Source organism: Sphingobium chungangianum, from assembly GCF_977014255.1.
The window spans coordinates 55,417-110,095 of the sequence record NZ_CDRNIV010000004.1 but is presented as its reverse complement, the minus strand read 5'-3'; the positions used below and the strand labels follow the sequence as shown (position 1 = coordinate 110,095).

The window sequence follows — 54,679 nt, the reverse complement described above, 5'->3', positions numbered from 1 at the left end:
GAACGCGGCCAGACGACCAACCTGGCACTCTCGGAAAATCTGATGACGGCTGACCTGAAGCGCGTTCACCGCACGCTTGCCAATACTATCGCCGACCCGCTGACGGCGCCCGAAGCGGCGCGAATGGCGGAATCGATTCGCGCCGTTTTCAACACCAACGCCCAGGTGCTTCGCTTCCTCCCCGACGAGGGCGCACCCTTCTCGATCCGCGACTGGATCACGGGCACCAAGAAGCCCGGTGCCGTCCTTTTCATCACCAGCAACTATGTCGATCTTCCGATGAACAGGGCGCTGCTAACGCTGTGGATGGACCTTTGCATCAACCGGCTGATGACGATGCCGCGCACGCGCGATCTGCGTCTATGGTTCATGTTCGATGAGCTCGGGGCGCTTCACCGGCTGCCCGCTATCGAAAACGGCCTCCAGACTGCCCGCGCGTTCGGAGGCGCGATGATCCTCGGCATCCACAGCTTCGAGAAGCTGGTCGAGGTCTATGGCGAGCAAGGCGCCCGAAATCTTGCCTCGCTCGCACGCTCCAAGCTGATACTCGCGACCGCCGATCTCGATACCGCCGAGCAATGCGCCCGCTACATCGGAAACCGCGAAGTCCGGCAGATGGATGAGGCCTACAGCTATGGTTACAACAACACCCGCGACGCCTCGACGCTGACGCCGCGCAAGCAGGTCGAACCGCTTGTCATCGCCGACGACATCACGAACCTGCCGTCGCTTCACGGCTTCGTGAAGTTCCCCGACGGCTTTCCCGCGGCGCGCATTCTGCTCGAGTGGCGCGACTATCCCAAAATCGCCGAGGGATTCATCCTGAGGCCCAGTGTCCAGCCGGTTCGATCGAAGCGTGCCGAGGAGCTTTTCGCGGATGAGGGTGAGGCGGGGGAGGGGGGTGGCCGGGATGGGTCGCTGCAGGTGGTGGGCGAGGTGGTCGATCCCGCAAATCTGGCCCGGGACCTCGCCGCCAATATCCTCTCGGCCGAGCCGGAATCCGAGCACGAGCATGAGGCGAGGCACGTCGATTCCAGGCGCGATGAAGGGGATGCTCAAACGGGCGATCTGGCGCGCGACAGCGATCAGAAGCCGAGCGCGCGGACCGGCGCTGCCGAAGCGGTAAAGGCGCAGGAGGCCGACCAGCGGAAAGCAAGTAAGACGGCGCAATTACCGCCGCAAGTCGAGGATCAGACGATCGTCGAGCTTCGGCAGGATTTCAGCCAGGGCCTCGACCACGACGGCGATTTCGGGATCTAGCCGATGCTCTCGATCGCGTCGGTCCGTTCCGCATCCGGAGCCGCGAACTATTTCGCGTCCGACAATTATTATACCGCCGAGCAGTCCTCCGAGATGAGCGTCTGGGCCGGCAGCGGATCGGAGGACCTCGGGCTCTCCGGAGCCGTCGGCAAGGACAGCTTCGAAGCGATCCTCAACGGCATCCTTCCGAGCGGCGAAGGCGTCGCGCAGGTCGAAAACCGGCGCGCCGGATATGACCTCACCTTCTCCATGCCGAAGTCGGCCTCGGTGCTCGCCTATGTCGCCGGCGACAAGCGCATCCTCACTGCCAACCAGGCCGCGGTCCAGAAGGCGATGAACTGGGTCGAGAAGAACCTGGCCGAGGGTCGCAAGGGCGCTGACGGCACGCCGGTGCGAACCGGTAATCTCGTCTATGCCCTCTTCCAGCACGATACGAGCAGGGCGCTCGATCCGCAGGCGCACATCCACGCGGTCGTCGCCAATCTGACCAGGCTCCCTGACGGGAAATGGCAGGCGCTGCATGCGGACAAGCTGTGGAGCAACAACAGCGTGATCGGGTCGATCTATCACGCCTATCTGCGCTCCGAACTGGAGAAGCTCGGCTATTCTGTGGAGCTCAAGGGCAAGCACGGAGCGTTCGAGATCGCGGGCGTCCCCAAGCCCGTGATCGAGGCGTTCAGCCAGCGGCGCGAGCAGATTCTGGAGCAGGCCACGAAGATCGGCGCAAGCTCGCCCGAGGCGCTGCGGGAAATCACCAAGCGAACGCGTGATCCCAAGCTCGACGTCGACGATCGCGATGGCCTGCGCAAGGAGTGGATCGACCGGGCAGCTGCCCTTGGGTTCGACGGCAAGGATGTTGTCCGGGCGGCTGCGGCCCGGGCGGAACTCATGGCGTCCACCAGCATGCTGGACCGGGGATACCGGGCCGTCGGCGACGCGATTTCGTCGGCGCGCGAACGTCTCGACCGGTTTCTCAGGCCCGCCGATCCGCTTGTCGACAGAGGGCTCGCGCGTCTCACGCAATCGCCTGAAGCCGCCCGGGCACAGCTGGCGGTAGCCTCGGCGGTCCGCATCCTCTCCGAACGCGAAGCGGCTTATCCGGCAAACAAGCTCGCCAAGACCGCTCTCGATCTCGGTCTCAAGGGCGTGACGCTCGAGCATGTCGACGCCCGTATCGGGCAGCTCAAGGACCGCGGCGTCCTGCTCGTCGGCGCCGGCCGGGCATCGGAGTTCGTCACCACCAGGGAGGCTCTGCGTGTCGAGGAAGCCATCCTCGCACGCGTCGACGAGGGCAAAGGCCTCGTCCGCCCGATCATCGCCGATCAAGCGCCCGAACGGCTCCAGGCTGCGGCCGAACGCCCGCTCAATGCCGGTCAACTCGGCGCCGCAACCCTCATCCTTTCTTCAACCGACCGCACCGTGGTGGTCCAGGGTGTCGCCGGCGCCGGCAAGTCGACCATGCTCGCCGCTGTCGCGCGCGTCGCCGAGCAGGAAGGCAAAGCCATCACGGGGCTCGCTTTCCAGAACAAGATGGTCGCCGATCTCGCAGAGGGAGCCGGGATCAAGGCGCAGACGCTTGCGTCCTTCGCAATGGCAAACGAGCGCTACGTCGAGCAGCGGAGCGGCCCCGGCTATGAAGCGGCACGCGCGGCACATGCCGGCTCGATGCTGCTCGTCGATGAGACCTCGATGGTCTCGAGCGGCGACATGCTGAAGCTGCACGACATCGCCGACGCGCTCGGGGTCGAGAAGCTCGTCCTCGTCGGGGACCGCCAGCAGTTGTCGTCGATCGAAGCCGGCAAATCCTTCGCGATGATCCAGGCGAGCGGGGGAACCATGGCGCGCATGGACGAGAATCTTCGCCAGCGAACCGACCAGCTGCGCACGGTCGCCGCGCTCGCAAATCGCGGCAAGGCCAGTGAAGCGATACGTGTCATGGGCGACAAGGTCGAGACGGCGGCGCAGCCGGCCGAGCACGCCGCGGACCTCTGGCTCGGGCTCGATGCCGCCGAGCGGGAGGTGACCGCAGTATTTGCCTCTGGTCGCGATGCGCGCGCCACCATCAACCAGCGCATCCAGGCAGGCCTTGCGGCCGAGGGCACGCTCAAAGGCGAAGGAGTCCAAGTCACCGTCTTCGAGCGGGTGAACACGACCCGTGAGGAGCTGCGCCACGCTTCGACATATCGCCCCGGGATGACGCTCGAGGTGGGGAAGGGCGGAGCCACTGAGGTCGGTCTCCTGGCCGGCCGATACGATGTCGTCTCGATCACCGCGCGGGGCAAGGTCGAGCTTCGATCCGGCAACAAGCGGATCTGGATCGAACCGCAAAAGCTGTCGCTGGCCGACCGCCGGAGCCGGATCCAGCTCACGGAGAAAAAGGATCTTCAACTGCGCGAAGGCGACCAGATCCGCTGGACCGCGAACGACAAGGAGCGGGGGCTCCACAATTCGGCGATCGCTCGCGTGATCAGTGCGGACGAGAAGGGTGTGATCGTCGAGACTGCCGCCAAGGAACGCCTGACTCTCGACCTGACTGATCCAATGCTCTCGCGCGTCGACCTTGCCTATGCGCTCAATATGCACATGGCCCAGGGCATCACCACCGACAAGGCGATCGGAGTGATGAGCAGCAGCGAGCGCAACCTGTCGAACCAACGGCTGTTCAACGTGCTCGTCACTCGCGTCCGGGACGCGCTCACGCTGGTCGTCGACGACAAGGACAGGCTGTCGCGGCAACTCGACCACAGTCCGGGAGACAAGACCTCCTCGCTCGAAACCCGCGGAGTGCTCGAGATCGACGGAAATCGATCAGGCGGCGGCCGCGCGACTGCCGATCCCGGTCTGGCGAACGCCGCGGCCGGACTTCCGCCTGTCGACGAGCACGACCTGCCGCCGCTGCCACCGGGCGACGGCAGGCCGATCCTGCCGCCCGGGTCCGAACAGCAGCGCGGCAGTGATGCCAGGACGCCGGCGAAACCCGATCGAGATGTTCTGCCGGCGCTGCCGGAACGGCAGCTCGGACTTGACCTCTGATGCCTTCCCCACCGCGGCGAGCTTGTTGTTGGTCGATGTCGCGCCGTGGCGGGTATCGCTCAGTTCTTGAGCCATTTCGGTTTCAGTTGCGAGGCGATTTGGCCGCTTCGCACGAGAGCTACGCCAAGGCCCAGTTGAGGGTAACTGAGGCGCAGAGTCTCTGGGTCGGCCCTTTCGAGAGGCACGATCAGTAGCCGATTCCTGGCGCCGCCGTGTGAATGCGCATGCGCGACGGCGTCGTATCCGATGTACGTGTCCTTCTCGAAGTCGATCCCGTTCAGCTCGGCGGCATTGCACTCAAGCCAGGGGGTCATGTCACTTCCAAGTTCGCTTCTCCCCTCGGCGACGCCATGTGAGAGCCGGTGGGCGAGCCAGTGATCGTCGGCGGAGTGGATTGACGGATCCGCCGGGGCAATCCATCGCTGGCCGAGCGCGTGGAGGCGTGGATCGCTGGTCGCTCCGTCGCCTTCATGTGAACGCCAATGCACCGCTACGTGGTCGTCCAGCGCGATGCCGATCCGGCGACGGTGGCGGCGATAAGCCAGAAGTTTCGACCAGGTCGTCTGCTGCGTCTGCCTCGCAGTCCAGGAGGAGGCACTCGCCCGCGGGCCAGACGATGAAGTCGAAGAGGGCCTTTCCCTTGCTGCTCAACAGACCGGTCCAGGCGGGGAGGTGGCGGATGTCGCTTGTGACGACGCTGTCGAGGAAATCGGTCACGTCCTCTACACTGTCGAGCGGAGAAAGACGGATCACTGCCCTTGAATAGAGCCTCGTGGCGGTCCACTGGTCGCTGCCGCCGCTGTCGTTCGTCATGTATGTTCCCTTTTGTCGCGAGTTGGCGACTGCGCTCCCAGACGCGCATCATCGCGGTCTGGGTCACGATAAGCAGTAAGTAGGGCGCCTGAATCTCAGGTGCGTTTATGGCCGATCGAAACGCGCCGGCGGCCCGCCGGTGTTCCTCGGCCGAGATCACCTGCGAAGCACTGGATATCCATCCACATAGATCCAGTCGGTTGCCTGAGCAGGGACATGGCAGCCCTGACAATCACTTTTGTAATCGGTCGACGTCGTATGTGTGGGATCTCCGGCATCGAACCACGACCACCCCCAGCCATCACCCCATAATGGATTCCCGGGGTGGGAATTCCTGCTGTCCTTGACCATCACGAACCAGCCCTTGAGCTTATCGGGATGGCTGACCGTCCCTGTGGTCATGTCGCTGGTGTGGGTGCCGTAGACCTCCTTCACGAGGACGGTGCCGTCGGGGAATGTCTTGGTCTTCCGATAGGCCTCGATCGCGCCGGGGGATGCATAGACGTTGTGCGCTTCCTTCGAGCCCTTGGTATCGTCCGCCGCGATCGCCCAGGGGCCGAGCGATTGATATGTCATCTGATAGTCGGTGGGGACACGTAGGTTTCCGTCGGCATCGACAACGGCCGTGTCCGCAGCTGCTGCCCCCGCTACCGTCCTGGCTGCCGCCCCCCCGTCCGCAGCTGGTCTATCAGCAGCTTTCGCCGGTTGCCTGGAGCAACCGGCGGTGAGCACCGCACCCGAACAGAACAGGAGCGCGGAGGTGGCGATCATTAATTGTCTCGATGTCATGCCAGCTCTCCTCAATGGATCGGGCCGCCAAGAGGAACCTGGTCAATTGAGCGAGAGGTCGTCGAGCAGCGGATAGAACTGCGTCCAGACATCATCCTTCTTGGCGCTGGCGATGTGACAAGATGCGCATTCATCCTTCGACCGTGGCATCGCGGTCGCGGCCTTGGGCTCGTGGTGGTTGAAATTATAATATCCCCACCCGCCGGTTTCGGCGTATCGCTTGGTGTCCTTAACGGTGACGTCGGCACCATTGTATGCCGCAGGGAAATATCCGCGCCCCGAAGGCTCGGTTCTTGAGCCATCGGGATACTCACCCGGCAACGCGAGTTGAAGCTCCTTGAAGAAAATGGTCCCCTCGGGGAACTCACCTGTCTTCTTGTAAATCGCGTAAGATCCGGGTTCGATGTAGACGTTGTGGAACTCCGGGAAGCTCGCCTGGCCGTTGTTCAGCGCGTTCGGCGTGAGGGGCGCCCCGATGAACACCCAGGTACGCCAGTTCTTCGGCAGCTTGAGTGAGCCGTCTTCCGCATATTCCGGCAGGTAGCGTGCGGGTTGGACAGCACCCACCTGGTTGGGCGCTTCTCCCGAGGTGGCCTGCGCCTGCCCATCGGCCTGCGACTGGCCACAACCCGACATCGCCATCGCAAGGGCGGGGGCCATAATTATTGGGATCCACGATTTCCGCATACCAACCTCCTGTTCGACCGAGCATTCAAGATGCATGCTCGGTCGAACAGGGTCGGCGGTTACAATCAGCGGGCAGCCGACGGCTACCTGCGAAAAGGGTTTTCAATTATGCAGCGCGTCCGGTTTCGAACAGGAACCAGGCGCGTTGTTCGGCTTCGTCGGTCCATGTGTCGATCAAGCCCGATGACCCGTTGTCGCCGACCGCATCGGCCGCGGCCTTTGCCGCCCGCAGGGACTTGACCAGATTGAGGTTGTCAGCCCTTAGCTCCGAAAGCATGTCGCGGGCGTCAACCGAAGCGGCATTATTGTCCGACAAGGTTTGCTGCTGTGCGATGTCGCTGATCGAACGGATAGTGGCGTGACCGATCTTGCGCACGCGCTCCGCTATCGCGTCCGTGCTCAGCAGAATCTGTGAGGCCTGCTTATCGAACAGAAGATGATAGTCACGGAAATACGGGCCGGACACATGCCAATGGAAATTCTTTGTCTTGATGTACAGCGCGAAGCTGTCCGCAAGCGTGGCATTCAACCGATCCGCAAGGCGAGCGATCGCGTCCGTATCAACATCCGATGGTGTTTGCTCTGGGCTCGTTGTCGTCATTCATTTGTTCCCTGTCTCACGAAACGGCGTTCAATCCGCCCCGCGCTCTTGCCGCCTATTCTTCTTCCTCGAACGTGACCGCGACATCGCCGTTGGCGCTCAGCCGGACCTTGTCGCCTTCGACTTCGGCCACCAGGCCGCGCGAAATGAAGTGATGATGCCCTTTATGCTGACCTTGGCCGCTGTCCGTTTTCACCAGCTTGATGCGATCGCCAACGACACGGTCAACTGTCCCGACATGCACACCATCGGCGCCGATAACTTCCATTTTTTCCTTTACGGCTTCAAAACCAGCCATCTCGAATCTCCTGTTTGGTCGATGTCTGAAACTCTCGCGATGCCGCCGGATACATAAGAGCAAGCGGCCCAGATCACTCGGTCTCCGGCCGCGGGAGGTTACATCAACCCGGATCGTCCATCTCTGGGTACCTGGCCGCCGCAGGTCGCGGCTCGGGCTTGGGATTTCCCGACTGGAGCCAGCCAAGCCGCCGGAAGCGCCAATAGAGGACGCAGCAAATCACGACCATCGTGACCAGAACCGCGACCGATCCTGGACTGGCGAGCTTCACCGGCATGTCGATGAAGTTCATACCGAAAAAGCCGGTAATCGCGGTCGGTACAGCGAGAATCCCGGCCCAGGCCGCGAGTTGGCGCGTGATCACGGACTGCCGCTGCTGCTCGAGGAGGCTGCTCGCCTCCAGCGCGGTGCGGATGACGTCGATCAGACCATCACTCATCGCATCGATCCGCGCGAGATGGTCGAGCACGTCCCGAAAATAGGGCCGCGAGTCGTTCGAGACGCAAGGGACATCGAGGCTGGCGAGCTTGTTGCAGACTTCGCTCATCCTGGTGAGGACGCGCTTGAAATGAATGGTCTCTCGCCGAAGCTGGAAGATTCTTGCGATTTCGTCGCGGTCCAGGGTGTCGTCCAGAAGCCGCCTTTCCATCTGCAGAACTTCGTCGGCGATCATCTGCACCACCGGAAAATAGTCATCTGCTATGAGGTCGAGGACCTCGTGAACCACATATTCCGGACCGGCCACATTCTTCGCGGCAATCTTCTCGACCCTGCTCCGCAACCTGTGCCCGAAAGCGGTTTCCATCCTGCAGACCGTGATGATCCGCTTGTCCGACAGGAAAATGCTGATGTCGGTATACTCGATCGCGCTGGGACCGAGTTCCGCCGCCTTCGCTACGACGAAGACATGATCTGAATAGAAATCGACCTTGGCCAGTTGCGTGGGGCTCATTGAATCTTCGACGGCGAGTTCGTGAAGACCAAAGGCCCGCTGCAATGTGCCGATGTCATCGCCCTCGGCGTCGACCACGTCGATCCAGGCGAAGCCCTGATCTGGGACGATCATTTCCACGCCATCCCACTCGAACCAGTGGGGCTTTTCGGGACCGCCGTGGACTGTGGCCACGATGCTCATCCTGGGATCCCCCGTCGCGCTCGTTCAACCATCGAGCATGGCGGCATATTCGGGAATACCCGCGGCGTACCGTGCCATGAACGGGCACTTGGCGATCACCCGCTTGCCCTCGGACCGGAGCAACTCGAAGACGGCATGTGCCAGCTTCGTTCCAATTCCCCGGCCGCCATATTCGCTCGGAACTTCGGTGTGCAGCAGCACGACGCGGCCATCCTCAAGCTTGTAGTAGGTAACCGCGACGGCATCGTCCTCGATCGGCAGCTCATACCTGCGCATCGAAACATTGTTGATGATCTCACCTGCCATCCCGTTCCTCTTGCGGTCTCTAGAAGTGGCGCACGGCTCCGCGCGCGCAACCGAACTCACCTCAGCGCGGGCTCACTCGGTATCGTGTGAAGCTCGCCTCAGATCGAGCAATGGTTACATCACATCTCTCGATCGGCTCCGCGGTCGAAGGGTATGATGCTCGCAATCGCGCGTGAATTGGCGGGAACAGGCGTAACCGTCCGATATCTTGAGCCGGTAGGTATATGGGCGGGGTGCAGACGCAATCACGCCACAAAGACTTTGACCTGGCAGCAAAAGTCCGGAGACCAGTTCTGCAATGGAGGAAATGACCCCACTCGGCCGTCTCGATCGTCCGGTCGACCACAAAATCGACCACGTACTTGGTCCGACCAATGCGCCGATCAGGCTGGTCGAGTATGGCAGTTACGCGTGCCCTCACTGCAGGGCCGCCAATGAACGCATCGCGCAAGCCCGCGACCAACTTGGCGAACGTGTTTGTTATGCTTTCCGACATAGGCCGCTTTCTGACAACAGCCTTGCGTATCGCGCCGCCGAACTTGTCGAGCTTGCAGAAACGGACGAGGCGTTCTGGGACGCACACATCAAGCTTATGACGCGGTCGATGGAGCTCACGGAGGATGACCTGATCGCCGTGGCCAGCGACCTCGGCATAGAGGCTGACTTCGCGCTTGGCGACAGCGACGCTTTGAGGCGCGCGAAGGCGAAGGTGGAAGCGGATATCGCTAGCTCACGCGCCAGCGGAGTGAACTTCACACCGGCTTTCTACATCAACCGCCGGCGCTACGACGGGCCTTGGGATGAGAGTTCCTTCGTCGACGCAATGCTCGGCACGCTTGGCCATCGAGTGCGTACCGCTGCGCTTGACTTCGCGCGTTGGGGGCCGTCGGCCGGCATCCTCTTGGTCCTCTCGACCCTGTTGGCGATCATCGTGACGAACTCTCCGATCGGCACGGCATTTGAAGCATTTTGGCAGCGAGAGCTCGGTGTGACCTTCGGCGACGCCCACTTTCGAATGTCACTCCTTCATTGGGTAAACGATGCCCTTCTCACGACTTTCTTCCTCGTCGTGGGGTTGGAAGTGAAGCGCGAGTTGACAGTTGGCCATCTTGCAAGTCGACGGGCTGCCGCACTTCCGATTGCGGCTGCGATCGGCGGCATGGTCGGGCCGGCGCTCCTGTATGTACTGGTTATCCCCAGCGGCCCGTGGTCACACGGATGGGGCGTCCCGATGGCGACGGACACTGCTTTCGCGATCGCGTTGATCGTCCTCATGGGCAGACGGGTTCCCGTCGAGCTGCGAATCTTCCTTACCGCAGCCGCTATCGTCGACGACATCGGTGCGATCATTGTCGTCGCCTTGTTCTATTCCAATGAAATCCATCTAGGCTACCTGGCTGCGTCAGCCGCCGTCGTTGTCGGGCTGGCACTACTCAGCCGCTCCAAGGTCTACCTTCTCTCGCCATACATCGTGTTGGGCCTCACCTTATGGGTATTTGTCCACGCGAGCGGACTTCATGCGACGCTGGCCGCCGTCGTACTCGCTATGTTCATTCCGACGCGCCCGCCTGCTGACCTGAATGCTCTGATGATGCAGGCCAACACAATCATCGCCGCCGAAGCCCGACACGAGGGCGAAGTTCTCAGACATGGTCCCTCCACCCCGGCGCTGCATGCCCTCGACGCGATACACGACAGAATTGAATCGCCCGCCGACCGGCTGCTGCGGAACGCCGGTGCACGATCGAGCTACTTCGTCCTCCCGATCTTTGCATTGGCGAATGCAGGTGTCGCGATCAATCTGGACGTCTTCGCCGAGCATGGTTGGCTCATGGCCGCGATCATCGCCGGTCTTACCGTAGGAAAGCCGCTCGGTATCTATCTCGTGTCCGTAGCGGTTGTACGCAGCGGAATAGCCGTCAAGCCGCCGGAATACACCTGGCGGCAATTGGCAGGGGCAGGAGCCATCGCCGGCATTGGCTTCACAATGTCGCTCTTCATCGCCGGGCAGGCATTCCCGGATGCCAGCGACTTTGCGGCCGCAAAAATCGCCGTGTTCGCGGCGTCGGTGCTATCGGCCCTTGCCGGGACCGCCTTGCTCTGGGGCGGTCAGCGTCAAGCGAAACCTGAGGGTTCCCGGCAAGAAAATGGGTCGCCGCCGAATAGGCTGCCGGTGTCCGCCGAACCGTGAACACGGTGTGTTGATATCCGCCAACGGTGGGAAATGTCGGCTCCACCGCTCGCCGTCACACAGGTCCGACTAACCCAAACCACAAATGCTTCGTGGAGGCGTACTCGCGGTCGATTGAGCCGCACTCTTCAATCGAAGCTATTGTCTCGAGCGGGGAATCCAGGAGTCTTGATGCGACCCAAACACTGATCACGGTGATGGGTACAGCGCCGGACGCAGTGTAGGGTTGGGCGGATTGGCATTGCGCGCATCACGAGCCGATTGGCAGCATGATGCGCGCGTTGCCGGTGTGTTTCAGGCGGCCAGGGGCCTCAGGGCCTGAATGAGGGCGTCAGGGTTAAGCTGAAACCCATTGAACACGACCTTGCCGTCCGGCGCGATGACCACAAACCATGGTGTGCCGCCGGTGGCGTAATCTTCCATCACGGCCGGCACGCCCTTGTCATCTTGAGGGCCGGCATGTCCGAAGGGAATGCCCAGACCATAACGCACCTGATTATCGCGGATGCGTTCGAATGTGTTGACGTCAAAGCCCTCGAACACCGTCTGGATCGCTGCGAAGCCGACATTGCACTCCGCCAGTTCGGCAACCAGCCTTGTAAGAGCTGGAAAGCCATGAGCATGGCAACCCGGACACCAATCCTGGAAGAAATACAGGATCCGATAACCGCTGCCGAGATCGTCCAGCGACAAAGGGGTGCGTTCCTCGCCGGCGCTATCGATCCACCGTACGTCGCGCAGCGGCGGCGCCGGCAGACCCACAATATTCGTCTGCATTTTGACCTCCGGGACTGCCTGCGGTCCGGTGCGGACCGCAGGTTGGAGAACATACGCTAGGCCGCCGCTTCTGACCGGCGCGGCAATACCCAGTTGGGTCGCACGAAGTGACAGGTATATCCGTTCGGGATACGCTCAAGATAGTCCTGATGCTCGGGTTCGGCTTCCCAGAAGGGCCCGGCAGGTTCTACTTCGGTTACCACCTTGCCAGGCCATAGACCCGAGGCGTTGACGTCGGCGATCGTATCCTCGGCCACGGCCTTCTGCTGATCGCTCGTGAAATAGATCGCCGAGCGGTAGCTCGAACCGCGGTCATTCCCCTGGCGATCGCGCGTCGTCGGATCGTGGATCTGGAAGAAGAATTCGAGCAGCTTGCGATAGGACATCTGGTCCGGATCGAATTCAATCTCGATCGCTTCCGCGTGCGTGCCGTGATTGCGATAGGTCGCGTTTGGCACGTCGCCGCCGGTATAGCCGACGCGGGTCGAGACCACGCCCTTCATCTTGCGGATCAGGTCCTGCATGCCCCAGAAACAGCCGCCTGCGAGAACTGCGCGTTCGGTGCTCATTAGATATCCTCCACTTGATCGAGATAGTCGCCGTAGCCCTGAGCGGCCATTTCAGCCTTGGGGACGAAACGAAGCGATGCTGAGTTGATGCAGTAGCGCAGGCCGCCGCGGTCACGGGGACCGTCCGGGAACACATGCCCCAGGTGACTGTCGCCGTGCTTAGAGCGCACCTCGGTGCGAACCATCCCGTGGGTCGTGTCGTTCAGTTCGGCCACGTTCGTGGGCTCGATCGGTTTCGTGAAACTCGGCCAGCCGCATCCGGACTCGAACTTGTCGGAAGACGCGAACAGCGGCTCACCCGACACGATGTCCACATAGATCCCCGCTTCCTTGTTGCTGAGATATTCACCAGTGCCGGGGCGCTCGGTCCCGCTTTCCTGCGTGACGCGGAACTGTTCCGGCGACAGCTTGGAGATCGCTTCCTGGGTTTTCTCGTATTTGGCCATGGTATCCTCCTTCGAATTCCTTGATTGGAAGATGGAGGCTCAGTCAGCCCAAGTCCAATACGCCCAGGCTATAGTTTTGATGCAGTCGCACGCTGCGTTTGGGAGCATAAGAATGACGGCCTTGGCGCCGAACGCGTCGCAATCCGCGAGATCTTGCTCGATGATGAAATCCCGCAGCGCTTTCTAGCCTGATTGAACGAGCAATCACTCCATGGAGTTTGAAACCCTGAGGAAAGGGGCCGGGTATTGAATGGCGGAATGCGCCTCGCGCATGTTCGCTATCAGTCGCGCCATCCGGCCCCTTATCGCACCGAGGACGGGGCGGTTCGTTCCGCCGACACTGTTAGCCGGCCGGATTTCGTGTCCTGATCCAAAGATACAGTATCCCGAGCGGAGCGATAAGGATCGCGGCGGCCCACAAGAACACATTCACGAACAGCTTCAACACGAGCAGCACCAGGGCGTTCATGAAGACCATGTTTCGCCCCAGCACCAGCGACATAATCTCGTCCCAAACGAACTTCGCAAAGGGAAACAGCAAGGTCGAGATCGTGAAGAACACCCATACGGATATCGGAGCGCTCTTGGCGCCATGCGAGATGAAGTATCCATAAAAGGCGAAGATGGCCAAGCCGATCAGGTAGGCGCGTATCAGGTAGGATCGGTCAAGTGCGCCGAACGTCCTCGTCAAGAAACCCATTGTGAAACCCCTCGAATTCATGGCGCGATGCGGTTTGGATGCGCGGGGCATGAGATGCCGCGCTGGCTCTGGCGGTGCCCCAGTGTCTCAGGCCAGCTTCAGGTCCTCGACCAACATCGCCGATGCATGCCGCGCGAGCGCCTGTGTCGGAGCATTTGTGTTGCCGCTGGTGATGTTCGGCATGATCGAGGCGTCGATCACCCGCAACCCGTCGATCCCTCGGACGCGGAGCCGCGCGTCGACGACCGCCCGCTCGTCCTGCCCCATTCTGCACGTGCCGACCGGATGCCACATCGTCGTCACGACACGCTTCACCCATTCGCCGATCTCCGTATCCGACTGGATGTGCGGGCCGGGCTCCATCTCCTCTTCGATCACCGAAGCCAGGGACGGTTGCGCCATGACCTTGCGAACCGCGCGGACGGAGTCCACGGCCGCCTTCAGGTCATCCTCGTCGCCAAGGAAGTTCGGATTGATCAGCGGCATCGAGGTCGGATCGCTGTCCGCGAGCCGAACCCATCCGCGACTCTTAGGTTGAAGCACGACGGTTTCGAGGGTGATGCCTGAGCGATGGCCCGTCGGGGCGAGACCTTCGTTGGCGATGATCGGAACGTGATAGCATTGGATCGTCGGATCGGCGGTGAAGTCAGACGGATTCCAGTGCGTGACAGACTCGATCCCGCTGCCGGCTGCCGGACCATCCTTGGTGATAAGGTAGCGCAAGCCCGCCTTCACGGTCCCAAGACCAGTTGCGGCCATCTGATAGCCGAGGTCGCCCTTCACGTAAGCGCGGACCGGAACCATCGGGTGATCGTGGAGGTTCTCGCCGACTTCCGGAGAATCGACGATCACACCAATGCCATGCTCACGCAGATGATCGGCGGGGCCGATTCCAGAGTGCATGAGGATCGTGGGGCTATGCACGGCGCCCGCGCAGAGCACGACCTGGCCGGCGCTGATTGTCTCGCGGCGGTTGTCGCTCAGCTCGACCCCGACGGCCCGATTGTTCTCGATGAGGACCCGCGCGACAGTCTTGCCGGTGAGAACGGTCACGCGACCTGAAGCGAGGTGCGGACGCAAATAGGCATCAACGGCGCTGCACCGTCGATGATTGCCGACCGTGGACTGCACCGGCGAGACGCCGATTTGGCTCTTGCCGTTGTAGTCGGGATTGAAGGGGACCCCATATTCCTGGAAGGCTTTCAGGCAATATTGGTTCAGTTTGTTGATGCCCTTCGGCTGCTCAACCGAAAGGCCGCCGCCGACACCGTGATATCGGTCATGGAAGGTGTCGTTGGCTTCCTGCTCGATGAAGACGGGCAGCAGGTCTTCATATGACCACTTTCCGGTATCGCCGACCGCATTCTGCCACGCGGCATAGTCGCGCTTTTGACCACGAACATAGGCCATCGCATTGACCGAGGAGCCGCCGCCGAGCACCTTACCCGAGCGATAGGCACGCTTCGTTCCGTGCTGGGGGACAGTCTCATATGTCCAGACATTCCGGTCGTGGGCGAGCATATTGGCAAAGCCGGCTGGAATATGGATGAACGGATCGCGATCCACGTCGCCTGCTTCGATCAGCGCAATTGACGCGCTGGTGTGCTCTGCGAGGTAACTCGCGACGACGCAGCCACCCGCTCCCGCGCCAACAATGACAATGTCGTAAGCTTCGCTCGCCATCTATGTCTTTCCTCATTCATGCCATTTGAATCGTTCGACCAGCAATCGGAGCTGGCGCAGTGCCATCGCAGTTCCCGACCCAGAGACTGATTGGAATGAAACCGTCCGCGAGAGATCGACCCCCCGCACGGGCCGCAACACCAGGCCGCTGACAATCGCGGAGAACTCGGGCAGCATGCACACGCCGATACCACCGGCGACCGCCTGTTGGATGAGATCCTCGCGCTCGGAACGCAGACGGGGCACCATGGCGATCGCGCTGTCTCGAAGGGCGTCGTTCACGCGCGCGCGAAACTCGCAGTGAAGGCGATCGAGATAGGATTGTTCGGCCAGCTCTTCGAGGGATATCTCCGCGCTCTCGGATAACGGATGGGTTTTCGCCATCGCCAGCAGGAGGCGTTCAGCGAACATCTCGACGGTGGCGAGCTTTGCATGTCCTGTGATGGCATCCGAGGCGAAGCAACCGTCGATCTGCCCTGTCAGCAGCATTTCGGACACCTGATCACGCACAATTGGGCGCAGGATCAGTTCGAGGTCCGGGAGCTGACGTAGAGCGTGCGCGACGAAGCCGGTGATCAAGGCCGGAGCAATCGTATGGACGACGCCCACGGTGACCGTTTCTCGGCGGCCCCGAACGCGATTTTGCGAAAGCGCCAGGACACGCCGCTCGCTTTCGTTGATAGCGGCGAATTCGGCCTGAATGTCGCGGCCCAGTGCCGTCAGCCGGGTGTCCTTGCCGTCGCGGTAGACAAGCGTTCCGCCGAGCTCGTGCTCGAGCCGTTGGATGGCGCGGGTCAGCGTGGGTTGCGATACGCCGCTGCGCATCGCCGCTTCGGTAAAGTTGAGCGTATCCGCGAGATTGAGAAAGTAACGGACCTGCTGGAATTCCACGTGGGTGTCGCTTCTGTTCTAGGTTCAGAATGGTTCCGACCAGCCGGATGGATCGGCCTTGGCCGGCTACCTGCAGGGGATGGACAGACAGCCGGCGCTCGGGGGCGGCCCGTTACTTCGGCTTCGACACGGATTGCAGGTAGGCGACGATGAGCCGACGTTGGGTCGGATCGTCCATTTCGAGGTACATCCGGCTTCCCGGCACCATCTTCTGTGTCCCGGCCAGCCATTGGTCGAGCCTGGCGGGCGTCCAGACGCCACCCAGCTTTTTCAGGGCGGGCGAATAATTATACCCCGGCACGCTCGCGACGGCTCGGCCGACGACATCGCGGTGGCGAGGGCCGATGCGGTCGGCGTCGACCGAGTGACAGCCTGCGCACTTGGTCTGGTACAGCGTTTTGCCTGTCGTGACATCATCGGCGGCGACGCTCGGCCGTGTGGCCACAAACCCGACGAGAACGCCGACTGACAATACTGCCCCGATCCGCGACACTGATGCGAGTGATAGACGCATGCTGGCCTCCGATCACCCGAACAGATAGGCTGCCGTCGGAATCGGCGTTCCGGCAGCGTTGTTGAGCGTCGCCCAGTGCACCGCTTCGTCGGCCGAGAGCGAGGCAAAAAGCTTGGCGATCTTGGGATCCTTCAGCGAAGTGATCTGCCCGATATACGCACTGGCCGCCCCCCGCTCGAGAGTGGTGGCCAGAGCCACAACATCGCTTTCCGACTTGAGCGTTCCAAGGTTCAGATCGGCGATGTACTGGGCGTCCGTCTTAGGTTCGACCGGATCACCGCCTAACTGCGTGACGAGCTTGGCGAGAGAGTCGCGATGCTCTTGGTGATGCGCCATGAATGTCGACGCCACCTGGAGCGTACCGGGCGAGAGGAGTCCGCTTTTACCAGCGATTTGATAGGCGGCTATGCCTTCATGTTCCAGCGCGAGCGCAGTCTGCAGCACACCCAAATCGTTGGCCTCCCCAACGGCAGCGCGCGCACCGCCGCTAACAAGTCCGGTCGCACCGATACCAAGCACCACTGCTCCGGAAGTCAGAAACCTGCGCCGATCGCCAACCACTGCACCCTGTTGCATTGCCATTGCTCCGTCTCCCAAGCGTCCAAGCAAAAAAGGTCCCCTCGTCCGCGCTGGTGTGCGGACTTCTCGACCTACTGATTTCTGAACACGGGCTCGGACCGGGAACGGTTACACCGGCGATAGCAGCGGCACCGCGCTCGCTCAGGCGGAGAGGGATTGCCCGATGCGCTTCAACCCACGGTGAATATTCACCTTAACGAGTGATGGCGATTGACCAGATAATTGCGACGCCTCTTCGACTGTCGCACCCTGCAATTTGACCAGCTTGATAACCTGGGCCTGCGCGGGCTTTACCTCGGCCAGGAGCAGTTCGAGCAGGATTGCCGCTCGCGCGGCGGGGCCGTGATCGGCGATCGATACGTCGCTCTCGCCGAGGCTTTCGGGGCTGCGCAAATGCCCGCGAAGCTGATCAATCCATTTGAAACGAGCTATCGTTTTCAACCAGGGCGTCATCGGCGCATTGGCCTGGTATTTCTGCTTATGTACATGGATCGCAAGAAGCGCCTCCTGCGTGGCGTCCTCCGCCGCGGCCGGTGGAAGCCGCCTGTGAAAGTATCGCGACAGCCACTGGCTCACCTCACCCATCAATCGCTCATAGGCGCGGTCGTCGCCCGTTTGCGCCGCCGTCATCAGCGCGTTCCAGCGTTCGTCTAGTGAGACCGGAGCTGAAGTTCGGGGTTTGTCGGCGCCCTCGGATGAGCGTGGCGCATCGCAATATTTCGATCCTGACATTCGGGCTGCCTCGTCCTTGGGCCGAGCAGCAGCGTGCCGAAGGACTTCAGATTACCACAAGAATAGACCCCGAGTCCGAAAGTCGAACCGAGCTTCTTGGTCTGTAGTCGTGTCCAATTTCACACTTCGCCGAGAACGACCTTATTTCGCAATTAGACAAAACGCGCCGGCAACTGCCTGGGCGTCCATCTGCTTGTGACAATGACCCGCGATTAAGCTCGTTTCCATCGCTTTGCTGCCTTGCTGCTCAACTATGGACGCTAGCGCACGGCACGTGGAGTCCACGGCACGCGAGGAGGCGGAGGCACGCCTTCTGGACGTGACGAGACGTCAAAGCGACTCGGGGGCCGCAGCAATCTTCCTGCGGGAAGCCCCCCAAGTCCCACTTGTCTTCCTCAAGAAGTGATTCATCTACACGGGAGACGCGCCGACATCTTCTCCGGCCAGCCGGGTTTGCACATCCGAGCCGCGCATCAAGGTCAGATCCACCGGGCACCGGTCACCGATCGCGAGGATCTTTTCGCGTTGTGCTTCGTCGAGCGGCCCCTCGAGCGTGATGGTGCGCGTAAATCGATCCGCCGGTTCCATTCCGGGCATCTTCTTGTGCTCGACAACGGCGTGAGCGCGCTCCAGGGGAAATTCCTTGCGATTGGCATAGAGGCGCATCGTCATCACGGTGCACGCGGCGAGACCGGCGGCGACCAGCTCATATGGCGACATTCCACTGCCCATGCCCCCGACGGACACGGGCTCGTCTGCCAGCAGGCGATGATCGCCGCTCTTGATCTCCAACTGCAAAGCGCCGGCACCGGTTTCGGAGGCTGAAACTCCCTGCGCGACTTCTACCTGCGGAAGGTCTGCGACCAGTGGCGGTAGATACCGGCTTGCCCACGCTGCAATCATGCCTGCCGCGTAATTCGCGTCATCGGCCTTGGTCAGAAGATGGTCGGCCTGGTCCAGCGAAACGAAGCTTTTCGGGTGGCGTGCCGCAAGGAAAAGACGCGACGCGTGCTCGATGCCGACGACAGTATCGAGAGGAGCATGTAGGACGAGCAGCGGTCGACGAAGTTCCGCGACATCCACCTCGATGTCGCGCTCTTCGACGTCAACGAGGAAGTCGTGCCCGATCGAAAATGTTCGACCCGCAATTTCCACGTCCGCCTCTCCATCGGCTCGGATTCGGTCGAGATCCTCGGGCGAGAATTGTTTTAGTACGTGCGCAACGGAGGCAGGAGCCGAAATGGTCGCAACCGCCGCGATCTCCGGGAGCAACTTAGCCGCTGCGAGCGCCGCCGCGCCACCGAGGCTGTGGCCGACGAGAAGCGCCGGAGGCATTCCCGCAGCCGCCATTGCGCGGGAGGCTGCCACCAGGTCGTTGACGTTCGTAGCGAACCGCGGGCTTTCGGAGGTCGATGCACTTCGGCCGTTTCCCGCGAAGTCGAAGCGAAGCACGCCGACACCAGCACGCGCAAGAGCGCGCGCAATGCGCGCCGCTGCGAGGTTATCCTTGCCGCAGGTAAAACAGTGCGCGAACATTGCCCAACCACGTGGTGTCGTGGCCGGTGCCTCAAGCGTCCCCCTTATTCGGCGACCGCCATGTCCATCGAAAACAAAATCCCGGCCTGGCATTGCTTTCCTCCGTTACCGCCCAATTTCCGCGGTAGACTGTCGTGGCGCCTCTTCAGATCCGGCCGATCCACGGCTCACTCGAAAGACGGCTAAGCCGGGCACTCGGGCTCCGGCGATCAATTGGCGCGACGAACGCCGAGGCGCGTAGCGCCGCGCAGATCAAGGTTGATCCCAGAATCGGTCTCGAGAAGTCGAATGTTGACCTCGCCGCAGCTCCTGCACCGCAGCACCATCGCTTGGGGCGAGCCAAAATACCGAAGTTCGGCAAGCGGCCCCGTTGCATCGCAATTGCCGCAATGAACGATTGCCATCGTGACGTCGAATGCAAACAGGGAACCCAGCGCCCCCGCTGCTGCATTGCCGTCTAGTACCATTGCGTCATCACTCATTTCGTTTCCCCTGTGGGTCCAAAGCGCTCGGTGCGGATCCTGGACTCGGCGTGGCCAAGGGCCACAAGATGATCGGCAACTGACTCCACGAACGGTGTCGGGCCGCAGACGAAGATGTCTGGGTCGTCGATGGGCTTGAAGGCGTGTCGGGCCAACATCGTCTTGTCGACGCGACCCGTTTCGCCGGTCCAATCGGAAGGTGTTTCGCGGGTGAGTGTGTGAACAACCGTCGGCGCCCCGAACGATGTCGAAAGCTGCTCGAGCTCGGCCGGGTACAGGATTTGGTCAACGGACCTGAACGAGTAAAGCAGGCGGGCTTGCCCCTCGTTGCGTGCGTCACGGCGGGTCCGCAAGATTGACATCAATGGCACTACGCCCGAGCCGCCACCGATCAACATCAGAGGCCGCGAGGTCGAAGGAGACCAGGTAAAATAGCCTCCGATTGGCCCGCGCAGTTCGAGCTGATCGCCGACTCTCAGTTCATCGAGGAGGAAAGGCGACACCTCCCCCTCGACGACCCGCTGAACCGTGATTTCTATCGTGGTGCTGTCTCCGGCAGGCGATGCCAGGGAAAAGCTTCGTTGCGCGACATATCCATCTTCTGCCGTCAGCCGAAGATCAATGTGCTGGCCCGCCAAATGGCCAGTCCAGCCCGCCACGCTGAATGCTATGGATTTGGCAGTTTCTGTTTCCGACCGAAGTTCAGTGACGGACGCAGTGTGCCATGGAAGTCCGGAGATTGGTTCGGGCATCAAGGATCTCCATCATAGCGCTGCTCTCGCCACGGATCCCCGCGGATGTGGTAGCCGAGCGACTCCCAGAAGCCTGGACTGTCCTGCTCATGAAAGGCGATCCGTCGGATCCATTTTGCACTTTTCCAGAAGTAGAGGTGGGGCACCAGAAGGCGCGCGGGCCCGCCATGTGTGGGTGCAATCGGCAGATCGTCGAAATGAGTGGCAATCATCGCCTTGCCGGCCATGAGGTCTGCCACCGGCAGGTTGGTGGAATAGCCGCCATCACAATGCACCATGACGAAGCCCGCAGGTGGCTGGTCCAACCCTGCCGCACGCAGCAGATCATCGAAGGTGACCCCGCGCCACCGCGTATCGAATTTCGTCCACTTCGTAACGCAGTGGATGTCGCTGGTGATCTCGGTCTGCGGTAGCGCTTCGAACTCTCGCCACGACCATTTGGCGAGGAGGCGGCCCGCGAGCTGCATCGACAATGTCCAATCGTCCGTGGAGGTGTGCTGGGTCGGGCCTGCTGTCAGAACAGGAAAGTCCGATGTGACATATTGTCCGGGAGGCACACGCGATCGCGTCGTGTCATCTGCTCTGGTCCGGCCCTGGAAGCCTCGGGTAATCACCATAGTCTCTCCACGGTTAGGTAGGAATGTTGTCTCGGGCAGGATTCCGGTAGTTGCCGGGATACGTTGAGCACCGGCAAGCCCGTGGGCGGGTTATGCCGGAGCTCGCGGTCGAAGGCATATTCGCAGGGTCCCGCGATCATGGCCGTAGATCCAGCTGAACCATTGTCGTTTCGTCAGCGCGGCAGCCGAACCAGATCGCAAGCATTTGCCGCATCAGCGGCTCCGCGGTCGCCTCTCCGAAAAGGGTGAGTGAGGAATGCAAATACTGTCGATCCTGTTCGGAAAGCACCTCCTCGGGATCGAGGTCATGAAGCCAGCTGAGCGCCATCACACTCTCGCGGATCCGCGAACCAAGCAAATGATGCGCCAGATACGCGCGAGCCTCGTCGAGCGAGGCGATCGCGAAAACCTCGGTCGAGGGATCATGGTAGCAATTCACAAAGCGAGGAAAAATGTAGGCCATCCACGCAGGATCGAGGTTGCGCTGGCGCAGTTGCGAAATCGCCCGTTCATAGATCGGGCCCTGCGCAACAACAAAGCGTTCAAGTTGATATTCGTCGGTCATTGGGTGACGCTTTCGCCGGATCGGATTCCTTACGTCTCGCCAATGGTCGGAGCCGGGGCGTAACGGGGACTTCCGAACGCTCCGACACTCGACCGATGGCCACGACGCCAATGGAAACACGGCGCAAGCGGCGCGGGCGTTACACTGCCTTTGTCGCTTGCTCGGATTTCGCTGTCGTTTGACGTTTGCGTGAGACGGCACAGTCGACAGTGAGACTTGTTTTTCTCGCAAATCTGCCGGGGACTGTAACCTCCGCCGCAAAGCGACAGGTTATTGTCCAGACTCTTGGCTCCAAGGAGCATCACGAACTGAGGTTCGTAAATGTGCGGATCGAATGCACGACGAAGCAAAGTTCACACAGAGGCGGACTGCCTGCAGGTTTTCGGGCTGCTCGCACGAATTGAATCGACGTTCACTTTACTGCGAACGACCGATGCGATCAAAACGGGTGCAGCCCGTTCAAACCTCCACGACATGGGTGAAGATTAACGTTTTGTCGCGCTGGGAAGATGAACTGGATCCCATATGGTCTCGCTGATTGCCTCTATTGCGCGTCGTCGCGTTTTCTATCCGCGGCCGATCCCCACGATGCCCGATATCGTGATGCTCGACATCCCTACTGAATTTCAAAGCGACCACTCGCCATTCGGAAGCTATTACCCGATCTTGATCGAGACTGTCGCGGAGCAGCACGAACTCGACGGACATCTTGAAGAAGAGCGTGAGGCTCCGTCGTTGCCCGACTTCCTCGATGCTCGGCCCTCAGTGCTGGCGGCCGATCACATCACGGTCGCACACTATGACCGGCCCTCGCCAGGGTGGCCTTTTGCTCTCGTGTGCCGCTGGCCCCCCGACCTTGCAAAGGCTGCGCCGCAGCACCTGAGGATGTTCGCAAGAGGGGTATATACGATCGAGTTGTTTGCCACTCGGAAACAACTCGAACGAGCGTCGGACACGCTACTCGCATTGCTGAGGCGGCGGAGGAGGGCGAGAGTCGAGATTATCCTGCCTGAATGGTCGCCGGTGCCCGGTAAGCCACCCCATTGATGTAACGTCGGCACGGCGGCGGACGAGTAGATTGCTAGCCCGGAAACTTGAGGAGACGCCAATTGCTCGAAGCCGAAGCCCGCATCGCAACGCTTGAAGCCAGCCGGTATCTGACCGAAGTGGCTCAAGCCTGGAACCACACTTATCCGGTCCGATACGACACGCTGACGGGCGAGGTCGATCTGCCTGGGGCGCAGCTTGTCATGACGGCGGATGGCGACAGCCTGACTTTGCGGCTGATCGGTTCGGATGACGATAGGTTCGAGGCCGCCAAAATCTCAGTCGCCAAGCACGTCGATCGGGTAGCAGAGCGCGATGCTGGTGTCAGATGCGTGTGGCACCAACTCTCCTGATTCCGACGCGGGGAGCTCCAGGATAGAGTGAGCACAGTGATCACGGTTTATCATCTCAACGAGTCTCGATCGCAACGGATCCTTTGGCTCCTGGAAGAGCTGGGGGTGCCATACGAGATTCAATTTTACTGGCGTGACACCCACACCAAGATGGCGCCCGCCGAGCTGCAGCAGATCCATCCGCTGGGGAAATCACCGGTTATCACTGACGATGGAAGAGCGATCGCCGAATCCGGGGCGATCATCGACTATATCGTCCGCCATTACGGCAACGGTCGGCTGCGACCCGATCCGGAATCCCATGACTATGACGAGTACGTGCATTGGCTGCACTATGCCGAAGGGTCGGCGTCGCTCCCCTTTGTGATCCTCCCGATCGCCAGTAGCTTTGGCAAAATGGCGACGCCACTGCGCCGACGAGTGGACCATGAACTCGCGCTCAATCTTGGCTATATCGACGAGCGCTTACAGGGTCGGGACTTCCTGCTCGGCGATGTACTGACGGCGGCAGACGTGCAGATGAGCTTTGTCGGCGAGCTGGCCGTGAATTTCACCGACGTAGCCAATCTCCCGAACCTCGCCGCCTGGGTCGACCGCTTTCAGGCGCGACCGGCTTACAAGGCCGCGGTCGAGCGTGGCGGCCCTTACGCCTATGCAAAAGGGTGAAATGGCCTTTGAGGGACTGTAGGAGCAGCCCGGGCCAGCGCGAAAGAACCCGGCAGGGCCGAAATACTGTACAGCCGCACAGCAGCTTTCTCAGGCAAGGCCAATTCTCACGAACGCACGCGGATGATCGTCTTTCCCGGTCGCCGTTCGGTCGGATTGAATGCGGCGACAGCATCATCGAGGGACGCGATGGTCCCGATGTTGGTCTGTAGTCGCCCTTCGCGAACCCGTTGAATGATCTCGCGTAGTTGCGCGCGATCCGGCAGAACAACGAAGTCGATCGTCAAGCCGTCAACGGGGCGTGCATCTGTCGGTCCGGCGATTGTCACCAGCTTTCCTCCGGGCCGGATCAGCTTCGCGGATCGCGCTCCGATCTCTCCGCCGATGACATCGAAAACCAGATCGACAGCGGCGACGTCTTCGAGGACATCGTTTTCCAGGTCGACGAACTCATGGGCTCCGAACTCGAGTGCCTTCTCACGATCGGCGGACCGTCCGGTGCCGATGACATAGCCGCCGAGACCGCGCGCGAGCTGCGTCACCATAGAGCCCACCGCTCCCGCCGCGCCGTGGACGAGAATGGTCTGCCCGATTTGAAGACCACCATGTTCGACCAGCCCCTGCCACGCAGTGAGCCCCGGCATTGCCACGCTCGCGGCAACCGTAAAATCGACATCGCCCGGAACCGGCGCGAGGTTGCGAGCTTCGATGGCCACATATTGCGCGAGCGTGCCACCCCTATATGAATCCGTGAGGCCGAATACCCGCTGTCCCACCGACAGACCTCTGGTGCCATAGCCGAGCGCCGTGATGACACCGGCCAGTTCCTGCCCGGGGATTACAGGTGTACGATCGCGGCCGAGGCGGTCGGTCCACGTCGAGGGCCATGTCAGCTCGCCCGAGGTGAACCCGGATGCGTGAACCTGTACGATAACATCGTTTATCGCCGCCTCCGGCTCGGGCTGATCCGTGAGCTTCATGCCGGCCGTCCCCGCGTCCGGGTCCGAGACAATGATCGCCTTCATCTGCAAACTCCTGTAACTGGACTAGCCGGGTAGGCGCCGCCGCCGATTAAGCGAAAGGTCCGCGGCCATCGCGCGCCCGGTCTACTAGCCAGTTCTCGATCGGTTTCGGTTACAGCCGGTGGCTGACATTCTTGAATCCGCGGTTGCAGAACCGAGCCCCTATCGAATCGTCATGAAATGGTGCGTCCTGGCCTGACGTCACAGCGAGATCGTCAAGCCGACCAAGAAGTTCGCCTGTGCGTGAAACCAATTCCGGCTATTCGTCGTGTTCCACCGGGAGGCGTTGCATGCAGGAACCATGCGATGCCCGCTTGTGGTGACGATTACAGAAGAGGCAAACGGTATGGCAGACACGGTCGCGAGTGTCCTGGTGAAGACGCTCGAACAAATCGGCGTCCGCCAGATTTTCGGGCTGATCGGCGATTCACTCAATCCGCTGGCCGATGAAGTCAGGCGTAGCTCGATCGAATGGGTTGGTGTGCGCCACGAAGAGGGAGCAGCGCTGGCCGCTGCGGGCCAGGCCAAGCTGACCGGCACTCTTGGCGTTTGTTGCGGGACTACCGGACCCGGCAGCACCCACCTGGTCGCGGGCCTCTATGAAGCGGCCCGGGACCACGCCCCGGTTTTGGCGCTATCCGGAGGCATGCCCCGCAAATTGCGCGGGACCGATTATTTCCAGTCGACGACGCCTGACCTTCTGTTCCGGGACGTAGCGCTTTACACCGAGACGATCTCGACAGGGGACCAGGCAGCGGGGGTCATCCACCAGGCAATCGCGAAGGCTTATGCAGGGCCTGGCGTCGCCCACCTCACCCTTCCTCAGGATGTCCTTACCGAGCGGTCGTACGACACCCCAAGTGTCGCGACACTACGACCACATCACGAAGTCGCTCCTTCGGATGCAGATATCGACGAGGCGGTGAGGCGGATTCGCGACGCATCGAACATCGTCGTCCTCTGCGGCGCGGGCTGTCGCGGCAGCGCGGACTTGCTGGCGGCGCTGTCGGACCACCTCTCGGCGCCGCTCGTTCACACCGTCCGCGCAAAGGAACTGATGGCATTCGACGATCCGCGCTGGATGGGTGGACTCGGGATGATCGGCACGAGAGCGACCTACAACGCCATCCAGCGATGCGATCTTCTGATCATGGTCGGTACTGATTATCCCTATTCGGAATATCTCCCCGAGGCGGGCAACGTGATCCAGATCGACCACCGGCCGGAAGCGATCGGCCGCCGCACACCGACGTCGCTCGGGATCGTCGGGTCGGTTCGGCCCAGCCTCCAGGCCATTCTGGATCGCGCTCCGTCGAAGCCCGAACGGAGATTCTTCGATAAGGTGACCCGCGAACGCGTGCGCTGGGACAATATGCTCGACCGGCAGGCCGATGTTGCGAGGAGCGCAGATCGGCTGCATCCTCAGGCTGTAGCGCGCGCCGTCAGCGACCTGGCGCGCGATGACGCGATCTTCGTCTTCGATACTGGACTGAACACGCTTTGGTCCGCGAACTGGCTGCGTCAAACCGGGCGTCAACGCATCGTGGGCTCATTCAACAATGGCGCAGTCGGTACAGCGCTCGGACAGGGGAACGGGGTTCAGGCGCTCGACCGGTCCAAGCAGGTCATCGTCTTCATCGGCGACGGCGGGTTCAACATGTTGATGGGCGAATTCCTGACGGCCACTCATCACGACCTTCCGATCAAGGTCGTAGTCTACAATAATTCGGCGCTCGGACTCATCTCACTTGAGGCCGAAAGCGTTGGCATTCCCGCGTTCCATGACGCGATCCGATACCCCAATCCCGACTATGCCATGCTCGCACGCGCATGTGGGGGGACGGGCTTCACCGTTCGTGATCCATCGACGCTTCAGGCAACGTTGCGCGAGGCGCTGGCCACGGACGGCCCTGTAATCGTCGATGCCGTTGTTGCCGATGACGAAATACCCAACCTGCCACATATCGAGTTGAAGCGCGTTGGGAATTACGCGCTCGCGCGCGTGAAGGAAGCACTGCTTTCGGTCACCTGCGGCTAGCGACGCTTCCGCCGGGCATCGTCAACCAAGGTATCTTATCTCGGGAGGCTTGCCTCCCGAAGTCTCCGAGCAGGCGCTAGGCGGCATTGCCACGGCGATGCGTTGCTCTCTGTCGGGCCGGTCCCGGATTGCGCTTTGTCGATCATATTTCGCAGTTGCAAACTGGAGGGTTCAATCGCGGCCGAGGCTGCGAGGCGACGCGTCCGGGAAATGTTGAGGCGCCTCGCGTCGATCGAGCAGGGAATAATCGCGGATGACCCGTATGGCGCGTACTCGGGCATCATCCGGAACGATAGTCGACTGCGCGAATTCCATGGCCGACGCCTGATCCTTCCACAAGACGAAGAGCAGGATATCTCCCGGTGTAGCGAGCGCTTCAAGAACGTCCCATGATATGCAATCGCCATAGGAGTTGTGGTCGAAACCGAGATAGGTGGCGATCTCCTGTGGATTGTGTGTGCTGACCCAGTCGGCGATTTGCTTCGCATCGATCAGCGTGATCGCGACTCCATCGCCGACCTCGGTTTCATCGAGGCGTTGTTCGAGGATCTCGCAGCCGTCGGGAAGTCGCGTGTCATAGGTGAACTGGCCAACGCGGAGATGGTAATCCGACAGAATCTCCGCGCGGCCCTTTTCCTGCGCTTCCTGGTGATGAGCGTCCGTCCGCCAACGGACGACGGATTTTTCGTCGCGCCAGCTCGATAAGGAGAGGATCCAGCCTTCCCGCGTAAGGCTTTTGTAGCGGATATTGTCGATGAAGCCTGGCGTTTCGGCCAGTTCCGGATCCAATTCCTCCGCGCTGCCGAGATATGCATCCTGTTGCCCAGCCGCCGGTTGCAGCTCGAAAATTACCGAAAACATGTCGTCTCTCCAGAGTTCACCCGGACAATACATTCCACCGGAACACGGTGCGGGTGGGCCGCTCGTTACAAAGCACTCTGCAATCAGGCCGCGGATCCACTATTGCGGCGTTCAAGGGCCGACCATGCCGATAAATCCGCACTTGAGCGTGGCAGGGTTTTGTCTCGGCGGCACGCCTCAACTCTTCGACTTGAGATAGCGGATGAATCCCAGCACATCGTCGGGGAACAAACGTCCGATTGCTCTTGTGGAATAGAGTCCGGTTAACACCCGGCCGCCAGGGTCGAGGATGAAGCCCGTTGCCTGGAGGCAGACAGGGTCTTCATTGACGAAAGCGCCCGTGGCGGCGGCAACGGCCCGCGCGTCCGCCCCATAGCCGACCGGAAAAGTGAGATTGTGCTCCTTGACGAGCGCTTCTGAAGTCTCCCGATCGTCTGCTGAGACTGAGACGACGTTTACACGCTGCTCTGTGAGCTCGTTCGCGGCGCCCGCGTAGGCCGCGAGTTGGGCGTTACAGTACGGACACCAAGCGCCTCGATGGAACAGGACCACGCCATAGTCGCCGGCCAGATCATTGGGCAAATCGATCTCGCCGCCGCCTACGCGTGCGAAGGTGAGGGACGGAAAGACGTCGCCGTTATTTAGCATTGCAATTCAACTCCAACTGGCGCCGCCGAGGCGCAATGAACTTCAGCTGGTCGCCATCCAGCAACCGGCAGGGTGCGGGTTCGAATGTGGCCGATGCGCCGCCGCTCGTTACGTCGCGGAGGATTTGAGGTGGCGAACCAGGTGCAGGACGTCGTCGGGCATCAGCCGTCCGATTGGTCCAGTTGAGTCGACCGTAGTTACAATCCTGTCCTCGGAGAGATCGCTACTCGTATAGATAACCGTCTCAATCCGGCCTTCGGGATTGAGCACGAAGCCGCTTGCCTCGAGAAACACCGGATCTTCGTTGACGTGGATGCCGGTGACCGCCGAGACCTCGCGCGCATCGACCCCATAGGCGACGGGAAATGGGAGGCTGAGTTCGCCAACGAGACCCTCCGCCGTTTCGCGATCATCGACCGATACCGAAACGACTTTGATTCCCTCGCGCGCGAATTCGTCCGCGGCCCGCGAAAACGCCGCGAGTTGAAGATTACATGAAGAAGACCATGCACCCCGGTAAAACAGGATCACCCCGAAGCCACCGACCGTGTCGTCAGGCAGTCGAATTTCGCCTCCACCGGCGCGGGCGAATTTGACCGAAGGGAAGAGATCGCCACTATGCAGCATTGCTATCGCACTCCTCGATTCCTCGTTGGGCGTTCAGAGCGCCGAATGATCCTTGACCGCTGCCTCAAGCGTAGGTTTTAGACCGGCGAATTGATCGTCCACGGCGGAGGGATTTTCGCGGTTGAGCGCGATCATCTGGGCACGGGCCTCGCCGCCTCGGACCACTTCGTTTCGTTCGGCTGTGATGGCTTCAGCGATGGCTTCGGCAACCGCCGAGGCGGGCTCGCGCGCGAAGCCTAGGTCGGCACCGGCGCGGTTCGATTGCATCATCGGTGTGTCGGTCCCGCCGGGATAGACTGTCAGGACGTGAATGCCCTCTCCTTTCAGTTCACGCCGGAGAGCTTCGCCGAAGTGGGCGAGACCCGCCTTCACCGCAGCGTAGGTTGCGTAGAACGGTAGACCGACGAGTGCGATGGCGGAAGACACGTTCACCACCGCGGCGTCGCCGCTTGCGCGAAGCGCGGGCAATGCTGCTCGCGTCAGCAGGATCGGAGCGGTCAAACCGACATCGATCATCGCCAGCAGCTCGGCTTCGTCGGTGTTCTCCAAGCGCCCGGCTCTCACGCCACCGGCGTTGTTCACGAGGACATCAAGCCCGCCAAGGGCGGCCAGTGCCTGCTCGAGGGTCGCAGTCCGACCTTCCGCGGTCGCGACATCGGCCGAGATTCCGTGAATTTCCGCGCCTGTTTCCTGGAGCGATTGCACAGCTTCGGCGACAACATCCGGCCGTCGTCCGCTGATCGCGACTTTCGCGCCCCTTCTCAGGAGGACGCGCGCAAGCGCGAGACCGATGCCGCTCGACCCGCCAGTGATGAGGACGCGCTTGCCGTTGATGTTCATTCCTGGTCTCCGTGATCTTTCGGTGTGTGCTGATGCCGATGATGGATTGCGTCGACGTGCCGTTTATGGAGCACGCTCCCGGGGCTCTCGGATGGGTCGGTGACCCGTCGCCCGCGGGCAACCGCAGGCCGCGCAGCGATCTCATCGGCCCAGCGAATGACGTTTTGGTACTCATGGACGGAGAGAAACTCGGCCGCGGCGTAGAGCCGGCCCTGTACGAGACCGCCGTACCAGGGCCAGATCGCCATGTCGGCGATTGTGTAATCGGCACCGACAACGAATTCGTTGTCGGCGAGGCGGCGATCGAGCACGTCGAGTTGGCGCTTCACTTCCATGGCGTATCGATTGATCGGATATTCCTGCTTGGTCGGCGCATAGGCATAGAAGTGGCCGAAGCCGCCGCCGACGAATGGCGCCGAGCCCATCTGCCAGAAGAGCCACGAGAGGGTCTCGGCGCGTGCTGGGAGATGCTCAGGTAAAAAGGCGCCGAACTTCTCGGCGAGATACATCAGGATTGCACCGGATTCGAAAATTCGGATCGGCGTTTTCCCGCTGTGGTCCATGAGCGCCGGAATCTTCGAGTTGGGGTTGATCTCCACGAATCCAGAGCTGAACTGATCGCCCTTGCCGATCTTGATGAGCCAGGCGTCGTATTCGGCGCCGCTGCGGCCAAGCTCCAGGAGCTCCTCCAACATGATCGCGACCTTCTGGCCGTTCGGAGTAGCTAACGAATAAAGCTGAAGCGCGTTTTCGCCGACGGGTAACTCCTCCTCGCGCGTCGGACCCGAGATCGGCCGATTGATGTTGGCAAAGTCGCCGCCACTGGGCTTTTCCCAGGTCCACACCTTGGGCGGAATGTATTCGGCGCCATCGTTCATTATCGGTGCTCCCGGCATTTCAGTTTGCAGCGCGCGGGAAATTCGACGGAAACAGCGCTCGCTGCGTTGCCTCGTCATTGACCGTCTTGAATGCGTGATCCTTGCCGATGTCCCGCGCGCGGGCGACAGCCGGTCGCGCATCGACTGTATCGAAGAGCCGCTTGAGGTTCGGAAATGACGCCAGAGGATCGTCGATGCCCTTCATCACTCGCGAGGCGCGATCGAGCCATCCCCACGCCGACATATCGGCGATCGTGTAGCTCTCGCCGACGATGAAGCTTCGCCCCTCGAGATGGTCATTGAGGACCTGGTAGTGGCGTTCAGCCTCGCGGCGATAGCGGTTCACCGCATAGTCGAGACCCGCGGGCGCGGCATATTGGAAATGCACGGCTTGTCCGGAGAACGGACCAAGGCCGGAGCCGATGAACAGTAGCCATGAGAGCAGTTCCGGCCTGTCATCTGGCGCGCCCAGAAATGCGCCGGTCTTTTCAGCCAGATAGAGGAGGATCGCCGTGGAATCGAACACACGCGCTTCCCGCCCGCCGGGGCCTTCGGTGTCGATGATAGCAGGGACTTTCCCGTTCGGGTTGATTGCCAGGAATGAGGTCGCGTGCTGCTCACCCTTGCTCGTATCGACCGGGACGGTTTCGTAAGCGAGTTCTGCCTCTTCCAGAAAGAGACCGATCTTTGCCGGGTTTGGCGTCGGATGAAAATAGAAGCGGATCATGCGTATCTCCGTTCGGGCTGGATAGTGGAGTGTCGTAAGGGCTGCGGGTCGCTGTGCTGCGCGGGCAAGCGATCCGGCGATCGCGAGGCATAGAAGGGCCTATCGATCCAAGCGGCATTGGTTTCATTTGTGGGCATCGTAGGAATGCGCCAATTCGGAGACCATCAGCCATCGCTCCCGCTCGAGTTGTGCGTCGGGAAGCGCTCGGTGTGCCGGCCGCCGTCCAGCGAAGTGGCTGGCCGCCTCCGCGACGATTTGTCGTGTCGCGCGGTGAACCTCCGACGAAGGGAGAAACGGAGCGAGCAGTGCAGCTGCCAACTGGATCAATGCCGTGTCCGTGTCGGAAATCCTTACTGCGTGACGAGGCAGTCCGGCGGAACGCAGAAGGGCACTCAGCCATTTGCCATCCCATGACGGCGCGCTGGCAAAGACCTCATGGCCCTGGAGGGCGTCTACTAGACGATTTGCGACGACATCCGTCGCAACGCCCTCGCGGTTCAACTGTTCGCGCGAGATGCCATGGATGGCCTCGGCGGCGGGATCCCAGTCGGTCCATTTCTCGATCGGTGCGATCAGAAAAGTCTCTGAATTGCCGTTCTCAAGAACCCAGGCGACTTCGATCGGATAGCCGTGTCGCCCGAGCGAGGAGGCTTCGAAATCGATGAAGGCGCGCATGGCTCGAACCTTTGAACAATCAGTGTAGTCGGCTCAGGAACGGCCGGACCCGCGATTGGCCCACCCGCGTTTTGATCGGCCAATCCTAATACCGAACCCGAGCGGGCTGTGGTTACAGCTCCAGTGCACCGCTTTTGCACGACCCGGCGCTCCGGTCGGGACGCGAAGCGTCCCGGGCGCTCATAAAACTGCGTTGAGGAACGCGCATTGTGTAACCGACGCCGCGCTGTCGCGTGTCTTGATAAAAAGGCGGACGGCGGCGGGAAGCTACGTTCCGATTGGCGTCAGACGAGGAGTACGTAGCACCATGGGCATCACGGCCAACGTGAAACATGTCACCGATGACATGGCGCCCGAGGATGCCTGCGCGCGCTATTGGGCCGTCCGTTCGCTCAGTCTCGAACTCGTGGCGCCGCTTTCCGATGCGGATGCAACGGCCCAGTCGATGCCTGATGCGTCGCCAGCGAAGTGGCATCTTGCCCATACAAGCTGGTTCTTCGAGACCTTCGTCCTTCGCGATCACGTTCAGGGGTACAGGCCGTTCGACGAGCGCTGGGCCTTCCTCTTCAACAGCTATTACGAAGCCGAAGGCGCATTTCATCCTCGAGGGCGGCGCGGGATGCTCACCCGGCCCACTCTCGCGGAAGTGCTGTCCTATCGGGAGTACGTCGATGACGCGATCGCCGACGCGATGCCGCTCATCGTTGAACTCTGTCCCGACCTGCTGGAATTAGGTCTCAATCATGAACAACAGCACCAGGAATTGCTGCTGACGGACCTCAAACATCTGTTCTTTCAAAATCCCATCGGGCCTGCGGCATGGCCCTGCACACATTTCGGAAAAGTCCGCCACTACGGTTCGGAGATCGCCTGGCGCGCCGGTCGGACCGGCCCGGTCGACATCGGAGCCGCGAACGAAGATTTCGCTTTCGATTGCGAAGGTCCGGCGCATCGCCACTATCTCTCGCCCCATGCGCTCGCCGATCGGCCGATCACCAATGCCGAATGGTGCAGTTTCATTGCCGACAACGGCTATGCGACACCCTCACTCTGGCTGTCCGATGGCTGGGCGTGGATTGGAACGGAAGCGATCACAGCCCCCCTGTATTGGCGGCGGAGCGTTGACGGGTGGGAGAATTTTACGCTGGCCGGTTGGCATCCGGTAGATCCCTCGGAGCCAGTCACACATATCAGCCTCTATGAAGCGGATGCGTTTGCATCCTGGGCGGGCGCGCGATTGCCGACCGAGCAGGAGTGGGAGGTGGCCGCCCGAACACATAATCCATACTTGGGAATCCAGCTCGATCGCGCCGGAGCCGTCCACCCGCTGTTCGTGCCTGGCGCGGACGGTCTTTCGTCGCTGTTTGGCAATGTCTGGGAATGGACCGGGTCGGCCTACCGCCCCTATCCTGGCTACCGCGCGCCGGCGGGCGCGGTCGGCGAGTATAATGGCAAGTTCATGAGCGGGCAGTTCGTCCTCAAGGGCGGAAGCTGCGCGACGCCCCGCGGCCATGTTCGCGCGTCGTACCGCAACTTTTTTCACCCCCATCAGCGCTGGCAGTTCACCGGTCTGCGTTTGGCAAAGGACCTCTGACATGGCGATGCACGCGGATCTCAAACTGGTCGAACATGACGAGGAGGGCATCGATCTCGCTTTTCGCGCAGAGGTACTGCGCGGTCTGGCGGAGCATCAGAAAGCGATCCCGGCGCGATGGTTCTACGACATGAAGGGGTCGGAGCTTTTCGAGGAGATTACGAGGCTCCCCGAATATTATCCCTCGCGTGTCGAGACCAAACTGCTCGAAACCTATGCGGGCCGGATCGGCGAGATCGTCGGCGCCGGGCGCGTCGTCGTGGAGTTCGGGTCGGGAAGCTCGGTCAAGACCCCGTTGCTTCTGCGCGAACTCGCGGCTTCGGCCTATGTACCGCTCGATATCTCCGGCGAATTCCTGCGTCAGGCGAGCATGGAACTGGCGGCAAAATTCCCGGAGCTTGCCATCGTCCCCATTGAAGCGAATTTCATGCGGCCGGTGGGCCTTCCGGAATCGCTACCGGACCGAACGAGGCTTGGATTTTTTCCCGGCTCGACAATCGGAAATATGGTTCCGCATACGGCAATCGATCTCCTGCGATCGATGCGCGACACGCTGGGAGATCGGTCCCAGCTTCTCATTGGCATCGATCGCCACAAAGCCGTCGAGCGCCTCATTGCCGCCTACGACGACGCGCAAGGGGTCACCGCAAGCTTCAACCTCAATCTTCTCGATCGGATCAATCGGGAGCTGGATGGCGACGTGCCTCGGGATCGGTTCTGCCATGTCGCGCGCTGGAATGCCGACTGGTCTCGCATTGAAATGCATCTCGAGGCGCTGGACGACCTCGTTTTCTCTGTGTCGGGTCGCACTATCCAAATGCGCAAGGGCGAGACCATTCATACCGAGAACAGCCACAAATATACGCCGGACCAGGCTCGGCTGCTTTTGCAGGCTGGCGGGTGGTCTCCGATCCACCTTTGGTCCGACTCTGAGGACGATTTCATGCTAATCCTCGCCGATGCGACGGACCGTCGGTCCGCACCCTGAGCATAGCGAAGCAGACGACCACCATTTCAGAATCTTGGAAAGAGAACACGATGGACAAGCAACGCGTGAAGCAAACGATGCTCGACCTCGAGCAGAAGCATTTCGAGGCCTCCCGCGAGGCGTATCTGGATTATGTGTCGTCGGCGCGCCTCGATCGGTCGGAGCCCATCGAGAACGACGAACAGGCCCAGGCAGAGTTCGCCAGCGATCTGTCCGAAGCCTTCGATCAGCCGGTCCACGCGCATGCCGACAAGATCGCCAAGCTTCACAAGATTGATTTCGGTCCAAAGAAAAAGGTGGAGGAAGGCGCGATCGTCAAGATCAGGGATCGCTATTTCGTCATCGCGGTCGCCACCGACCGGTTCGTCTGCGAAGGCAATGAACTGATGGGGGTCTCCGTGCAGGCTCCGCTCTTCGAGGCGATAGAGGGTAAAGCCGCTGGCGATGCTTGCGCGTTCAATGGGCGTGAGTTCGTCGTAGACCGCGTGTTATAGCCGCCGGCGGAGGCCGGGGAGGGGTGGATGATCGATGCGCTCAAGTCGAAGCTGGAGGGCTTGACGGCAGCCTCACTCACTGACGCCATGGGTAGGCTATGTCCGCACCGGGCGCACATCCTCGACCTTGTCTCTCCGACACCTGGGCGCGTGCTGTTCGGGCGCGCTGCGACCATCCGCTACCTGCCGTATCGAGAGGACCTTTCGAGTAATCAGACGTCCAGTTTTTCACGGTTTTTCTACGAAGCGATTACCGAGGAATTCGATGAGACGGTGCTGGTGCTCAACAATCCGTGCGGGGCCGAAATTTCGATAGGCGGCGGGGTCAAGTTTTCCCGCCTGCATAACCATAAGGTGGCAGGCCTCATCACCGATGCGAGGATCCGCGACTTCGCTGAACTGGCGAGCTACGATCCGGTCTTCTACTGCAGCGGCGAAGCTGTAGAGGCAGGCGTGCGCGCATTGATGCCTATAGCCGTCAACGTGCCCGTTAACCTGCGCGGGACGGCGGTTGTGCCAGGCGACTACATCTTTGCGGACTGCGCTGCCGCAGTCGTGATTCCGGCGCATCATATCGATCGGGCGCTGGAACTCGCCCACGAGATCACCGAACAGGACAAATCGTTTCTCCGAACTATCAAGACAGAGAATCCCGATGAGATCAGACGGCACGGAAGCAGCGAAACCTGATTCCTGCCCCTACATCCTTTCCCTGTTGCTCCGCCGGAAGCCCGAGGGATCGGTGCCATAGTGCTCTCGGAAAAGACGGCTGAAGTGGCTGCGGCTGCTGAACCCTACGGCCGCGGCAATCCCCTCGACCGTGATGCCGGTCGACTCGAGAAGGCGGTGAGCGAGATTTAATCGAACACGAGCTACGAATTCCATTGGCGTCAGATTGAGCGCGGCCTTGAAATCACGTGCGAATGCGGACCGGCTCATTCCCGCCTCTTTCGCCAAGCCGCTGACTGAATGGTCGTTGGAAGGATGGTCCAGAATCGCGGCGACCGCACGGCTGATGCGTGCGTCGTGAAACAGCGCCGGCGCCGTGCCTGCGATGCGGCTCGTCTCGAGATGGCGACGCAAAAGAACGACCAGGCATGCTTTCATCAGCGCGCTCGTCAGGGCCTGCGTTCCTTCGGTCGGCGCAGAGACCTCGTCGAGTAGAGCTTTGAATGCCGCAGAGACGACCGGGAAGTCAGACAGGTTTTCAGCGACCGGCCGCGTTAGATTTGCCAGCGCTCCATATGAACCCCGGTGATCCGGCATCACGGCGCCGCATGCGATTCGTAAAGTTGGCGATTTTCCGTCTGTCGCGTCGACTATGAGCATGCCGTCACGCGTCGGTACGCACACATCGAAGCTCGCAGTATCCGTTATGGCGTCGCGCGAAGTCGCCAGATGTTGCAGACGGCCTGGCGGCACAAGCAACATCGAGCCTGGACCGGCTTCGACTGTTTCGTCTTCATCGATCGCCAGATGAAGCGTCCCTTCAAGGATGTGATGCACCTCGATCATATCGACCGGCGGGATGATGAGCCTGACATCCTCGCCGATCTCGCAAATCGCGAACGCGCTTATCTCGACCGAAAGGGCTCCCAGGAGAGCATCGAGCGTCGATGTTGCCATTTCAATGCGTCCTTCGGCGCGCGCGACTGTCCGGCAAGGCCGTCACAGTCGATCCCCTCGTTCAACATTCCACTCCAAGCACTTCGCAACAGGACGAAATGTTACACCCGGCCGGCAGTATTTCGTTGCTCCTATTATTCTCGACACCGGGAGCCATGACACGGGGCCTGCAATTTCGGCTCGCTGACGGGAACTCGCGGTCATTGCGATTTGCCCAAGGTGGCGAGGGCGCCCGCGATGTCCGGCTCGTCGGGCCCGAGAACCCGAGCGAGACGGCCCTGCCTGTCGATGAGCGCAATCGCAGGGAAACGTCCGATGCCGAATGTCCGGAATGCCGCGCCATCCGTGTCGACTGCCAAAGGGATTTGCGGATTGGTGTCCGCCTCGAAACTCCCCAGCGCCTTCGGGTCGGTCCAGAGATGGCTCATGATTCCGAGCCATTCGACTCCCGCGGTTGCCGCGAGGCGATCAACCTCCTCACGTGCATATCTGCATTTGGGCACGGTCTGCGGCTCGGTATCCTTGAGGTAGGATTCGCACCACACGGAACTGAAGAGGATCGCTCGCGGTCGTGCAGTGGCGCCCCGCGTCACCTGAACCGCCTGGCCTCGGCTGTCCCGCAAGGTCAGAGCCGGAACGAGATCCCCGGGCTTGAGCGCGGTAATGCTTGCGACGTCAGTTGTGGTGACGGGTCCGCTCGGTCCGGTGGCGAGGACCTTCTCGATAGCTGCATCGAGCTGAGGACCGTCCTGATGCCCGGCATAGAAAACGCGCCCGTCGCGTCCGATGATAATATGAAGCGGCGTCTCTTGCAGTTTGATCCACGCGCCAAGTGAACCGTCATCGATTGCGAGCGGCATGCGCATCCCCGATGAAGCGGCAAATGCCCTCACCTTCTCGGCATCGTCTCCGACACCTGCGTTGACGGCGATCACTTCCATGCGATCGCCGTAGGTTTCGAAGATCTTCTCAAAGCCTGGCATCTGCACTCGGCAGGGGATGCAATAGGTCGCCCAGAGCTTCAGGTAGACAGGCTTCGAACCATAGAGCTTCTTGAGATCGATCGTGCCCCCATCGACCAACTTCAATTCGATGGCGGGACCCGGCTGACCCACGATCCGGGCAAGCCGGGGGTCTTCGGCGATGAACTCGGGATCGCCGGGCGCCGGCGCGTTCACCGAGGTCTCGTTGCCAGCGTCAGATTCGGATTGGGGCGCTTGCTGACATGCGGACGCCAAGAGAAGGAGTAAGGCCGCGGACGCTATTCTCATCTAGAGCGCCTTTCGTTTCTGGAGGGTTTGATCATTGCTCCGAGCGATGGGAGCGTAGCCACCAATGCGCTCAGTCGGCCTGGTTCAGGGCAGCCGCCGCGCCGGACATTTTGGTGCGCAGACATCGTAGATCGTCGAGCGCCGGGAAGTCGCCGATACGCTCTCACGATCGCGGCGCTCGGTCGTTCTCGACAACCGCAGAGGGTGTATTTCGGAAGCTGATCGCCATTCGATTGTAGGCGTTCATCAGGCTGATCGCGATCGTAAGGTCGACCAGTTGCTTTTCATCAAAGACTTCGCGGGCCGCTTCATAATCGCTGCTCGGCACGCCGGTATCGGCGACCCGCGTAACACTTTCAGCCCAGGCGAGCGCCGCGCGCTCGGTCTTGCTGAAGAGTTCTCCGCCCTCCTGCCACGCCTGGACCAGCGCGATCTTTCCGACATCCACCCCCTTCTTGATGAGGTCACGGGTGTGCATGTCGAGGCAGTAGGCGCAATTGTTGATCTGCGAGACCCGGAGATAGACCAGATCGACAAGCTCGGGCGGCAGGCCGCACTGCGCAACATAGCCATAAACGCCGCCAAGCGCCTTCGCGCCGAGCGGAGCGATTTGGTTGTAATCGATCCTCTTGGACATCGTGCCGGCTCGCTTCTTACTTGACCGGCGTGGTCAGCGGCTTGTCGTTGGTATCGACGACGAAGACCGCAAGAAGTTTCGCAGGCTCCGTTGCGCTCGCATTACGACTGATCTTGTGTCGTGCGTTCGGCGTTTCGTACCAGCCCTCGCCGGCTTTATAGGTGCGGACCTCCTCGTCATTCACCTTCGATACGATCTCGCCCGAAAGGACATAGGCATAGATGAAGGCGGACGGCGCATGCGTGTGTGACGGCGAAGCGGCTCCCGGCGCATAATCGACTTCCACGACGACGAGCGACTTGCCCGGGATGTTCGTGATCGCTTGATCGAACTTGGGCACGACGGTTTCTGCCTGACCGTCGTGAGCCACGGCGGGAACTGAAAGAGCGAGAGCCCCGAAGGCGGCGGCAATGGATAGGATCTTCATGGAGGTCTCCTTCCTCCCGAAGATGCCATCGTTTGGGCTATAGAAAAGTACCAAGAACCAGAATAAATGCTGTACTATGACAGGATGACCCGACCCCTGAATCTGACTTCTCGATCGCGCGGTTAAGGTGCCCCTGGCGGACCAGATCCGAAACGGAATTACCGCCGCCATTGAGCAGGCTGTACTGGAGCCTGGCGCGCGCTTGCCATCGTGGCAGGATCTCGCCGCGCAGCTTGGCGTCTCTCGCGGCACGGTGCGAGTAGCCTATGAGAAGCTCGCTGCCGCCCAGTTGATCGAGGCGACCCGAGCAGCCGGCACGCGCGTCGCCGATCGTCCGCGCACTCCCCGGAAGACCGAGCCTAGCCTGGACCACGGCCCGTTCATCAGAACCTATCAGGAAATGATCCAGGGACCGGCGCTATTCCAGATGGGAATCCCGGCGACGGACACATTTCCTGCCACTTTGTTTGCGCGAATCCGCGCGCACGCAATCCGCGCGGAGGCAAGCGCGGCCCCGCTTTATCCCGATCCGAGAGGCGAGTTTGAACTCAGGCGCGAAATCGCTGGTCACCTCGCTGTTTCGCGCGGCATCAATTGCTCGGTATCCCAGGTCATCATCACAGGGGGATATAGTGCTGGTCTCGGCCTGGCATTGAGCGTCCTTCGTCTCGCCGGTCAGACCGTCTGGGTTGAAGAGCCGGGCTTCCTCTGGTCCAGAAAGGGGCTCGAACTCGCCGGATTATCCCTTGCGCCGATTCCGGTTGATTCCGAGGGTATCGATGTTGAGTACGGCTTGAGTCACCATCCCGACGCGAAGCTCGCCGTCGTGACCCCCGGTCAACAGGCCCCGCTCGGCACCACTTTGTCGCTGGAACGGCGCCTTCGCCTGCTGGAGTGGGCGAACGAGAGCGAAACCTGGATAATCGAAGACGACTATCTGAGCGACCTGCAGCTATCGGGCAGGGCGGCTCCGGCCATTGCCTCGCTCGACAGCGGGGGACGCGTCATTCACATCGGCTCGTTCAGCAAGACGCTCAGTCCAACCATTCGGCTCGGCTTTGTGGTCGCGCCTCCCGAACTGGCTACCCGGTTTGCCGAAGTGGCGGCATGTCTCGCTCCGCCACCGGGGCCCGCCATTCAGCTGGCGGCCGCCGAGTTCATGCGCGAAGGACATTATATGCGCCACCTCCGCAGAACGAAGCGCGCCTACGCGGCCAAGCGAAAGGCGTTGCTGGAATGTCTTCGGGCGTCCGCGGTCGCGGAACGATTGACGACGCCCGGCCTGGCCGTGCTGCTGAAATTGCCTAAGGGCACATCGGACGTCGCGGTGGCGCGTGAACTCTCGGCATTCGGCATGTCGCCCTCTCCGCTCTCGGGATGGTATTCATTGGACGAAAATGCCGAAAGTGGCCTTCTGCTGGGTGTCGCGACCACGCCAACGCGAAACATTTCCCGGTCCTGTGTTCGACTCTTCGAGGTGATCCGTCGGTTCACTGATTTGCCGGAGCGCTGAACGAAGGCTATCGATGAAGCCGGCTCGCTCCTTCCCGTCGCATGCACTCAGCGCCGGATGCTCGCCGATATTTCCATATTCCTGAGGTCACAAACGCATGAGGTGTGGGATCGGCAACGATCCTGAACCGAAAATTCCTCGGCCTGTGTAACCGAGTCCGGCCTCGGACAGGTTGGTAGGCTGAGCGCTGCGCTCTGACCACGCCGGACCATCGGCGTGACGAGCGCCTAGCGACGCAAGGAGGTGACGATGAAGGCCATAGTGGTAACGGAAGAGGCTGCTGGAACGGCCGGTATGAAGTTGGTTGAGCGGCCCGAGCCGCAACCTGCGATCAACGACGTCATCGTTGAGGTTCATGCGTCGGGCTTCGTAGGAACCGAATTGGGCTGGCCGTCGACCTGGGCTGACCGCAACAACCGCGATCGGACACCTTCGATCCCAGGACACGAGCTGGCCGGTATAGTCACCGCGCTTGGCTACGGCACAACGGGCCTGTCGGTGGGCCAGCGCGTATTTGGCCTCGCCGATTGGCATCGCGATGGCACCTTGGCGGAATATGTAGCAATGGAGGCTCGCAACCTCGCCCCCTTACCTGGTGATGTCGACTTCACGGTGGGCGCGAGCCTGCCGATCTCGGGCCTCACCGCATGGCAGGGGCTCTTCCAGCATGGCCAACTTCAGGCAGGCCAGCGGCTCATCGCTCATGGTGCGGCCGGCGCGGTCGGGTCGATGGTGACGCAGCTTGCCCGAGAGTTCGGCGCCTACGTTATCGGAACGGGACGCGCGGCTGACCGCGAGGCGGCCATCGAGTTCGGCGCAAACGAATTTATCGACCTCGACAACGAACCCTTGGAAGCCGTGGGCGAGGTCGATCTCGTTTTCGATCTCATTGGTGGCGAAATCGGGAAGCGATCCGCGAAGTTGGTCCGCGCCGGAGGAAGGCTGGTGTCCATCGTTGGCGCGTCGGAAACGCGGCCCACCGACGGCCTCGCTATCGACTTCGTTGTCGAGTCCGATCGGACGCAACTCGGCGAGATCGTTCAGCGAGTGCGAGATGGGCGCATTCGGACGAACATCGGTACAATCGCGCCTCTCAAGGACGCGGTCGCCGCTTTCAACCCGACCGAACGGCGCCCTGGAAAGACAGTCATCCGGGTTCGTCCGTGATCATTAAGGGAGGGCGGGGTTAGCTCGCACTTCCAATCGAGGAGGTAGAACGTGACGGTCAGCCATCCGATTTTCACGCGTTGGCCGGCTCAATTCCCTGACCGGCTGCAGCTGTTTTCTCTGAATACGCCCAACGGGGTGAAGGTCGGCATCATGCTCGAGGAAACCGGACTCGAATATGAGCCACATCGAATTGATGTTCTCGCCGATGAAACCCACGATCAGGCCTTTCTCGCGCTCAATCCCAACGGAAAGATTCCGGCGATCTACGACCCAAACGGTCCCAGCGGCGCTCCCCTTGCGCTGTTTGAATCGGGCGCGATCCTCCTTTACCTTGCCGATAAGACCGGACAGTTCATTTCGAGCGATCCGGCTACGCGTTATGAAACAATCCAATGGGTCATGTGGCAGATGGCTGGCGTCGGGCCGATGTTCGGCCAGGTCGGCTTCTTCAATAAATTCGCTGGCAAGGCCTTTGAAGACAAGCGGCCGCGCAACCGATATGCTGCCGAGGCAGCCCGGCTGCTCGGAGTCCTCGATGCAAGGCTCGATGGTCGCGACTGGGTGATGGGCACAGAATACAGTATCGCCGATATCTCCCTGCTCGGCTGGGTCCGCAACCTGATCGGCTTTTACGAAGCACGCGAACTCGTCGGCTTCGAGCGCTTCGTTCGCGTACAGACCTGGCTCGACCGCGGGCTCGAACGGCCGGCGGTGCAGCGCGGGCTTCAAGTGACGGACTAGGTCCGTGCTGACTGCCTTTCATTTTATTGGTGGATGATGGAAGCATCGATCCACGATCAGAACCGAAGCGGAACGCGGAGACCAGATGAACCTTGCCGGCTTACCCGGATTCCAGATTCATTGGTCGGTCGTGCCGTCCGATGATGCCGGGGAGCTGGCCCCGCCGGACTGTCAGTTGCTGGCGGTTTGGCCCGCGCCCGTGAACCATGACGCCTGCTTCGAGGCGGCAGGCTTCACCCTGTTTGGCGACAATGACGAGGAGTGGGACCGGGCCGCCGAAGATGTGCTGGCGCGGGTCATCGCGCATCTTTCCCTGTTTGGTGCGTCCAGGCTGGTGAGCGCGCCCCTGAGGGACGACCCGCCCTGGTATCTGCGCCCGTTTCGAACCGGCCGGGAATTGTCCTTGTTCCAGCAGGCGGAGTTGCCGATGCTGGATGACTCGCTGCCGTGGTTCCATGCGCAATTCGGCGAGAATGGCGCCGCATTACGAACGGGCGGGGGGCACTTCCTGCTCTGGATCACCCTGCCAAGCGGCGGGCCGGTCCCATCCGAATTCGTGCAGGTGGTGGCACAGCCTTGGGAAGTTGTTGAGACCTGGCTCCGCTGGAACATCCTTCTGCCGGGTTCTTCACCCGCCCATTCTGTAACGGAGTAGCGCGTCTTGTCCCTCGCACAGCGGTCCATGCTGCTAGCGGCCATAAGCGTTTGGACGGCCATGTTGCTCGGCTACATGCACCTTCGGCATGAAGTCGAACAGATCGGACCAAGGGACGCGCTGGTCACAGATCATTTCACCGGGGAGGTCCGACAATGCGACACCCATGGCTATGGTGACTGGAGTTGCTGGCCGGCCGATATCGAACCCCGTTCGTGGGTCTTCGCGGTTACCCCCTTCTGGCCGGTGCGCCGCGATCTTGGCGAGAAACTGAATTTGTCCGAAACATGGGCGGATGATACCCCTTTCACCGAAACGCCGCTCTACTCCGCCCTCATCAACAACGGCATCATCGGGTTCGTGATGCTGGTCGTGGGCATCTTTGTCATGTGGCCCCGGGCAGAAAACGGCACCAGTTCCAGCGGTGGCGAAGGGGGGAGCGATGGTGGAGGATTAGCCGGCGAATAAGGCCGCGGCGCGCGCCGCCGGTTCATTACCAGCGCGTGGGCGGCCAGCGTCGTTCTAAAATGCCGTGGCTCGGCCGGGAGGCCGCAACGCACCGCCGGGGAGGAAAGGTCGAAGCGCGCCTCCATCCCCCATCGGCAACATCCGGACCGCCGAAACCGAAGAACAATTTTATCCCGCCGCAGACAAAATCGATATGGTAGCGTGACTTACACCCAACGGCCTCCAGCAATTCCCGTCGTGGTTCCGAGGTCCCGAAAGGAGGGGCAATGCATCTTGAGATGATTGATTCAAATTTCGACGGCTCTGGTTTGAAAACTGCGAGATTATCAGCTCGATGACGACAGCATGGCCAGGTAACCCGCGTGCCATCGCGGATTCCGTCGATGAGTCTGGTGTCTACTTGGGCAAGCAGTTGTGGATTCCGACTCTGAAGGACTTTCCTTCGTGGCGCACACCGGCCGAGTTCGATCAAAACTATGCCGTAATGGCGCCCTGGTGGCCTCTGGGACTGGCCAGTCTGATGCTGCTGCTTCTGGCGGCATTCGTAGTCCGGACGTTCTGGGTTAGCAGCACCGAGTACGGTCTTCTCAAACTGATCCTTGTTGCGACCCTGGGTGGAGCGGTCATCCTGATGTTGCTCGGCTGGATTGGCTATTACTTCGTCCGCGATATGCTTCTCCGTACCCGTCGGAAGGAGATTGCCGCCTCGATCTATGCGAATTTACAAAAAGCGCATGTTCCAGTCTGGGCGCTCTTTGTCGGCAAGATAAGGCTGGGGGATCGACAGTCCGGCCCCAACGACACCCCTGACGATATTGTTTTCGTCTTCGATCTCAGAGCGCCGCCTGGGCTGCTTCGGCGGCAACGAGTCATCGCCAGCGCGTGGGTCGACGCCGTCGCAAACTGCAACAAGCGAACCAACGTTCCGAAATCCCTCGGCGGTGTCTTTGCAGGTCACCGGGCAGTGAATTGCGCCGAGGTTTTCGGTGAGACCATGCGCGGGGTATGGATGTGGCGAAAGGGAAGCATCCTCCCTTTTTACCTCTTCGGCCTCGCTCTCGACGATCCTCGCGAGGCGGAGACATTCACTGACGAGAGCGTGTTCTTCACCCGCCGGGCCCCAAGGACTTTGCGGCATCTGTCGAGAATTTCAAAGATCTGAGCCTGGTTGCGCCGAAGCCTTTCTAGCGAGAGCGAGTGGTACCAATGCCTCTTCGACACTCGGCCGCACCGCTATGATCGACGCTACACAGGATCGCGTCCGGACTGCGTGTCCATTTCATCCCACCAGACTGAGCCGGTTCGGCCTCTCGCCGGTCTCGATAGGCCGGGCGATCACGGGTACTGGAGAGAAACGCTAGCCAACGTCGACCCCCTTCCAGAACGCCACATAATTGCGGATGGATTCGGCTTTGGGTTTCGGATCGGGATAGGTCCACGCCGCGTTCGGGTTCAGCGCACCGTTCACGCTTATGGTATAATATCGCGCAGTTCCCTTCCATGGGCAGACGGTGGTCTTCGTTGTCTCCTCCAGAAACTCGCGTTCGATCGAGTCCGGCGGAAAATAGTGGTTTCCCTCAAGAACGATCGTCGCGTCGCTGTCGGCGATTGTTGCACCATTCCATCGAGCCTGAACCATTTTGATATCCTCATGCCAAACTTCGCGCAGAGCAGGATGGGGTCCGTTCCGTCATCGCTCCTGCGGAGAGCGCCATAGACGCATCGCCAATGTGGTCCGGCCCCTCGACTTAGCTCGTCGGTATCAGCGCATGCGTTACAGGAGCGGCAAGATTCGGTCGAACAAGCTAAAGTGAGGATCAGGTGGGGCGCCCCGCCTTGGCTGTTCGTAACCATATCGCGCACCCCAACGTGCGGAATATAATGGTCGCACTTAGCGGCCGAGCGGCCGCGATCGTCGAGATGTCGCGACGCAGCTCGTTATTCTTGTGTCCAATGGGAACGGTGATTTCGATGGAAAAGGTCGGCCTTGGCGGCGGCTGTCACTGGTGCACCGAAGGTGTCTTCCAGATGCTTAAGGGCGTTGCTCAGGTGGATCAGGGATTCATCCTGTCGGATCCGCCCTCCGACACATGGGCCGAAGGCGTTATTGTCCATTTCGACCCGACGGCAATCGATCTGACGATCCTGATCGAAGTGCATCTGCGAACGCATTCGGCCACGACGGCTTTCGTCGCGAAGGGAAAGTACCGGAGCGCGATATACATCCACGACGACGTGCAGGAGAAGCGCGCAATCGAAGCGATCAGGTCGCTGCAGAGCGACTTCGATGCCACGATAGGGACCAGGGTTCTTCCATTTCGGCAGTTCAAACCGTCGGACGAGCGCTTTCGGAATTACTACGCGACTGATCCTCAAAGGCCCTTTTGCAAGCGATTCATCGATCCCAAGCTCGACTTCATTCGCCGAAACTTCGCCGAGGCCGTGTCACCCTAACGGCCGCGGATGATCCGATCCTTCAGCCGATGATACGCTGTCCCGACGAGACGCGCGCTGCGCTCAACCGAATGTGAAGCTGAAGGCTTGAACGCCCGGATCGAGGAACTCGATCTCGAACACGCGATCGCGCACCGGGCCCTTTTGCCGGATTAGCTGATACAAGCGTTCGCCATCGACGATGCCGCTGCCCGCTGCGTCCGTATCCATGCCGTGCGCATCGCCGGGGGCGTGTCCGTCGATGGTTACACGGAACCGCACCGGACGTCCCTCCTTCGTAGGGCCGAGGACCAGGTGTAAGTCGCGAGCGTGGAAGCGATAGATGATGCGGGTCCCCGGTTCCGCAGCTACCGCGGATTCCGCGCCTACTGTCCAAGGCCCGGCCAATCCCCACTCGTTCAACGACTTCGGCGCGGCCGTATAGCGTGTCAGACGGTCGGGCGAGACGGCCGGCCGCGATGCCCACCGCTCGGACCGCTGGTAGCCGATATAGGTCTCGGGCGACTGGATGTCGGCCCCCGCAGCTGCCTCAACTCCGAGTCCATCGGTCGTGACGATGCCCTGCGGAATGGACCTCTCGCCATGCGCTTCGGCAAGAAGTTTCTGGATGACCCGCTCGGAGCCAGCATAATCGCCCTCTCCGAAATGGTGATGCCGAACACGGCCCCTGGCATCTACAAAATAATGAGCTGGCCAATAGTGATTCTCAAAGGCTCGCCAGATCGCGTAATTGTTATCGATCGCGATGGGGTAATCTATGCCCAGGTCGGCCGCAGCCTTGCGTACGTTGGCGACATCCTTCTCAAAGGCGAATTCGGGCGCGTGGACGCCGATCACCACCAGGCCTTCATTCTTGTACTTCTCGCTCCAGGCTTTCACGTAGGGGAGGGCGCGCAAGCAGTTGATGCAGCTGTACGTCCAGAAGTCGACGAGAACCACCTTGCCCTTGAGCTGCTCGCGGTTGAGTGGAGGCGAGTTCAGCCAGGCCACCGCGCCGTCAAGCGGGGGCATAGGCCCCTCGTCACCGAGATCCGAACCTTCCTCATCGGATGGGCGCGGCATCTGAAAGCCATCGAGCAAGCCTTGCTCGAGCCGGTTCGTGCCGGCGAGCGAAACGCGCGTGAGGAAGCCGGTGTCCAACCCCATCGCGATTGCCGCTACGGCGATGAGCACTGCCGCGCCAAGAGCGCGTCGCACCCATTCCCCGACGCCAAGCGAGCGCTTCATCGCCTTGAACAACCGGCCACCAACGACGAGCGCCAATGCCAGCGATGTGGCCGATCCCAGTGCATAGGCGAATAGCAGCAGGCTCGTCCCGACGCTGGCGCCTTGCAGCGCCGCGCCCGTCAGAACCAGCCCCAATATGGGTCCGGCACAGGGCGCCCAGAGCAGACCTGTCGCAATTCCCAGAAGAAGCGACGGCCCGATCCCCGATCCCCTTTGGTCGGCTCGCTGAGAAAGTCTGGATCCGAAGGCAACCAGGGGGCGCATCAAACGATCTGCGAACCCGGGAAACACCAGCGCAAGTCCAAAAACGGCCAGCAGCGTCAGTGCGACTGCTCGACCATATTGGTTGGCTTCGACCGCCCAGCCGCCCCCGACCGCCGCCAGCGAGGCGACGATCATAAACATCACTGCCATGCCGATTAGCATGGGGAGGCCGTTCGTCAGAAACGGCCGATCCGCTCTTGCAAAGACGAAGGGCAGAACAGGCAGAATACAGGGGCTGAGGATGGTCAGCACGCCGCCGAGATAGGCTAGAATGTATAGAAGCAACGACGGTCTCGCAGAGTGGCACCTGACTGGTATCCGCGCGAGCCAGGCGAAAAGTTACAGGATCCGAGCACTGGCGTTGGAGCGTGTAACTACCCGCCGCACAGGCTCGGGTTAGATGCAAAGACGCACAAGGGAGTCAAGTATCTGTGCTTGAGAAGCCAGGACAAATTCTTGATGGCGCTGGAGGCACTACCGCTCGGTTATTCAGAGGGGGTTTACCTCGAGCGCCGCTACGGGGTCACGATCAACAGGTCGGATGACGGTCGCCGATGGTGGCTTTTTGCCAGGGAGCTTGGCGGTGCCGATATCGTCAGCCTGAATCTCTATCGACCATCTGGCGGCAGGATCGCGCTTCGCCCCTGCGAGATGTCGATCGAAAAGGTGACCGCATTCGTCCATGGGTATCGCCCAACCTAATAGCCGCCCGGCCGGATACCAAGCATCGGCCGAGCCTAAATGCTTCGATCGGCGGCGTGCCGGCGAACCGGCTTTGGCGATCCACGGGCGGCCAGCCTTAAACCATCCAAGACGTCACGATCATTGGGGCATCTCGACGTGGCCGCCGAACCCGAAGCGCATTGCCGAAAGCATTTTGTCTCCGAAGGTGTGCTCGACCCTGCTGCGATAGCGTGCGAACAGCGCCGCGGCGAGCACATCGACCGGCACCGCTTCCTCCATCGCAGCCGCGATCGTCCAATGTCCCTCACCGGAATCCGAGACATGGCCGGTGAACTGCTCCAGCATCTGGTCCCTCGCCAGCGCTGCCGCCGAGAGGTCGAGCAGCCACGACGAGATGACGCTGCCGCGCCGCCAGACCTCTGCGACGTCGGTGAGGTTGATATCAAATCGTTCCTCGACCGGCAGCTTCTCCGAAGACCTGCCCTTGAGCACGTCGAACCCTTCGGCATAGGCCTGCATAAGCCCGTATTCGATGCCGTTATGGACCATCTTCACGAAATGGCCCGAGCCGGCGGCGCCGACGTGGATGTAGCCCTTTTCGGCGCGCGGATCGTCGGCCTCCTTGCGGTCAACCGTCCGCGGGATGGTTCCAAGCCCTGGCGCGAGCGCGTCGAAGATCGGATCGAGATGATCGACCGTCGATTTGTCGCCCCCGATCATCATGCAATATCCGCGTTCGAGGCCCCACACGCCGCCCGACACGCCAACATCGAGGTAGCGAATGCCCTTTTCGGCAAGCGTTTTGGCGCGCTGGACGTCGTCCTTGTAAAAGGTGTTGCCACCATCGACGATGATGTCTCCTTCCCTGGCGATGGCGGTAAGCGCAGAGATCGTGTCCTCGGTCGGTTTCCCGGCAGGCAGCATCACCCAGAAAATCGCGGGATTGTCGAGTTTGGCGCGCATGTCGACCAAGCCCGACGCGCCAATCGCTCCCTCCTTGGTGAGATCGGTCACGGCCTTCGTGGTGCGGTTATAAACGACGGCTTCATGACCGTGCCGGATCAGCCTTCGCGCGATATTGCTCCCCATACGTCCAAGGCCAATTATGCCGATCTTCATGCAACCTCCGCGCTGAATTGTAGAGCCGTCATTCCGGACGTCTCCCTCATGCGGATTAATGCTCGCCCGTCGTTGACCCGAGGTTACAAATGATGGCCGGTTCCGAATAATTGCGCTGCCTGGCGCCCGACACGCTTGCGCCTCCCGTCAGGGCGACACAGATATTTACTGTTCGAAGCGAAGTCTGATCTCTCGATCGGCCTATCCAAAACAAGAGACAGCCAATGAATTGGACCGATGTTTTTTGCGGTGTTCCGCTGATCGCGATTCTTCGCGGGCTCACTGTCTCCGAGGCACGTCCGATCGGGGAAGCGCTGGTCAATGCCGGGTTCCGCTGCGCGGAGGTCACGCTCAATTCGTCCGACCCGCTCGAATGTATCGCAATACTCCAACGCGAATTTGGCAACGAGTTGCTCGTCGGTGCGGGCACCGTCCTGTCCGAAGGCGACGTCGATCGCGTGGCGGGGCGCAAAGGCCGGATTATCATCTCGCCGAACGTTGACCCGGTGGTGATCAGAGCGACGAAGCGACACGGCCTCATCTCGCTGCCCGCCTTCAGCACGGCGAGCGAGGCTTTCACAGCACTGGAGGCGGGCGCGGACGGGCTCAAGCTGTTCCCGGCAGAGGCCTCGAACCCCGCGGCTCTGCGCGCGATGCGCGCGGTTCTTCCGCCGGCCGCGTCGATTTTTCCAGTCGGCGGGATAGATGCTGCATCCATGGCGTCCTGGCGCAAGGCGGGGGCATCAGGATTCGGTATCGGCGGATCTTTGTACAAACCGGGTCGGTCTGCTGGAGAAATTCGGCAACGCGCAGAGACGCTCATCCACGCCTGGCGTGCACTTGAAAAGTAGGGCTCGAACGGCTCGCAAGCTCATCTCGCGGGGCCGTTCTCCTCATTAACGCCAGTGAGCTCCGGCGGCTGTAACCGTCCGACTTCCACCGCCGAGCAGCATGTTTGAAAGCATTTGCTCACCGCGAGGGAGTTTCCGCTGCCGTGCCGCTTGATTGCTGGCGCGATCCCTCGACAATCTGTCGGACGAAGGAGTTTGCCATGTCTGGTATCGATCCAGCCAAGAACGAACCGCAGAGCCGCCTAAAAGCACTCGATGCTCTCGGGCAAGCGGTCTGGCTGGATTTCATCGACCGGGCGTTCCTTGCCTCTGGCAGTCTTGAGCAATTGATCGACCAGGACGGAGTGTCGGGCGTCACTTCAAACCCTTCGATCTTTCAAAGGGCAATCGCACAGAGCTCGAATTACGACGAACAGCTTCTCACCGAATGGAAGCGGCCGGGGGCTACTCCTCGCACAGTCTATGACGCCCTGGTCGCCTCCGATGTATCAAAGGCGGCAGATATCCTGCTTCCTACATATCGGCGCAGTGGTGGTTGCGACGGATATGTTTCTGTCGAGGTGTCGCCAGATCTCGCGTTCGACACAGCTCGAACGATCGATGAGGCGAGACATTTGTGGACGCTGATCGCCAAGCCCAATCTGATGGTCAAGATTCCCGGAACTGAGGCAGGCGTCGCCGCCATGCGTCAGTTGATCGAAGAAGGAATCAACATCAACGTCACCCTGCTGTTCGCCGTCGAGCGATATGCAGAGGTTCTGGAGGCGCACATCTCCGCCCTTGAGAACCGCTCTAACCGCGGACATGCGGTCGACCAAGTTGCCGGCGTCGCAAGCTTCTTCGTCAGCCGTATCGACGTGGAAGCCGACGGAGTGATCGAAGCACGTATTGCCGCGGGAGACAGCCAGTCGGAAGCCCTGCGCCAACTGAAGGGCTCAATAGCGATTGCCAGTGCGAAGAAGGCTTATCACCATTATCAGGCCGCCACGAAGGGCTCGAGATGGCGCATCCTGGCGGACAAGGGCGCCCTTCCACACCGGTTGTTATGGGCTTCGACCGGCGCCAAGAATCCGGAATGTTCCGACGTGCTCTATGTCGATAATCTTATCGGTCCGGGCACGATCAATACGATGCCACCCCAAACGATGGACGCCTTCCGCGACCATGGCAAAGTGGCGCAATCGCTATGTTCCGGGATCGAAGAGGCCCGTGCCATACTTCGTCAGGCCAAGGAACTCGGTATCAACCTCGACCTCATCACCGCGGAGCTGCTTCGTACTGGAATCGATCAATTCAAGCAGGCGATGGCCGCGACGAATCAGGCGATCATCGAAAAGCACAAGCCGGTCTGTGCACCCGTCGCGGGGCCTCAGATTTCCAATGGTCTTGCCCAGGCGTCACAAGGGTGAATCCGCGGACGCGCATGCGTCGATCAATCAAGGGGAATTGCTTGCCCTAACCGGTGTTGCGCCTTGTGCGAGCTTGAGCCGAGTCCAGACATTCATGTTGATGATCACTGCTGCAATCTCAGCGATCTCAAACTCGCTGAAATGCCTCGCCACTTCATCATGTGCGGCAGCAAATTTGGCCTGGTCGAACACGGTCAGAGCCTCGCAGTAGGCGAGGGCGGTTCGCTCGGCTTCGCTGTACAGCTGGCTTTCTCTCCAGCTCGGCAGATTGGCGATGCGCTCATGTGTGATTCCTTGGTCCACCGACGCCTGGCTATGGAGTATCAGGCAGTAGGAACAGGGATTGAGTTGCGCCACGCGCAGCCGCAGTAGCTGTGCGAGCTGACCGTCGATGCTCAACTTTGCGGTGTAGCCGACAGAGCTCGCCATTGCCTTGGCGTGCTCATGAAACTTCACCAGGTCTGGGTTGAAGCGGCGATCCTCGTACCGGATCTTGGTGTCCACGACATGTTCTCCCTGTTGAACAAACTTTCCATCGAAGCGCGCTGGCAACGCCGACGCTGGTTTCCTGGCAACCCGCACGGTAGCGCAGGCTATGGCGAGACAGGTCTGGTCGGATCGAGGCCTTCGAATGCATTCATGATCCGGTCGCGCGTTTCCCTGTCGCCCACGATTTCCGACATGGCGAACAGGCTCGTCCTCGCGCCGGGAATATCGTTGAATGCCAACTGCATGCGTGCGAGATTGTGCCAACCGTCGAGCCCGTTGGGCGCAATTCGGGCAATCCGCTGATATACTGTCAGCGCGCGCTGAAGATCGCGCCCATCTTCGGCTCGTACCGCCTGGTTGTTCAACAACCTGGCCAGCACCTCACGATTGGTCATCCGCACGAGGCTGAGCGATGAAGCATCGCCGGCCTCGCCAAGACACGCCTCGCAAATCGCTGCGATCGACTGCGCCGAAACTTCGGCGCCGCCGGCGAACGGATCGATCACCACCGGGTTCTCGTCGCCGATTTGGACCAGCACGTTGCCGGGCAGGTTGAGCACATATGCGCTCCATCCCGCTCCGCGAGCCATCGCGACGTACAGGATCGACAGCGCAATCGGGAGGCCGCGCCTGCGGTCGAGCACTCGAATGAAATCAGCGTTTACCGGCGCGTCGTAACTTCCCGTATCGCCGACAAACCCGAACTCGCCGTTGAGCACGCGTGAGAGGACTGCGGCTCGATCTTGTGGAAGAAATGCACTGCGCCCCTCTTGGCAGACACGGTCCTCGATCTCCTGGAGTAGAGCGAGATAGGGACCGAGGTCCGTACGCTCGTGGTCCAGATGGCTCAGCGCGAGCGATGCCAGATCAAGCAGAATGTCCTCATCTTCGATCAGACCGATGACGGCGAAGTCCACGATCAATTCTCCTTCCCGATAAGCCCAAGCTGCATGGCCAGCTCTGTCCAGCTCGCGCGAATGTCCTGTCGATAGACCTCCTCCCCGCTCAACGTCGGGAGGCGCGGATCCGCCAACCACGCGCATTGCTGCGGACTAAGCAGTTCCTCGAGCGAACCTCGATAGGGCAACGCAAGATTGACCTGCGTACGCTGAGCGGCCGTTAGCGGCAGGTGGCGCGCCGGCGACTTGCGCAGATAGAACTGCGGCTCACGGTCGATCTGGAACTTACTGCCGTCAATCGCAGTGAAACCTTCATTCTGCGCGTATTCATCCAGGTCCTGACCCGGGACCATGCGCGGATCGAAGCGCACTCTCACCGCTTCCTCGCCATCAACCCAACCTGCGTCGGTCGATATCACCGCCGCATGCTGAGCGAGGCTCGTTTCGCCGGACCAGAAGCACGGCGTCATGTATGTAACGCATTTGCCGAGACCATATTCGAGTAGAAGGTCGCGGCCCAGCAATCGGAAATAGCCGGGGACGTGCTCGCCGGTCATTTCGAGGGCGGCAGTGATTTTTTCGTGAAGTCCCAGAGCGTCGTAGCGATCGGCCAGCTTGGGAACCAGTTCGGCTCCGTCAGACGCGAGGAACCGCACTACGGGATTGTTCCACGACGGTTCGTTGTAACGATCCAGAAGCTCTGCGTCCCTGCCGGGACGGTTGTTGAAAATCGCCACCGGGATGAACCGATCAGCAATCAGTTCCACCATCAGCGGGTGCGTCAGGACATCTTGCCCGAAGCGCACGCAGGTCGAACACCCGGGCACCTCCTGGAAGAGAAGGAGGACGGGCTTTCGCTGTTCGGCCGCAAGCGCGAGACCGCGATCATAATCGCGCAGCCACGCGACTTCGCCGAGCTCACGATGCTCGCGAAACGAAACTACAGGTTGTTGCATGCCAATGATCTAGTGCTGGTGGTTCACAATACAATGAAGGGGGTAACAAGTCGGGCACGGAGCAGGCGGTAGGCAAAGCGACGCTGGCTTCATAAGAAGTGCGATCAGAGCTTAAGAATCCGGACTTTCTTAAGGCTGCTTTCGTCCATAGGCTCTGACATTCGGCCTGCACTTCTCCGCGTTCCTTGCGGCTCAACGCTTGTTTGCCTGGCCGCCTGGAGTTGGCGTTTCAGTTTGTATTTCGGCGCCGCTTGTCTCGATCCGACCGCGCACATGGAAGGCAAGAAAGACCATCATCGCACCGAAGACGAGCGCATAGGCACCCAACCATATCGCGAGTACGATCGCGCCGGCGATCGGAGAGATGAGGAGCAGCGCACCCCAGACAATCGATATGACTCCAGA

At 60.9% G+C, this 54,679-nt stretch carries 62 protein-coding genes (2 of these 62 running past the window's edge); 21 read left to right on the top strand and 41 right to left on the bottom strand.

What is annotated here, in order from left to right:
• Both ACWNC0_RS05590 and mobF read left to right on the top strand, forming a co-directional pair.
• A protein-coding gene (locus ACWNC0_RS05590; protein WP_449470191.1) for a type IV secretion system DNA-binding domain-containing protein crosses the window boundary here: on the top strand, positions 1 to 1,260 show its 3' portion. It extends 1,044 nt beyond the left edge of the window; only the last 1,260 of its 2,304 coding nucleotides appear in the window; its start codon lies off the left edge, out of view; the stop codon is at positions 1,258 to 1,260.
• Between the two features lie 3 nt (positions 1,261 to 1,263).
• Positions 1,264 to 4,293, top strand: a complete 3,030-nt coding sequence (gene mobF / locus ACWNC0_RS05585) for a MobF family relaxase (protein ID WP_449470189.1) — start codon at positions 1,264 to 1,266, stop codon at positions 4,291 to 4,293.
• Positions 4,294 to 4,352: 59 nt separating this feature from the next.
• Here mobF and ACWNC0_RS05580 read toward each other — a convergent pair whose 3' ends face one another.
• From ACWNC0_RS05580 to ACWNC0_RS05545, 8 genes are all read right to left on the bottom strand, one after another.
• Complete coding sequence (locus tag ACWNC0_RS05580) at positions 4,353 to 4,607, bottom strand: hypothetical protein (protein ID WP_449470187.1); 255 nt, start codon at positions 4,605 to 4,607, stop codon at positions 4,353 to 4,355.
• Positions 4,608 to 4,761: 154 nt separating this feature from the next.
• Positions 4,762 to 5,106: a hypothetical protein gene (locus ACWNC0_RS05575; protein WP_449470186.1), complete on the bottom strand. Its 345-nt coding sequence runs from the start codon at positions 5,104 to 5,106 to the stop codon at positions 4,762 to 4,764.
• A 156-nt stretch (positions 5,107 to 5,262) separates the two neighbouring features.
• The gene (locus ACWNC0_RS05570; RefSeq protein ID WP_449470184.1) at positions 5,263 to 5,895 is read right to left on the bottom strand and encodes a cytochrome P460 family protein; all 633 of its coding nucleotides are present in this window, start codon (positions 5,893 to 5,895) and stop codon (positions 5,263 to 5,265) included.
• Between the two features lie 42 nt (positions 5,896 to 5,937).
• Entirely contained in the window at positions 5,938 to 6,555 is a 618-nt protein-coding gene (locus ACWNC0_RS05565; protein ID WP_449470182.1) for a cytochrome P460 family protein, read from the bottom strand.
• A gap of 133 nt (positions 6,556 to 6,688) precedes the next feature.
• Entirely contained in the window at positions 6,689 to 7,183 is a 495-nt protein-coding gene (locus ACWNC0_RS05560) for a Dps family protein (RefSeq protein WP_449470180.1), read from the bottom strand.
• Between the two features lie 55 nt (positions 7,184 to 7,238).
• Positions 7,239 to 7,481, bottom strand: coding sequence for a DUF2171 domain-containing protein (locus tag ACWNC0_RS05555; RefSeq protein WP_449470179.1), 243 nt, complete (start codon positions 7,479 to 7,481; stop codon positions 7,239 to 7,241).
• Positions 7,482 to 7,584: 103 nt separating this feature from the next.
• Positions 7,585 to 8,616 carry a magnesium and cobalt transport protein CorA gene (locus tag ACWNC0_RS05550; protein ID WP_449470177.1) on the bottom strand — a complete coding sequence of 344 codons (1,032 nt, stop codon included), beginning with the start codon at positions 8,614 to 8,616 and terminating at the stop codon, positions 7,585 to 7,587.
• A gap of 24 nt (positions 8,617 to 8,640) precedes the next feature.
• Positions 8,641 to 8,922 (bottom strand): GNAT family N-acetyltransferase, encoded by a 282-nt coding sequence (locus tag ACWNC0_RS05545; RefSeq protein WP_449470176.1) that lies wholly within the window; start codon positions 8,920 to 8,922, stop codon positions 8,641 to 8,643.
• Between the two features lie 307 nt (positions 8,923 to 9,229).
• Here ACWNC0_RS05545 and nhaA point away from each other — a divergent pair, with 307 nt between their 5' ends.
• Positions 9,230 to 11,113 carry a Na+/H+ antiporter NhaA gene (gene nhaA, locus ACWNC0_RS05540; RefSeq protein ID WP_449470174.1) on the top strand — a complete coding sequence of 628 codons (1,884 nt, stop codon included), beginning with the start codon at positions 9,230 to 9,232 and terminating at the stop codon, positions 11,111 to 11,113.
• 294 nt (positions 11,114 to 11,407) lie between these two features.
• On the opposite strand, the gene ACWNC0_RS05535 is transcribed toward nhaA, so the two are convergent.
• The 14 genes from ACWNC0_RS05535 to ACWNC0_RS05470 all read right to left on the bottom strand — a co-directional run bounded on the left by ACWNC0_RS05535 (position 11,408) and on the right by ACWNC0_RS05470 (position 21,956).
• Complete coding sequence (locus ACWNC0_RS05535) at positions 11,408 to 11,890, bottom strand: peroxiredoxin family protein (protein WP_449470172.1); 483 nt, start codon at positions 11,888 to 11,890, stop codon at positions 11,408 to 11,410.
• A gap of 56 nt (positions 11,891 to 11,946) precedes the next feature.
• Positions 11,947 to 12,459 carry a peptide-methionine (S)-S-oxide reductase MsrA gene (gene msrA / locus ACWNC0_RS05530; protein ID WP_449470171.1) on the bottom strand — a complete coding sequence of 171 codons (513 nt, stop codon included), beginning with the start codon at positions 12,457 to 12,459 and terminating at the stop codon, positions 11,947 to 11,949.
• Positions 12,459 to 12,905, bottom strand: coding sequence for a peptide-methionine (R)-S-oxide reductase MsrB (gene msrB / locus ACWNC0_RS05525; RefSeq protein ID WP_449470170.1), 447 nt, complete (start codon positions 12,903 to 12,905; stop codon positions 12,459 to 12,461). Before msrB ends, msrA begins: the two co-directional genes overlap by 1 nt.
• Positions 12,906 to 13,248: 343 nt before the next feature.
• The gene (locus ACWNC0_RS05520; RefSeq protein ID WP_449470169.1) at positions 13,249 to 13,605 is read right to left on the bottom strand and encodes a hypothetical protein; all 357 of its coding nucleotides are present in this window, start codon (positions 13,603 to 13,605) and stop codon (positions 13,249 to 13,251) included.
• Between the two features lie 87 nt (positions 13,606 to 13,692).
• Complete coding sequence (locus ACWNC0_RS05515; protein WP_449470167.1) at positions 13,693 to 15,288, bottom strand: GMC family oxidoreductase; 1,596 nt, start codon at positions 15,286 to 15,288, stop codon at positions 13,693 to 13,695.
• 12 nt (positions 15,289 to 15,300) lie between these two features.
• Positions 15,301 to 16,179, bottom strand: a complete 879-nt coding sequence (locus tag ACWNC0_RS05510; protein ID WP_449470165.1) for a LysR family transcriptional regulator — start codon at positions 16,177 to 16,179, stop codon at positions 15,301 to 15,303.
• Positions 16,180 to 16,291: 112 nt separating this feature from the next.
• Positions 16,292 to 16,693: a c-type cytochrome gene (locus ACWNC0_RS05505; RefSeq protein ID WP_449470164.1), complete on the bottom strand. Its 402-nt coding sequence runs from the start codon at positions 16,691 to 16,693 to the stop codon at positions 16,292 to 16,294.
• Positions 16,694 to 16,705: 12 nt separating this feature from the next.
• Positions 16,706 to 17,275: a ferritin-like domain-containing protein gene (locus ACWNC0_RS05500; protein ID WP_449470162.1), complete on the bottom strand. Its 570-nt coding sequence runs from the start codon at positions 17,273 to 17,275 to the stop codon at positions 16,706 to 16,708.
• Positions 17,276 to 17,413: 138 nt separating this feature from the next.
• The gene (locus ACWNC0_RS05495) at positions 17,414 to 17,902 is read right to left on the bottom strand and encodes a sigma-70 family RNA polymerase sigma factor (RefSeq protein WP_449470160.1); all 489 of its coding nucleotides are present in this window, start codon (positions 17,900 to 17,902) and stop codon (positions 17,414 to 17,416) included.
• 513 nt (positions 17,903 to 18,415) lie between these two features.
• Positions 18,416 to 19,540, bottom strand: a complete 1,125-nt coding sequence (locus ACWNC0_RS05490; RefSeq protein ID WP_449470159.1) for a bifunctional alpha/beta hydrolase/OsmC family protein — start codon at positions 19,538 to 19,540, stop codon at positions 18,416 to 18,418.
• Between the two features lie 209 nt (positions 19,541 to 19,749).
• Positions 19,750 to 20,022 carry a DUF6510 family protein gene (locus tag ACWNC0_RS05485; protein WP_449470158.1) on the bottom strand — a complete coding sequence of 91 codons (273 nt, stop codon included), beginning with the start codon at positions 20,020 to 20,022 and terminating at the stop codon, positions 19,750 to 19,752.
• Positions 20,019 to 20,774 carry a ferredoxin reductase gene (locus ACWNC0_RS05480; RefSeq protein WP_449470157.1) on the bottom strand — a complete coding sequence of 252 codons (756 nt, stop codon included), beginning with the start codon at positions 20,772 to 20,774 and terminating at the stop codon, positions 20,019 to 20,021. The genes ACWNC0_RS05485 and ACWNC0_RS05480 overlap by 4 nt, the downstream gene beginning before the upstream one ends.
• Positions 20,774 to 21,391, bottom strand: coding sequence for a sulfite oxidase-like oxidoreductase (locus ACWNC0_RS05475; RefSeq protein ID WP_449470156.1), 618 nt, complete (start codon positions 21,389 to 21,391; stop codon positions 20,774 to 20,776). Before ACWNC0_RS05475 ends, ACWNC0_RS05480 begins: the two co-directional genes overlap by 1 nt.
• A gap of 136 nt (positions 21,392 to 21,527) precedes the next feature.
• On the bottom strand, positions 21,528 to 21,956 hold the full coding sequence (locus ACWNC0_RS05470) for a DUF1810 family protein (RefSeq protein ID WP_449470154.1): 429 nt from the start codon (positions 21,954 to 21,956) through the stop codon (positions 21,528 to 21,530).
• 525 nt (positions 21,957 to 22,481) lie between these two features.
• On the opposite strand from ACWNC0_RS05470, the gene ACWNC0_RS05465 reads away from it, so the two are divergent.
• From ACWNC0_RS05465 to ACWNC0_RS05455, 3 genes are all read left to right on the top strand, one after another.
• On the top strand, positions 22,482 to 23,003 hold the full coding sequence (locus tag ACWNC0_RS05465) for a hypothetical protein (protein ID WP_449470152.1): 522 nt from the start codon (positions 22,482 to 22,484) through the stop codon (positions 23,001 to 23,003).
• Positions 23,004 to 23,065: 62 nt separating this feature from the next.
• Positions 23,066 to 23,356, top strand: coding sequence for a DUF2218 domain-containing protein (locus ACWNC0_RS05460; RefSeq protein WP_449470151.1), 291 nt, complete (start codon positions 23,066 to 23,068; stop codon positions 23,354 to 23,356).
• A 27-nt stretch (positions 23,357 to 23,383) separates the two neighbouring features.
• Positions 23,384 to 24,022 carry a glutathione S-transferase family protein gene (locus ACWNC0_RS05455; protein ID WP_449470149.1) on the top strand — a complete coding sequence of 213 codons (639 nt, stop codon included), beginning with the start codon at positions 23,384 to 23,386 and terminating at the stop codon, positions 24,020 to 24,022.
• Positions 24,023 to 24,129: 107 nt separating this feature from the next.
• On the opposite strand, the gene ACWNC0_RS05450 is transcribed toward ACWNC0_RS05455, so the two are convergent.
• Positions 24,130 to 25,047, bottom strand: a complete 918-nt coding sequence (locus ACWNC0_RS05450; protein WP_449470147.1) for an NADP-dependent oxidoreductase — start codon at positions 25,045 to 25,047, stop codon at positions 24,130 to 24,132.
• A 343-nt stretch (positions 25,048 to 25,390) separates the two neighbouring features.
• Between ACWNC0_RS05450 and ACWNC0_RS05445 the strand changes: the two genes are divergently transcribed.
• Positions 25,391 to 27,082, top strand: coding sequence for a thiamine pyrophosphate-binding protein (locus tag ACWNC0_RS05445; protein ID WP_449470145.1), 1,692 nt, complete (start codon positions 25,391 to 25,393; stop codon positions 27,080 to 27,082).
• A 171-nt stretch (positions 27,083 to 27,253) separates the two neighbouring features.
• On the opposite strand, the gene ACWNC0_RS05440 is transcribed toward ACWNC0_RS05445, so the two are convergent.
• The 7 genes from ACWNC0_RS05440 to ACWNC0_RS05410 form a co-directional block, all read right to left on the bottom strand.
• Complete coding sequence (locus ACWNC0_RS05440) at positions 27,254 to 27,943, bottom strand: antibiotic biosynthesis monooxygenase family protein (protein ID WP_449470144.1); 690 nt, start codon at positions 27,941 to 27,943, stop codon at positions 27,254 to 27,256.
• A gap of 177 nt (positions 27,944 to 28,120) precedes the next feature.
• Positions 28,121 to 28,591: a redoxin domain-containing protein gene (locus ACWNC0_RS05435; RefSeq protein WP_449470142.1), complete on the bottom strand. Its 471-nt coding sequence runs from the start codon at positions 28,589 to 28,591 to the stop codon at positions 28,121 to 28,123.
• 108 nt (positions 28,592 to 28,699) lie between these two features.
• Positions 28,700 to 29,218: a redoxin domain-containing protein gene (locus tag ACWNC0_RS05430; RefSeq protein ID WP_449470141.1), complete on the bottom strand. Its 519-nt coding sequence runs from the start codon at positions 29,216 to 29,218 to the stop codon at positions 28,700 to 28,702.
• A 33-nt stretch (positions 29,219 to 29,251) separates the two neighbouring features.
• A complete protein-coding gene (locus ACWNC0_RS05425; RefSeq protein WP_449470139.1) occupies positions 29,252 to 30,058 on the bottom strand; it encodes an SDR family NAD(P)-dependent oxidoreductase in 807 nt (268 codons plus the stop codon).
• Positions 30,055 to 30,936: a glutathione-dependent disulfide-bond oxidoreductase gene (gene yghU / locus ACWNC0_RS05420; protein WP_449470138.1), complete on the bottom strand. Its 882-nt coding sequence runs from the start codon at positions 30,934 to 30,936 to the stop codon at positions 30,055 to 30,057. Before yghU ends, ACWNC0_RS05425 begins: the two co-directional genes overlap by 4 nt.
• 19 nt (positions 30,937 to 30,955) lie before the next feature.
• Positions 30,956 to 31,663, bottom strand: coding sequence for a glutathione S-transferase family protein (locus ACWNC0_RS05415; RefSeq protein ID WP_449470136.1), 708 nt, complete (start codon positions 31,661 to 31,663; stop codon positions 30,956 to 30,958).
• Between the two features lie 123 nt (positions 31,664 to 31,786).
• Positions 31,787 to 32,338: a 3'-5' exonuclease gene (locus ACWNC0_RS05410; RefSeq protein WP_449470135.1), complete on the bottom strand. Its 552-nt coding sequence runs from the start codon at positions 32,336 to 32,338 to the stop codon at positions 31,787 to 31,789.
• Positions 32,339 to 32,645: 307 nt separating this feature from the next.
• On the opposite strand from ACWNC0_RS05410, the gene egtB reads away from it, so the two are divergent.
• From egtB to ACWNC0_RS05390, 4 genes are read left to right on the top strand one after another with little or no spacing between them, the layout of a single operon-like run.
• Positions 32,646 to 33,932 carry an ergothioneine biosynthesis protein EgtB gene (egtB, locus tag ACWNC0_RS05405; RefSeq protein ID WP_449470134.1) on the top strand — a complete coding sequence of 429 codons (1,287 nt, stop codon included), beginning with the start codon at positions 32,646 to 32,648 and terminating at the stop codon, positions 33,930 to 33,932.
• 1 nt (position 33,933) lies between these two features.
• Positions 33,934 to 34,920, top strand: coding sequence for an L-histidine N(alpha)-methyltransferase (gene egtD / locus ACWNC0_RS05400; RefSeq protein ID WP_449470133.1), 987 nt, complete (start codon positions 33,934 to 33,936; stop codon positions 34,918 to 34,920).
• Positions 34,921 to 34,970: 50 nt separating this feature from the next.
• Positions 34,971 to 35,414, top strand: coding sequence for a hypothetical protein (locus tag ACWNC0_RS05395; protein WP_449470131.1), 444 nt, complete (start codon positions 34,971 to 34,973; stop codon positions 35,412 to 35,414).
• A 27-nt stretch (positions 35,415 to 35,441) separates the two neighbouring features.
• Complete coding sequence (locus tag ACWNC0_RS05390; RefSeq protein WP_449470129.1) at positions 35,442 to 36,104, top strand: RraA family protein; 663 nt, start codon at positions 35,442 to 35,444, stop codon at positions 36,102 to 36,104.
• A 9-nt stretch (positions 36,105 to 36,113) separates the two neighbouring features.
• Here the strand turns inward: ACWNC0_RS05390 and ACWNC0_RS05385 are convergent, their stop codons facing one another.
• The 4 genes from ACWNC0_RS05385 to ACWNC0_RS05370 form a co-directional block, all read right to left on the bottom strand.
• The gene (locus tag ACWNC0_RS05385; protein WP_449470127.1) at positions 36,114 to 37,040 is read right to left on the bottom strand and encodes a helix-turn-helix domain-containing protein; all 927 of its coding nucleotides are present in this window, start codon (positions 37,038 to 37,040) and stop codon (positions 36,114 to 36,116) included.
• Positions 37,041 to 37,240: 200 nt separating this feature from the next.
• Positions 37,241 to 38,218 (bottom strand): TlpA family protein disulfide reductase, encoded by a 978-nt coding sequence (locus tag ACWNC0_RS05380; RefSeq protein WP_449470126.1) that lies wholly within the window; start codon positions 38,216 to 38,218, stop codon positions 37,241 to 37,243.
• A 256-nt stretch (positions 38,219 to 38,474) separates the two neighbouring features.
• Positions 38,475 to 38,948: a carboxymuconolactone decarboxylase family protein gene (locus tag ACWNC0_RS05375; RefSeq protein ID WP_449470125.1), complete on the bottom strand. Its 474-nt coding sequence runs from the start codon at positions 38,946 to 38,948 to the stop codon at positions 38,475 to 38,477.
• A gap of 16 nt (positions 38,949 to 38,964) precedes the next feature.
• Entirely contained in the window at positions 38,965 to 39,375 is a 411-nt protein-coding gene (locus tag ACWNC0_RS05370; RefSeq protein ID WP_449470124.1) for a cupin domain-containing protein, read from the bottom strand.
• A gap of 127 nt (positions 39,376 to 39,502) precedes the next feature.
• Here ACWNC0_RS05370 and pdxR point away from each other — a divergent pair, with 127 nt between their 5' ends.
• From pdxR to ACWNC0_RS05340, 6 genes are all read left to right on the top strand, one after another.
• Positions 39,503 to 40,888, top strand: a complete 1,386-nt coding sequence (gene pdxR / locus ACWNC0_RS05365) for a MocR-like pyridoxine biosynthesis transcription factor PdxR (RefSeq protein ID WP_449470123.1) — start codon at positions 39,503 to 39,505, stop codon at positions 40,886 to 40,888.
• Positions 40,889 to 41,137: 249 nt separating this feature from the next.
• Entirely contained in the window at positions 41,138 to 42,055 is a 918-nt protein-coding gene (locus tag ACWNC0_RS05360) for an NADP-dependent oxidoreductase (RefSeq protein WP_449470121.1), read from the top strand.
• A gap of 51 nt (positions 42,056 to 42,106) precedes the next feature.
• The gene (locus ACWNC0_RS05355) at positions 42,107 to 42,799 is read left to right on the top strand and encodes a glutathione S-transferase N-terminal domain-containing protein (RefSeq protein WP_449470120.1); all 693 of its coding nucleotides are present in this window, start codon (positions 42,107 to 42,109) and stop codon (positions 42,797 to 42,799) included.
• A gap of 85 nt (positions 42,800 to 42,884) precedes the next feature.
• Positions 42,885 to 43,454, top strand: a complete 570-nt coding sequence (locus ACWNC0_RS05350; protein WP_449470118.1) for a hypothetical protein — start codon at positions 42,885 to 42,887, stop codon at positions 43,452 to 43,454.
• 6 nt (positions 43,455 to 43,460) lie between these two features.
• On the top strand, positions 43,461 to 43,922 hold the full coding sequence (locus ACWNC0_RS05345; protein WP_449470116.1) for a hypothetical protein: 462 nt from the start codon (positions 43,461 to 43,463) through the stop codon (positions 43,920 to 43,922).
• A 334-nt stretch (positions 43,923 to 44,256) separates the two neighbouring features.
• The gene (locus tag ACWNC0_RS05340; protein ID WP_449470115.1) at positions 44,257 to 45,084 is read left to right on the top strand and encodes a hypothetical protein; all 828 of its coding nucleotides are present in this window, start codon (positions 44,257 to 44,259) and stop codon (positions 45,082 to 45,084) included.
• A gap of 195 nt (positions 45,085 to 45,279) precedes the next feature.
• Here ACWNC0_RS05340 and ACWNC0_RS05335 read toward each other — a convergent pair whose 3' ends face one another.
• On the bottom strand, positions 45,280 to 45,561 hold the full coding sequence (locus tag ACWNC0_RS05335) for a DUF427 domain-containing protein (RefSeq protein WP_449470114.1): 282 nt from the start codon (positions 45,559 to 45,561) through the stop codon (positions 45,280 to 45,282).
• A 332-nt stretch (positions 45,562 to 45,893) separates the two neighbouring features.
• On the opposite strand from ACWNC0_RS05335, the gene ACWNC0_RS05330 reads away from it, so the two are divergent.
• On the top strand, positions 45,894 to 46,376 hold the full coding sequence (locus tag ACWNC0_RS05330; RefSeq protein WP_449470113.1) for a peptide-methionine (S)-S-oxide reductase: 483 nt from the start codon (positions 45,894 to 45,896) through the stop codon (positions 46,374 to 46,376).
• Between the two features lie 63 nt (positions 46,377 to 46,439).
• On the opposite strand, the gene ACWNC0_RS05325 is transcribed toward ACWNC0_RS05330, so the two are convergent.
• Positions 46,440 to 48,152, bottom strand: coding sequence for a cytochrome c biogenesis protein DipZ (locus ACWNC0_RS05325; protein WP_449470112.1), 1,713 nt, complete (start codon positions 48,150 to 48,152; stop codon positions 46,440 to 46,442).
• Between the two features lie 174 nt (positions 48,153 to 48,326).
• Between ACWNC0_RS05325 and ACWNC0_RS05320 the strand changes: the two genes are divergently transcribed.
• Positions 48,327 to 48,569 (top strand): hypothetical protein, encoded by a 243-nt coding sequence (locus ACWNC0_RS05320; RefSeq protein WP_449470111.1) that lies wholly within the window; start codon positions 48,327 to 48,329, stop codon positions 48,567 to 48,569.
• A gap of 120 nt (positions 48,570 to 48,689) precedes the next feature.
• Here ACWNC0_RS05320 and gnd read toward each other — a convergent pair whose 3' ends face one another.
• Positions 48,690 to 49,688: a phosphogluconate dehydrogenase (NAD(+)-dependent, decarboxylating) gene (gene gnd / locus ACWNC0_RS05315; protein ID WP_449470282.1), complete on the bottom strand. Its 999-nt coding sequence runs from the start codon at positions 49,686 to 49,688 to the stop codon at positions 48,690 to 48,692.
• A gap of 206 nt (positions 49,689 to 49,894) precedes the next feature.
• Between gnd and ACWNC0_RS05310 the strand changes: the two genes are divergently transcribed.
• Both ACWNC0_RS05310 and tal read left to right on the top strand, forming a co-directional pair.
• Positions 49,895 to 50,521 carry a 2-dehydro-3-deoxy-6-phosphogalactonate aldolase gene (locus tag ACWNC0_RS05310; RefSeq protein WP_449470109.1) on the top strand — a complete coding sequence of 209 codons (627 nt, stop codon included), beginning with the start codon at positions 49,895 to 49,897 and terminating at the stop codon, positions 50,519 to 50,521.
• Between the two features lie 200 nt (positions 50,522 to 50,721).
• Positions 50,722 to 51,930, top strand: coding sequence for a transaldolase (gene tal, locus ACWNC0_RS05305; RefSeq protein ID WP_449470107.1), 1,209 nt, complete (start codon positions 50,722 to 50,724; stop codon positions 51,928 to 51,930).
• Positions 51,931 to 51,957: 27 nt separating this feature from the next.
• On the opposite strand, the gene ACWNC0_RS05300 is transcribed toward tal, so the two are convergent.
• From ACWNC0_RS05300 to ACWNC0_RS05285, 4 genes are all read right to left on the bottom strand, one after another.
• Entirely contained in the window at positions 51,958 to 52,434 is a 477-nt protein-coding gene (locus ACWNC0_RS05300; protein ID WP_449470105.1) for a carboxymuconolactone decarboxylase family protein, read from the bottom strand.
• An 89-nt stretch (positions 52,435 to 52,523) separates the two neighbouring features.
• On the bottom strand, positions 52,524 to 53,336 hold the full coding sequence (locus ACWNC0_RS05295) for a transglutaminase family protein (RefSeq protein WP_449470104.1): 813 nt from the start codon (positions 53,334 to 53,336) through the stop codon (positions 52,524 to 52,526).
• Between the two features lie 2 nt (positions 53,337 to 53,338).
• On the bottom strand, positions 53,339 to 54,274 hold the full coding sequence (locus tag ACWNC0_RS05290; RefSeq protein WP_449470102.1) for a VPGUxxT family thioredoxin-like (seleno)protein, type 2: 936 nt from the start codon (positions 54,272 to 54,274) through the stop codon (positions 53,339 to 53,341).
• Positions 54,275 to 54,466: 192 nt separating this feature from the next.
• Positions 54,467 to 54,679 carry the end of an HdeD family acid-resistance protein gene (locus tag ACWNC0_RS05285; RefSeq protein WP_449470101.1) on the bottom strand. The gene runs 429 nt beyond the window's last position, so the window shows 213 of its 642 coding nt (coding positions 430-642); its start codon lies off the right edge, out of view; its stop codon occupies positions 54,467 to 54,469.

Excerpts from the sequence above, each read along its gene's own strand:
- mobF (WP_449470189.1), top strand. The coding sequence starts at position 1,264 with ATGCTCTCGATCGCGTCGGTCCGTTCCGCATCCGGAGCCGCGAACTAT.
- ACWNC0_RS05580 (WP_449470187.1), bottom strand. The coding sequence starts at position 4,607 with ATGACCCCCTGGCTTGAGTGCAATGCCGCCGAGCTGAACGGGATCGAC.
- ACWNC0_RS05575 (WP_449470186.1), bottom strand. The coding sequence starts at position 5,106 with ATGACGAACGACAGCGGCGGCAGCGACCAGTGGACCGCCACGAGGCTC.
- ACWNC0_RS05570 (WP_449470184.1), bottom strand. The coding sequence starts at position 5,895 with ATGACATCGAGACAATTAATGATCGCCACCTCCGCGCTCCTGTTCTGT.
- ACWNC0_RS05565 (WP_449470182.1), bottom strand. The coding sequence starts at position 6,555 with ATGGCCCCCGCCCTTGCGATGGCGATGTCGGGTTGTGGCCAGTCGCAG.
- ACWNC0_RS05560 (WP_449470180.1), bottom strand. The coding sequence starts at position 7,183 with ATGACGACAACGAGCCCAGAGCAAACACCATCGGATGTTGATACGGAC.
- ACWNC0_RS05555 (WP_449470179.1), bottom strand. The coding sequence starts at position 7,481 with ATGGCTGGTTTTGAAGCCGTAAAGGAAAAAATGGAAGTTATCGGCGCC.
- ACWNC0_RS05550 (WP_449470177.1), bottom strand. The coding sequence starts at position 8,616 with ATGAGCATCGTGGCCACAGTCCACGGCGGTCCCGAAAAGCCCCACTGG.
- ACWNC0_RS05545 (WP_449470176.1), bottom strand. The coding sequence starts at position 8,922 with ATGGCAGGTGAGATCATCAACAATGTTTCGATGCGCAGGTATGAGCTG.
- nhaA (WP_449470174.1), top strand. The coding sequence starts at position 9,230 with ATGACCCCACTCGGCCGTCTCGATCGTCCGGTCGACCACAAAATCGAC.
- ACWNC0_RS05535 (WP_449470172.1), bottom strand. The coding sequence starts at position 11,890 with ATGCAGACGAATATTGTGGGTCTGCCGGCGCCGCCGCTGCGCGACGTA.
- msrA (WP_449470171.1), bottom strand. The coding sequence starts at position 12,459 with ATGAGCACCGAACGCGCAGTTCTCGCAGGCGGCTGTTTCTGGGGCATG.
- msrB (WP_449470170.1), bottom strand. The coding sequence starts at position 12,905 with ATGGCCAAATACGAGAAAACCCAGGAAGCGATCTCCAAGCTGTCGCCG.
- ACWNC0_RS05520 (WP_449470169.1), bottom strand. The coding sequence starts at position 13,605 with ATGGGTTTCTTGACGAGGACGTTCGGCGCACTTGACCGATCCTACCTG.
- ACWNC0_RS05515 (WP_449470167.1), bottom strand. The coding sequence starts at position 15,288 with ATGGCGAGCGAAGCTTACGACATTGTCATTGTTGGCGCGGGAGCGGGT.
- ACWNC0_RS05505 (WP_449470164.1), bottom strand. The coding sequence starts at position 16,693 with ATGCGTCTATCACTCGCATCAGTGTCGCGGATCGGGGCAGTATTGTCA.
- ACWNC0_RS05500 (WP_449470162.1), bottom strand. The coding sequence starts at position 17,275 with ATGGCAATGCAACAGGGTGCAGTGGTTGGCGATCGGCGCAGGTTTCTG.
- ACWNC0_RS05495 (WP_449470160.1), bottom strand. The coding sequence starts at position 17,902 with ATGACGGCGGCGCAAACGGGCGACGACCGCGCCTATGAGCGATTGATG.
- ACWNC0_RS05490 (WP_449470159.1), bottom strand. The coding sequence starts at position 19,540 with ATGTTCGCGCACTGTTTTACCTGCGGCAAGGATAACCTCGCAGCGGCG.
- ACWNC0_RS05485 (WP_449470158.1), bottom strand. The coding sequence starts at position 20,022 with ATGAGTGATGACGCAATGGTACTAGACGGCAATGCAGCAGCGGGGGCG.
- ACWNC0_RS05480 (WP_449470157.1), bottom strand. The coding sequence starts at position 20,774 with ATGCCCGAACCAATCTCCGGACTTCCATGGCACACTGCGTCCGTCACT.
- ACWNC0_RS05475 (WP_449470156.1), bottom strand. The coding sequence starts at position 21,391 with ATGGTGATTACCCGAGGCTTCCAGGGCCGGACCAGAGCAGATGACACG.
- ACWNC0_RS05470 (WP_449470154.1), bottom strand. The coding sequence starts at position 21,956 with ATGACCGACGAATATCAACTTGAACGCTTTGTTGTTGCGCAGGGCCCG.
- ACWNC0_RS05465 (WP_449470152.1), top strand. The coding sequence starts at position 22,482 with ATGGTCTCGCTGATTGCCTCTATTGCGCGTCGTCGCGTTTTCTATCCG.
- ACWNC0_RS05450 (WP_449470147.1), bottom strand. The coding sequence starts at position 25,047 with ATGAAGGCGATCATTGTCTCGGACCCGGACGCGGGGACGGCCGGCATG.
- ACWNC0_RS05445 (WP_449470145.1), top strand. The coding sequence starts at position 25,391 with ATGGCAGACACGGTCGCGAGTGTCCTGGTGAAGACGCTCGAACAAATC.
- ACWNC0_RS05440 (WP_449470144.1), bottom strand. The coding sequence starts at position 27,943 with ATGTTTTCGGTAATTTTCGAGCTGCAACCGGCGGCTGGGCAACAGGAT.
- ACWNC0_RS05435 (WP_449470142.1), bottom strand. The coding sequence starts at position 28,591 with ATGCTAAATAACGGCGACGTCTTTCCGTCCCTCACCTTCGCACGCGTA.
- ACWNC0_RS05430 (WP_449470141.1), bottom strand. The coding sequence starts at position 29,218 with ATGCTGCATAGTGGCGATCTCTTCCCTTCGGTCAAATTCGCCCGCGCC.
- ACWNC0_RS05425 (WP_449470139.1), bottom strand. The coding sequence starts at position 30,058 with ATGAACATCAACGGCAAGCGCGTCCTCATCACTGGCGGGTCGAGCGGC.
- yghU (WP_449470138.1), bottom strand. The coding sequence starts at position 30,936 with ATGAACGATGGCGCCGAATACATTCCGCCCAAGGTGTGGACCTGGGAA.
- ACWNC0_RS05415 (WP_449470136.1), bottom strand. The coding sequence starts at position 31,663 with ATGATCCGCTTCTATTTTCATCCGACGCCAAACCCGGCAAAGATCGGT.
- ACWNC0_RS05410 (WP_449470135.1), bottom strand. The coding sequence starts at position 32,338 with ATGCGCGCCTTCATCGATTTCGAAGCCTCCTCGCTCGGGCGACACGGC.
- egtB (WP_449470134.1), top strand. The coding sequence starts at position 32,646 with ATGGGCATCACGGCCAACGTGAAACATGTCACCGATGACATGGCGCCC.
- egtD (WP_449470133.1), top strand. The coding sequence starts at position 33,934 with ATGGCGATGCACGCGGATCTCAAACTGGTCGAACATGACGAGGAGGGC.
- ACWNC0_RS05395 (WP_449470131.1), top strand. The coding sequence starts at position 34,971 with ATGGACAAGCAACGCGTGAAGCAAACGATGCTCGACCTCGAGCAGAAG.
- ACWNC0_RS05390 (WP_449470129.1), top strand. The coding sequence starts at position 35,442 with ATGATCGATGCGCTCAAGTCGAAGCTGGAGGGCTTGACGGCAGCCTCA.
- ACWNC0_RS05385 (WP_449470127.1), bottom strand. The coding sequence starts at position 37,040 with ATGGCAACATCGACGCTCGATGCTCTCCTGGGAGCCCTTTCGGTCGAG.
- ACWNC0_RS05375 (WP_449470125.1), bottom strand. The coding sequence starts at position 38,948 with ATGTCCAAGAGGATCGATTACAACCAAATCGCTCCGCTCGGCGCGAAG.
- ACWNC0_RS05370 (WP_449470124.1), bottom strand. The coding sequence starts at position 39,375 with ATGAAGATCCTATCCATTGCCGCCGCCTTCGGGGCTCTCGCTCTTTCA.
- ACWNC0_RS05360 (WP_449470121.1), top strand. The coding sequence starts at position 41,138 with ATGAAGGCCATAGTGGTAACGGAAGAGGCTGCTGGAACGGCCGGTATG.
- ACWNC0_RS05350 (WP_449470118.1), top strand. The coding sequence starts at position 42,885 with ATGAACCTTGCCGGCTTACCCGGATTCCAGATTCATTGGTCGGTCGTG.
- ACWNC0_RS05340 (WP_449470115.1), top strand. The coding sequence starts at position 44,257 with ATGACGACAGCATGGCCAGGTAACCCGCGTGCCATCGCGGATTCCGTC.
- ACWNC0_RS05335 (WP_449470114.1), bottom strand. The coding sequence starts at position 45,561 with ATGGTTCAGGCTCGATGGAATGGTGCAACAATCGCCGACAGCGACGCG.
- ACWNC0_RS05330 (WP_449470113.1), top strand. The coding sequence starts at position 45,894 with ATGGAAAAGGTCGGCCTTGGCGGCGGCTGTCACTGGTGCACCGAAGGT.
- ACWNC0_RS05320 (WP_449470111.1), top strand. The coding sequence starts at position 48,327 with ATGGCGCTGGAGGCACTACCGCTCGGTTATTCAGAGGGGGTTTACCTC.
- ACWNC0_RS05310 (WP_449470109.1), top strand. The coding sequence starts at position 49,895 with ATGAATTGGACCGATGTTTTTTGCGGTGTTCCGCTGATCGCGATTCTT.
- tal (WP_449470107.1), top strand. The coding sequence starts at position 50,722 with ATGTCTGGTATCGATCCAGCCAAGAACGAACCGCAGAGCCGCCTAAAA.
- ACWNC0_RS05290 (WP_449470102.1), bottom strand. The coding sequence starts at position 54,274 with ATGCAACAACCTGTAGTTTCGTTTCGCGAGCATCGTGAGCTCGGCGAA.